Consider the following 55,461-nt stretch of genomic DNA (forward strand, 5'->3'; position numbering starts at 1 on the left):
GGTGCGTTTCCCGCCTGGCGGGCCTACCGCAACTCGCTGGCCGACGGTATGACCATTCGGGTCTGACCATCGGGGTCTGACCGGTCCTGAACGGACGGCGGATGATAACCGCTGCCGCCACGGGCCGATCGGGGAGAGGCGCGCATGACGCTGGACTGGGACAAGCTGAAGACCTTCCACGCTGCCGCCGAGGCCGGCTCGCTGACGCGCGCATCCGACGCCCTGCACCTCTCCCAGTCGGCCGTCAGCCGCCAGATCAGCGCGCTGGAAGCCGAGCTCGGGGTCAAGCTCTTCCACCGCCATGCGCGCGGGCTGCTGACCACGGAGCCCGGCCGCCTCCTGTTCGAGGCCACCAGGGACATCGCCGCCAAGGTCGCCTTCGCCGAGGCCCAGGTGCAGGACAGCCGCGACGAGCCCACCGGGCTCCTCCGCGTCACCGCCCCCACCGCGCTCGGCGCGCTCTGGCTCGCCCCGCGCCTCTATCGCTTCCGCGCCCTCTACCCGCTGATCAAGCTGCGCCTGCTGCTGGCCGACCATGAGCTCGACATCGCCAATCTGGAGGCCGACGTCGCCATCCGGCCCTGGGGCTCGACCCAGAACGACCTCATCCAGCGCAAGCTCATGGATGTCGACCAGCACCTCTATGCCAGCCCCGCCTATCTCGACCGCGCCGGCCTGCCGGATTCCATCGAGGCGCTGGACCGCCACGACATGGTCGCCTACGGGCCGCGCCATCTCGCGCCCATCCCGAACCTGAACTGGCATCTCGTGCTGGGCCGGGAGAAGGGGGCCAAGCCGCGCGAGGCCGTGATCGAGGCCAACACGATCAACGCCATCATGAAGACTGCCGAGGCGGGCCTGGGGATTGCCGGCCTGCCCGACTATGTCGCGCGCGAGAACGAGAATCTGGTCCGCGTCCTGCCCGACATTGACGGCCCCGCCTTCGAGACCTTCTTCGTCTACCCCGAGGAGCTCAAAGGCTCGCGCCGCGTCATCGCCTTCCGCGAATTCCTCATCGAAGAGGTCAAACGCTGGGAACAGTAGGGGGTGTGCGCGAGCGGGTCAGCCCGGCGCATGCCCCTGTCCGGTAACGTCGAACCAGAGATCGCGCCAGCCCGGATTCATCGCTTCGACAAGCTCCAGCTTCCACGCCCGGCGCCATCGTTTGATGCGTTTCTCGCGCAGGATCGCCGCCTCGACATCGGCGTGCATCTCATACCAGACGAGGATTTTTGCGTTGTAGCGCCGCGTAAATCCGCCCACCACGCCGTCGCGGTGCTCGGCCGCCCGCCGGATCAGGTCGGAGGTGACACCGGTATAGAGCACGCCGCGCGGCCGGTCGGTGAGGATGTAGACGCTATAGCGATCCATTCTCAGATATTCACGGGCCTGACGCCCCTGTCACCCGAATTCAAAAATAAAAACTGTCACCCCGGGCGAAGCGCAGCGGAGACCCGGGGCCTCGCGCGGGTGACGAGTGCGAGCGAGCATCCCTCACGAGATCCCGGCTCTCGCTGTGCTCGGCCGGGATGACACGGAGTGGGAACCTCAATGAGCACAGATCCCCTGTCACCCGAACTCAAAAACCAAAACTGTCACCCCGGACGCCGCAGGCGCTCCGGGGCCTCGTGCGGGTGACAGGTGCGAGCCCGCATCCCTCACGAGGTCCTTGGCTCTCGCTTCACTCGCCCGGAATGACACCATGGGAAGGGTCACTCTGGGCACGACTCGGGGCCGGTCTTTTTCTCCCCCCACCACCAGTCCGGAAAGGTGTAGCCCTCTTCCGCCGCCCTGGCCGCATGCGACGCGGCAATGCGCTCGATGCGCCGCCCCAGAATCTCGCGATAGTCCTCTTCCTCCGGCTCCAAATAGTCGGGCGCCCCGGCCAGCATCCGGCAGACGACCAGCATGCGCTCGGCCAGGCGCATCAGCTCGGCGGCGTGTTTCAGCTCCCCCTCTTCCATCAGGGCGAGCGCCGCGCGCATGGCCCGCTCCCCGGCGGCGCGCGCCTCCAGCGGGTTCATCGCGGTGGCCGGCGCCGTCCCGTCCGCTCCGGCGGGGCCGCCAGGCTCCCCGGACTCACCGGTCCCGCCGTCATCGTCCTCCTGCCCCTCGTCCGGCTCGCCGGCCGGGGCGCAGCCGGCCCCGTCAGGCGACGCAGAGCCCCCCGCCGGCGCGGCGGCGTTCAGGCGCGCCTGGCGCGCGAACACCTCGCGCACCCGGGCCTGAGCCAGGTCCTGGCCCCGCCAGCCACCCTCGGCCGCCCAGCGATAGAGGGTGGAGACCGGCACCCCGACCTCGGCGGCAATCACATGCATTTCATGACCCGCCTCGCGCATCGCGCGCGCCGCAGCGATCAGGTCGAGGCGTTCATCCTCGGAGCGTAAATATCCCATGGCGGGAAGGATGGGGGTGTGAGGGCGGGGCGGGGATAAGGGGACGCTGTCATTTGCCTTCCCTGCGATGCGTGGCGACCGCGCCCAGTAGGCTGGCGCAAATAACGGGAGAAAGACGGTCCCAGGTCGACACGGGAGATTACGCCTGACGATATTCACACATTTTCCACCCTCGAGGTTGAGGATTCGGCATTCCAAGCGCTAAAAGTGTTTTCCTCTCGGGGTGGATCAATGGACTCTTATCTAGCTATCGCTCGCGCGGTACTCGCCGAAACGAGGAAGCCACTCTCTAGCGCGGAGATGCTTCGCGAAGCATATTTGCGCGATTTCGTGCCAGATCACCTTTATGGACAAACGCAGCATAAAACGCTGCAGGCCAGACTTTCAGAAGATATACTATTGCACAGACAGAACAGCGCATTTGTACGCACATCGCCTGGGCGATTCTTTTTAAGAATTCTCCAGAAAGATCCAAATATCCCACAGGAATATAAGTATGAATTTCCGGCACCTGTGCGAGCGGAACAGTTAAGCAATTTTCGCGTTCTTTGTGTAAAAAGGGAACAGCTAACTCACGGCGCATCGGAAATAAGAAAAGCGAGCGACATTTCTTCACTTCTATCAGAATCTAAGCATGTACATGCAAAGCACTTAGATATTGATCGCGACCTCGTTCAGGTATGCTCTTTAACCGTAATCTATAATTGCGGTCGGATTTTGTTGAATTCTTATCCGAGTAGCGCCTTTCTAGGGTTAGGTTCTGGAAAATCAGTAGGCTTGGTAACACGCGTTAAAGAGGACGACCTATCGCTATTCGATGGGACAGCCTACGGTGTTCGTGAGGCCGCACTTCGGTCCATCGCGGAGACCCTCAGCCCGCCTGAAAGCGTAATGCTCCGCCTTCAGGATCCCACCCAAACAAACCTGTGTGGTGCAATTTGGCTAAGCAACCGGCCAAGTTATCGATCCATGATTGCATTGATTGTCATGGTGAACTTTGGTAGCGAATATGATCCCTCGTTAAGGTTTGGCCCAGTAAGTGGGCTGAGATGGGTAGATAGCGAGCAATTAAATGCTGAATCGACCAACTATGAGCCTTGGTCAAATGAGCTAATTTATAAATCCAGCATACTAAAAAATCGGATTTTTTCTGGCCATGCGCAGAAAACTGAGCGAGGATGGGACGCTTGAAATACGGCTAATGTTGCAAGCGGGGAACGCATTCCAGCAACGCGCAGCATTGAAAAAGATCTGTGAGCTTTCCCAGGACGGCTACATTCTCCCGCGCCCTCAAGACCTCAGAGTATACGTTGTTTACCTTACGCGAAGCGACGAGTTTGAGGTGCGCCGTTGGGCGTTAAAAGCGCTTGTTGAGATCGGAAATCGCGAAGACCTTCCGCATATAAAAAGCCTTCTTTCTGATCTTGAGCCAGGGAGCGAGTTATTTAGCTGGGCAATGGCAGCCTTCCAGAAGATTGCGCGCCCCGACGAACGTGAAGAGGCGTTTACCTCAAAAATATTGCCCAAGGACCACTTGGCACTAATGGGATTCGCATTTGCGAACCCTCATGCGTCATTGCCTAGTGACTTACCGCGTGTCGACATCGATAGAGCAGATGAAGTGGCTTTGCGTTGGGCGTGTCTGTGCATGGCTACCCGGCGCGGCGGTGATGAGATTTTCAATCCAAAATTCAATCAAAAAAATCAACTTATTGCGCTCAATGGTCATCATGTTGGCGAAGTGGCGCAGTACTCGATTTACACGATGGGGCGCAGAGCGGATTTTAAGTTTCAAGATCTTGGGTTTGCGTTCGACGAAGTTGGGGCACGTGCTCCGGAAATCAGAAAGTGGACCTACTTTCTATTCGGATCCGATCTTGAAGCAGTAGAACGAAATTCTGACATTTTAAATCAGATTATATCAGACCCTAGCCCAAACGCCCGGTTAGGCCTTGCGAACGCACTTAAACCGGTCTGGTTCGATGGGTTGGACGCGTTCGTTGTTAATTGGTTGGATCGGGAAGACGATGAGTTTGTGCGGACCGCCATAATCGAACACATGGCCAGCTTCGCGGACGAGGCTAGGGCTTATGAAGAAAGGTGCTTAGCGCTTTATCGCGAAACAGAGGACAAAATCGTACGGGCGAAGATTAAGGTCGCAGCCCAAGGCGGGTCTTTTTATGGCAAGCTTATCCAGATTGATCATCGAGAAATGAACGGTGTTTCTGGGCTTCTTCCAGGAGTAATTCAGATGACTAAGCAAGAATTTCATGGCCAAACTAATATCGGCGTCAATGCTGGGAGAGATGCGAACACAGGTGATATTCACCAAGAGGTAGAAATATCGAGAGACATACTAAATGAGGTAAAATCTTTAAAGGGATTGGCTGAAAAAGAAGGCTCTCCAGAGGCCCTGACATTCAAGGCAGCATCAGAAGAACTAGAAAATAAAAAATCGTACTCAAACGCCAAGAAATTGGGAGAGGCGGCAAAAAAATGGCTTTCGGTAGCAGCGGATGGAACGACAGTAGCAATTGGGCTTAAATCCCTAATCGCCGGACTTTCGCTCGCTGGGCTGTTGTAATAAAAGCATCAAAAAATGGAAAATGTATCTTGCTCTATCCTTTGATGCATCATTCATCCAGCCTAAAATTGAGTTGCCGCCTCACTCCCCCAGCTTCTTCAACTCATCCCTCAGCCGCGCCGCTTCCTCGAACTCCAGGTTCGCCGCGGCTTCGCGCATACGCTTTTCCAGGTCGGCAATCGTGGCCTTCAGGTTGTTCGGCTCGAACTGGGCCTGATCCTCGGCCAGGGCGCGCTTGCGGTCCGCCGCGCGTTTGCCTCTTCCCTTGGCGGTCTTCTCCATTACGCCTTCCAGCACGTCGGAAATGCCGCGCACAATGGTCGTCGGCGTGATGCCGTGTTCCTCGTTATGGGCGATCTGCTTGGCGCGCCGGCGCTCGGTCTCCTTCATGGCGCGGTCCATGGAGCCGGTGATACGGTCGGCATAGAGGATGACGCGGCTGTCGGCATTGCGCGCGGCGCGCCCGATCGTCTGGATCAGGCTGGTCTCGCTCCTCAAAAAGCCTTCCTTGTCCGCGTCCAGAATGCCGACCAGGCCGCATTCGGGAATGTCCAGGCCCTCGCGTAACAGGTTGATGCCGACCAGCACGTCATAGACGCCCAGGCGCAGATCGCGGATCAGCTCGATGCGCTCCACCGTGTCGACGTCCGAATGCATGTAGCGGACCTTCAGGCCCTGCTCGTGCATGTATTCGGTCAGGTCTTCGGCCATGCGCTTGGTCAGCGTGGTGATCAGCGTGCGATAGCCGGCCTCGGCCGTTTTGCGCGCCTCCTCGATGATGTCGTCGACCTGGGAGTGGTTCTCGCCCTGCACGGGGCGAACCTCGACGGGGGGATCGACCAGGCCGGTCGGGCGGATCACCTGCTCGGTGAAGACGCCGCCGGTGCGCTCCATCTCCCACTTGCCGGGCGTCGCCGAGACGTGGAGCGTCTGCGGGCGCATCGCCTCCCATTCCTCGAATTTGAGGGGGCGGTTATCCATGCAGCTGGGCAGGCGGAAGCCGTGCTCGGCGAGCGTGCGTTTGCGGTTGAAGTCGCCTTTGAACATGGCGCCGAGCTGCGGGATGGTGACGTGGCTTTCGTCCACGAAGACCAGCGCGTTGTCGGGCAGGTATTCGAACATGGTGGGGGGCGGCTCGCCCGGCTTGCGCCCGGTCAGGTAGCGCGAGTAGTTCTCGATGCCGTTGCAGCTGCCCGTGGCTTCCAGCATCTCGATGTCGAACTCGGTGCGCTGCTGCAGGCGCTGGGCTTCGAGCAGCTTGCCGTTGGCTTCCATCCACTCCAGGCGCTGTTCCAGCTCCGCCTTGATCGACTTGATCGCGGTGTTCAGCGTCGGGCGCGGCGTGACATAGTGGGAGTTGGCGTAGACGCGCACCTTCTCCAGCGAGCCTGTGGGCTTACCGGTCAGGGCCTCGAACTCGGTAATCTCCTCGATCTCGTCGCCGAAGAAGGAGATGCGCCAGGCGAAATCGTCATAGTGGGCGGGGAAGATTTCCAGCGTGTCGCCGCGCACGCGGAAGGTGCCGCGGGTGAAGGCCTGGTCGTTGCGGGTGTATTGCAGCGCGACGAGCTTCTTCATCACGTCGCGCGGGTCCTCGCTGTCGCCGACCTTCAGGTCGAACACCATGGCGGTGTAGGTCTCCACCGAGCCGATGCCGTAAATGCAGCTGACGCTGGCCACGATGATGGTGTCGTCGCGCTCCAGGATGGCGCGCGTGGCGGCGTGGCGCATCCGGTCGATGGCCTCGTTGATGGAGGACTCTTTTTCTATGTAGGTGTCGGTGCGCGGCACATAGGCTTCGGGCTGGTAGTAGTCGTAGTAGGAGACGAAATATTCCACGGCGTTATGGGGGAAAAAGCTCTTGAATTCGCCGTAGAGCTGGGCCGCGAGCGTCTTGTTCGGCGCCAGGATCAGGGCGGGACGCTGTGTCTTTTCAATGATCTGCGCCATCGTGAACGTTTTGCCCGAGCCGGTGACCCCGAGCAGAACCTGGTCGCTTTCCTGCTGGGCGATCCCTTCCACCAGCTCCTTGATCGCCGCCGGCTGGTCGCCCGTCGGTTCATATTCGGAGACGATCTGGAAGGTTTTCCCCCCTTCCGATTTCTCCGGCCGGTCGGGCCTGTGCGGGGTCCAGTTGGCCGGCAGGCTCAGCGGGTCGGAGATTCCGCGCAGCGCTTCGGGGGCATTACCTTCGCGGATGAATTCGGCCTGGCCCATGTCGGCCATGCCTCCGAGCCCCTCGGCTTCGGTCTCTTCGGTCGCGGGCACGAGGGCGGAATCGTCGGTTTTCAACTTGGCCATGCACGTCAATATGGAGGGCCGCGCGCAGAATTTCGAGGCCTGTACCGCACCGCCGAAAGGAAGCTTTAACGCTGACCGGGGCAGTGTGGGCCGAACCCATTTTGCCGGCAGGTCCAGCCGGCGTGACCGGGCTACCGGGGCAGCATGTCGAACGCCAGCTTTGAACGGATCCGCATCCTCATCCTCGAGGACAATGCGCACATGTCGACCATCCTGCGGAAAATCCTGCAGGGCTTCGGCGTGCGTCAGGTGTTCGAGGCGCGCGACGCCGCCGACGCCTTCGAGGCGATGCGCAACTCCAACCCGGATCTCGCGCTGGTCGACTACATGCTGGGCGATGTCGACGGGCTGGAATTCACCCGCCTGGTGCGCACCGCGTCGGACAGCCCGAACAAATATCTCCCCATCATCATGGTGTCGGGTCACACTGACCGCTCGCGCATCATGGAAGCGATCAATGCCGGCGTGAACGAATACCTGGCCAAGCCGGTGCGTCCGGTGGACGTCTATAACCGCCTCGTCAGCCTGATAGAGAGGCCGCGCCGCTTCGTGAAAGCCACCGGCTATTTCGGCCCGGACCGCCGCCGGCGCCAGGATCCGCGCTATACCGGCCCGTGGCGCCGCTCGACCGACGAGGCCAATCAGGACCCGGCCGACAGCGTCGATTTCGGCTAAACTCGCGCGGCGGCCAGCAGCGTCTCGACCTCGTCTTCGGTCGTGCACCAGCTCGCCACGAAGCGCGCCGAGCCGTCCGGCCAGGCATAAAAGCCCGCTCCCGCCTCGCGCAGTCTCGCGATCACCGGTTCGGGCAGGTGGACAAACACTTCATTGCCCTCCACAGGGTGGGCCAGCGACGCGCCCTCCAGCGCCGACAGGCCCTCCGACAGGCGGCGCGCGTTCGCATTGGCCTTGCGCGCCAGCTCCAGCCACAGATCGTTGGCCAGCCAGCCTTCGAACTGCGCCGCCACGAAGCGCATCTTGGGCAGCATGTGCCCGGCCCGCTTCTGACGCGCCTTCAGCTCGCCCAGCCGGTCCTTCACGCTCGGAAACAGGATGACCGCCTCGGCCATCATCGCCCCGTTCTTCGTGGCGCCCAGGCACAGCGCATCGACACCGGCCTTCCAGCTCATCTCTGCCGGGCTGACATCCAGGGTGACGAGCGCATTGGCGAACCTGGCCCCGTCCATATGAACGAAAAGCCCGCGCTCGTGCGCCGCCAGCGCCAGCGCGCGCACATCGTTGACCGCATACGTGCAGCCGGCCTCGTTAAGCTGGGACAGGCTCAACACCGAAGGCGGGGTGCTGTGCACGAAATCGGCGGGCCATTCGGCCAGCGCCTTGTGCAAGCCATCCAGTCGCAGGCGCGCATGCTTGCCATGCAGGGGCAGCAGCTTGGCGCCGCGTGTGAAGAATTCCGGCGCGCCGCGCTCGTCGCGCTGGATATGGGCTTCCTCGTGACACAGGATCATCGAATCCGCCTGCGCCAGCGCGGACAGCGCCAGCGCGTTCGACGCCGTACCCGAGGTCGTGAACAGGACTTCGAGATCCGTCTCGAAGATTTCGCGCAACCGCTCGGTGACGCGTTCGCACACCTCGTCATTGCCATAGCTGGCCGCAAAGCCCTCATTGGCCTGGCCGAGGGCTTTCAGGATCGCTGGATGGGCAGGCGCGGTGGTGTCGGACAGGAAATTCATGGGACCAAAGGATGCCGAGCCCGCCAGTCAGGTCAATAACTCTATCCATCCGGGTCGTCGGGCATCGGAATGCCCTCATTGCCGAACGGATTGGATACGCCCAGATTGTCCCGGCTCCCGGCCTGCGTGTCGCGCCCCATCTGACGCTCCAGCGGCGATCGTTCGATCTCGCGGCGCCGCGCATCGGCCACACCCAGCATCAACGCCTCTATCCGCGACGGATTCGCGCCCAGCTGATTGAGCTGGAACGCCAGGCGGTCGAGATCGATCAGGAATTGCGGCGGCAATTCGCCCGGCCTCGACAAGCCATAGGCCGCCAGAGCGCCCTGCGCGGGATTGGGTTCGTCCGGGCAGCCGGCCGCCTGCAGCGTCGCCTCCGAACTCGACAGGCAAAGGCTTTCACGCACGGCCCCGCTGGTGTCGCCCTCCAGCGCCCGCACCAGGAAATCCTCCGGGTCGAGCGTCGGATCAACGCGCGCGAGTATGTCGGCAAAGCTGGGAGGTGCCTCGACCGGTCCGGGCGCCTGCGTCTCCCCGGGTTGCGTCGTGCGCACCGGTTGATTGGGACTGGCGGGCGCGCGGTCGGGACGTGCTGCCGGTATGCCTCCTGATGCGGCGGCAGCGGTTTCGCCCTCGCGCAGGCCCCGATTGCCGCTTCCCGGCGCGGTCAGGAGTTCAGTTGCAGCGTCGGCCTCCGACCGATCGCCGGTCACGGCCGTCTCTTCGCCGGCCTCCGGCGTGGCGGCGTCGAACGCATCCGGATCCGGTGCCGGCTCGGCATCCTCGGCCTCGGCGGAGGTCCGGGCAGGCGCGTCTTCAAGCCCGGGCTCGCCACCCGCCTCTCCCTCACCGGAGCCGTCGCCCTCCTGGCTGCCGATCTGGGGTTCGTTCAAGGGCGCATCGGTCTGCGCGTTGATGCCGGAGATGGTGTAGACCTGCCCGCGTGTCCCGCCAGCGCTGCGCGCGGCGGACCGGTCAGGCAATTGGTAGAGGGGAACAGCCAGGATCGATGCGAGCAGGACGCCATGCACAAGCACGGTGGCCACACCCGCCAGAGTGCGGCGTGCCATCCGGTCCTCGCTCAGGGCCGGCAGACGAAGCTTCGGTCTCATTGCCACGCCTATGACATGAGCGAGACCGGAAGCGGCTTCAATTGAAATTGTCGCTGGGCGCTGCGGCTCCTAGCCGGAGAACAGGCTGGACGAGCCGGCAGCGGTCTGGGCAAAGAGCGTGAAGCAGATCACGAAAGCGAGAACTGCGAAGCCAAGCGAGACCATTCCGTGCGACGAGGTCTGTCTTGCCGCGGCTGCCCGGGCGCGAGTGGGTTCGAACTTTGCCATGTCAGCGTCTCCTCATGCCGGAAAAATCCGGCCGGTCCATGAACCGTACCTGAACACACTCGGTTCCACGCGCGGCAGCTTGACGTCCGCATCGTGGCGCAAACGGGAAAAAAGAAGGCCATTTGGAGGCAGAACGTCCCTCTGTCGCGCTTGTGGACTCCCCGACGAAACGAGTAGGGTCCGCTCGTGCCTCTCCGGCCTTGCCCTCCTCTCACAGCGAGACGACCTCCATGACGCAAATCCCTGTTTCCGATGCCCTGTCGCGCGTAAAGCCCTCTGCCACCATCGCGGTGACCCAGAAGGCGCGAGACCTCAAGGCTCAGGGGATTGATATTATCGGGCTCGGTGCGGGTGAGCCCGATTTCGATACGCCCGACCACATCAAGGACGCGGCGATGGAGGCGATCCGATCCGGCAAGACGAAATACACGCCGGTGGACGGGATTCCGGAGCTGAAGCAGGCCATCGTCGACAAGTTCAAGTGCGATAACGCCCTGAGCTACACGCCTGCGCAGGTCAATGTCTCGCCCGGCGGCAAGCCGGTCATCTACAATGCGTTCGCGGCGACGCTGAATGCAGGCGACGAGGTCGTGATTCCCACACCTTACTGGGTCAGCTACCCCGAAATGGTCGCGCTGTGCGGCGCGACCCCGGTCTTTGCCGAGGCCAGCGTGGAGCAAGGTTTCAAGCTGAAGCCGGATGCGCTCGAGGCGGCACTGAGCGAGCGCACGCGCTGGGTCGTGCTCAACTCACCGTCCAATCCGACCGGCGCGGCTTACTCCCGCTCCGACCTGGAAGCGCTTGCCGACGTGCTGCGCCGCTATCCGGACGTGCTAATCCTGACCGACGATATGTATGAGCACCTCGTCTATGACGACTTCGAGTTCGTCACGATCGCCCAGGTCGCGCCCGATCTCTATGATCGCACATTGACGATGAACGGTGTCTCCAAAGCCTATGCGATGACCGGCTGGCGTATCGGCTACGCGGCCGGCCCCGAGGCGCTGATCAAGGCGATGGGCAAGGTCATGAGCCAGACCACCTCCAACCCGTGCTCGATCAGTCAGTGGGCGGCGGTGGCGGCTCTGAACGGCTCGCACGACTTCCTGGCGCCGCGCAATGCGAAGTTCAAGGCGCGCCGCGATGTCGTGATGAACGCGATCGGGACGTCACCGGGCCTCAAGGCGCCGATTCCCGAAGGCGCGTTTTACGTATTCGCCGACTGTGCCGGCCTCATCGGCAAGACGAGCGGAGACGGCAAGGTCCTCGAAACCGATCTCGATGTTTGCGATGCGCTCATTGCCGAAGCACGGATCGCCGTCGTGCCGGGCACGGCCTTCGGCGCAGCGCCCGGATTCCGCATCTCCTACGCCACCTCGGACGACCTGGTGAAGGACGCAAGCGAGCGACTTGTGGCGTTCTGCCGCGCTTGCACCTAGGGCATCGAAAACCTTTATAGGTTTTAGGGTTATTATCAGTTGGATCGATTGATCGCGCTGATGCATTGTAGATGGCAGATGAGTTAGCCTGCGCCTCGCGCAGGATCGAAAGGAGACGATCATGGATATCAATATGGGACTGTCGAAAGACCAGCGCGAAGAGATGGCCAAGGCCGTTGCCCGCCTGCTGGCAGACACCTACGCGCTCTATTTCAAGACGCATGCCTACCACTGGAATGTGACGGGTCCGCGCTTCCACGACCTGCACGCCATGTTCGAAGAGCAGTACACCGAGCTTTGGCAGGCGACCGACGACATCGCCGAACGCGTGCGCGCACTCGGCTACATGGCGCCGATTTCCTACGACGAAATGGCCAAGTCGGCCTCTATCACCTTCGACTCGTCCACGCCGGACGCGTCAACGATGGTGAAAAATCTTGTCGAAGGTCATGAGCAGGTCGTGCGGACTGCGCGCGAAGTCCTGACCCTGGCCGCCGAGCATGACGATGAGGCCACAGCCGACCTTGTCGCGCCCCGGGTCAGCTTCCACGAGAAGACCGCCTGGATGCTGCGCGCTACGGCAGGCTGAGCGTGAACTCATGCTGAGGCAAAGACCCCGCCGCGCGACCCGCGGCGGGGTCTTTTTTTATGGCCTGAAAAGAAAAGAGCCGGCCCCGCATCAGCGGTGGCCGGCCCAGTTTAGCATACCCTATCGGGGAGGAGACGGTATGCGCATTCAAACAACGGGGCGCTGAAGGGGAGGAGTGCGCCACGCCGTTGTTGGACGGGTATATGCAGGCGCGCTCCCAATTCTACAACAGACGAATAAGAAAGCCCGCTATGCATTTTTGCGGTGCTGCAACACTTCAGCCGCGCGTTTGACGCAAAGCTGTCACGATCGCGCGGTCACGCCGGCTTTTCGCCAAGTTGCGCCGCGAGCATCAGCAGATCGCGATTGTTGAGCACCGCCATCTGCTCGGTAGCGGTGAGCCAATCGCTCAGTTCGTCCAGATTCCGAGAGCGCCGGATCTTCTCGGCAGCCAGGATCTCGGCCTCGACGTATCGCCCAGGTGCGGGGTCGGTCAGTTGCGCGCAATGGAAGGCGAGCAGACCGCGATCGGCCACCAGCATCGGCAGGGAGTCAGCGCCGCCTGCATCGCGCCAGATGCCGAGCCGCTCCTGCATAGCGTCCATGACCGGTGCCCGCCGGGGCCGCTCCTCGGGGGTCCTCAGGATTGCCGCCGCGGACAGCCCCGAACCGATTGCGCGCATTCCGCTGATCCATGACAGGATTGGCGACAGAAGCAGGCCCGCAGTCACCGGAGAGGTCCACCAGAAAAGTCCCGGGCTGATGCCCAGCGTGACCGAAGCCAGAACGAGGCCGGTAATGAAATGCCAGGCATGGGCGCGCACTGCAGCCGTGAAGGCGATCGCCCCGCCATCGCGCCGCTGCGGACGCCAGCCAGAATCACGACCGAGGACGATGTCGAGGATGATATTGGCCTGCGCCAGCATCATTACCGGAGCATAGAGCGCGCTCATGAGCGTCTCGACCAGAACCGACGCGGTCAGCGCCACCGGGCCGCCGTAGCGCATCATGTGACGCGGCCTGACCAGGATCGAGAGCCAGCCCAGCACCTTGGGAACGAGCACGACTGCCATCGCGATGATGAAGAGCTGTACCGCGCGTTCGGAATCAAAGACCGGCCAGGTCGGGAACAGGCCCGGCTCCGCGAAATAATCCGGCTCGCTCAGTTCTGCCTGGACCGCCAGCACCAGGCCGGTGGCGATCAGCGCAAGCCAGACTAGCGCGCTGATATAGCTCATCATGCCCATGACGATATGGATGCGGCTGACCAGGCTGAGGCCTCTGGCGAACAGGAAGCGGGCGTGCTGCATATTGCCCTGGCACCACCGCCGGTCGCGGATGATCACGTCCGACAATGCCGGCGGGGCCTCCTCGTAGCTTTCGGTGAGATCCAATGCCAGCTCGACCCGCCAGCCGGCCCGGCGGATCAGGGCCGCCTCGATGAAATCATGGCTCATCACCGGTCCGCCAAACGGTGGCTTTCCGGTGAGGATGGGCAAGCGGGCTGCGGCTGCGAAGGCCTGCGTCCGGATGATCGCGTTGTGACCCCAGTAATTGGCCTCCCGCCCGTGCCAGACATTCAGCCCGGCGGCAAAGACCGGGCCGTAGCACCGGTTGGCGAATTGCTGCAGCCGGCCGAACAGGGTGCGGGCGCGCACGATCCGGGGGATTGTCTGGAGCAGGCCAAGCTGGGGGTCGGCCGCAATGCGCCGCGCCAGCGACATAACGGTACCCGAGCCCATCACCGAGTCGGCGTCAAGCACCAGCATGGCCTCGTACCCAGCGCCCCAGCGCTGAACCCAGTCGGCGATATTACCCGCCTTCTTCTCGGCATTGTCCGAGCGGCGCCGATAATAAACCGGACACCCCTCCGGCGCCTGGCTGATGAGACGCGAGAAGATCGCCTCTTCCTCCACCCAGGCCCCGGGGCGGTTGGTATCGGCGAGCAGGAAGACGGCGAAGCGGTCCGGGGCGTCGCGGGCAAGGTCACCGATCATGACCTCCAGCGCCACCGCGATGCGGGCGGGCTCCTCGTTATAGACCGGCAGCAGGATTGCCGTCTTGGCGACCGGGCCCTCCGCCTGCGTCCGGCGCGCGGCAAGCAACGCCGGAAAACCCAGCACGGCCTGAACGGCGGAGAAAGCGACCCAGCCAAAGCTGATCGTGAACAGGACCAGAAATGCCCACTGGGTCAGCGTCAGACCGCCCGCAACATTCATCACTGCATGGAGTTCATAAACGCCGTAAGCGGTCAGCGTGAAACTGGCCAGGAAAAGGACCGTGCGCGCCAGATAGAGTTCGATTCGACGCGGCAGCGCCCACCCCGGTGCGCGAGTGAACGCGTCATGCACGCGCCCGCGCGGCATCTCGAGCGGGTCTTCGGGTGGCAACGCACGCTTGCCCTCAGCCACGGGGCGTCCACCGGTAGAGCCAGGTTTCACCGATCGGGTCTTCACCCGCGAAGGGGCGCACGCGCAGTTCGACCGTCTGCGCATCGCGCGGTTCGAAGGTCAGATACACACGCAAGCCTCCGGTACGCGCATTCTCGGCCACCGTGTACTGCACAGGCAGATCGCGGCCCGCCGAGGCCTCGATGCGGACCTGGTCCGCCGCGATCCGGCGCGGATTGGCATAGTCGATGACCATTTGCGGCAACCCGCGGTCGAGCGTGCGTCCCACCGCGCTGCGCGTGACCTCGCCGAGACGCCCCGGCAGGCTGACCTGGTTTGGCCAGGACAGATCGTAGGCAAACTCGAAGGCCGCGTTGGCCGGCAGGCCCTCCCGCGGTCGCCAGTAGGCCACGATGTTATCATTGCCTTCGTGCGACGACGGAATCTCGACCAGCTGGACATGGCCATCGCCCCAGTCGCCGCGCGGCCTCACCCAGGCCGAGGGCCGGGTTTCGTACCGCGCTTCGAGATCCTGATAGGCGCCAAAATCACGCGTACGCTGGACCAGCCCGAAGCCGGACGGGCTGCGGTCGGAAAACGCGCTCATCTGGAGCGCACGCGGATTGGAGAGCGGGCGCCACAGCCGCTCGCCCCGCCCGGTCTCAATCGCCAGTCCGAGCGAATCGTGAACTGCCGGGCGGTAGTCGGGCTGAGCGGGGGGATCTATCGGCCCGTGCATATACATCGAGGTCAGGCAACCCAGCCCGACATGGGACAGACGCTCACGCGGGAACAGCGTGGCGGATATTTCCATCTGGGTCGTCGCCCCGGGATAGATCCCGAACCGGTACGCGCCGGTAACCCGGCGGCTGTCCAGCAGGCCGTGGACCACGATGGAGTCCACCCCGGCCGACGGGCGTTCGATCCAGAAGGTCCGGAAAATCGGGAATTCCTCGCCGGTTGGCTCGGCGGTATCGATGGCAAGCCCGCGCGCCGACAGCCCGTAATGCTGCCCGCGGCTGACCGCCCGGAAATAGCTCGCGCCCTGGAACACGACGAACTCGTCGGCGATCTCGGGACGGTTGAGCGGGAAGTGAAGCCGGAAGCCGGCGAGTTGTCCGACTCGCGAGAGCAGCTGAGCGACTTCCTCGGAGGGGGTCTCGAACGCGTCTGCATTGGCCGGAACCGGACGCGCCACCCCGTTTTCCACGATCTGGATATCCACGCCGTTCGCATAGACCGAGCCGGGGGCGAACATCTCGATAGAGAAGCGCGTCGGCGACCGGCCCCATACCGCTGCCTCACGCTTGTAGCGAATGGCGCGATAGGCATCATAACCCAGCGTGGAAAGCGCTTCAGGCATCGGGGCGGGCGGCACGTAGGCACGCGCAGCCAGCGCCCGCGCCAGCGCGACAACACCCTCTCTCGAGAAGCGCTCCCCCGTGCCCTGCAGGGCGAAGGCGGGCCCGGCAAGAAGGGCGCTCAGCCCCCCGGCCCCGGCAGCCAGAAGCGAACGGCGCGACACAGCGCCGGCGTCAGGTTTGGACGTCTCAGTCACGACTTTAGCTCAGCCTCCACTCCGGCGAATCGTTCCCCCGTGAACGTCGCTCAGCCCGGGGCGCACAATACGGGTAAATCGGGCATGTCTGCGGCGAGGCCGCGATTATCCACAGCCTCTTTCGCTGCCTGCCTAACCAACCGTAAGGAAGCGGTCTTCATCCCGCAGCAGGAAGAGGGCGATCAAGGCTGCCAGCGTCGGAACGGCAGCCCAGAACAGATGGTTCCCGCCCTCATAGGGCGCGGCAAGCTGCTGCCATGTAGACAGCGTCGAAACCGCATGCATGGCCAGCAGGAGGCCGGTAGTGATCGCGCGCCATCTTGCCCAGACCAGAAACGCCAGAACCAGCAGGAGCTGAATCGCGCCAATGGCGTAGGCCACAGTGACCGGCAGGCCGGAAATGCCGTAGAAACGGTCGAAGATCGCAACCGCGCTTTCCGGTTTGACGAGCTTCTCCACCGCCCAGACGGCGAAGAATGCGGCGACCGAAGCGCGCATAATGAAGAGTGAAAGTGTGAGCCTGGTCATGAAACCACCCCTGCCTGATAGCCCGGGGGCAGCCTGTCTCATCGGCGCGTGAGAGGGAAGCGCTATCGCGAGAAGTTGACCGCGTCATCCGACGCGCGCGCCTGATCCTACTCTGCGGCGATCGCCGAGCGGGCCTTGACCAGCTTCTGGACCTTCTTGACGGCGCGGTCGCGTTTGAGGCGCGACAGGTAGTCGATGAAGACAATCCCTTCCAGATGGTCCATCTCGTGCTGGATACACACCGCGTAGAGATCTTCGGCGATTTCTTCGTGAGCCTCGCCCTCATAGTCGAGATACTCGACCTTGCAACGTATCGGCCGATCCACCTCGTCAAACACTTCGGGAACCGAGAGGCAGCCTTCCTGATACGGTTTGAGGTCTTCGCTCAAGGGCGTGATGACCGGATTGATGAAGACGCGCGGCGCGTTGCGCTCTTCAGACAGGTCCATCACGATTACGCGCTTGTCGACCCCGACCTGAATGGCGGCCAGACCGATACCGTCGGCGGCGTACATGGTCTCGACCATGTCGTCGATCAGCTCGCGCAATGCATCATCCACCGTGTCCACAGGCTTGGACACGGTCTTCAGGCGCGGATCGGGAACGGTGATGATGTCTCTAACAGCCATAGCCACGAAATAAGGGCTGAACGCGTTTCGATCAAGTTAGCGCCGCGTCCCGGCACCAGTCTTGCGTCGCTGAAATCCGGGACAGAACGCGATGAGGCGATCATGCGGTTTTTCGATCTGGACATCCAGCAGCTTGGCGAACGCGACCTGGCGGCCTGGCGGCGATTCGCCGCGCCGGGCGGACGCTTGATAAGCCCTTATCTGACGCCCGATTTCGCCAAGGTGATCGCCAGCGCCCGCGACGATGTGCGCGTTGCCGTCGCCGAGGACGCGGACGGTCCGGCCGCCTTCTTCGCCTATCACGCCGGTCCTATCGCGCGTCCGGTCGGCGCCCCGATGTCGGACTATCAAGGGATTGTGTGCCGGGAAGGTACACATGTCAGTGCGTCCGACCTTCTCAACACCACGCAGGCTGGCGCCATGGTCTACGAAAACTGGGCCACGACGCCCGCTCCGGGGCGCATTCGGTCGGCCGCCGGGTCCTGCGTGCTCGACCTGTCAGCCGGTTCGCAGGACTATTTCAAGCGCCGCCGTGGCCTTTATCGCAATCATTTCAAGAAAATGGACCAGCGCGCGCGCAAGGGCGAACGTGAATTCGGGGCGATGCGCGTGGAATTCGGTGATCCGCTCGGCGCCCATTTCGAGACGCTCAAGGCTTGGAAAAGTGCCCAGTATCGCGCAACCGGCTTGCTCGACCTGTTCTCGATCGGCTGGGTCAACCAGGTGCTGAATACCTTTGCTGCAAAGCGCTTCGGGCCATTCAGGGGACTGACCTGCGCACTCTATTTCGGCGACCGGCTCGCCGCCGTGGAATTCGGCCTCGTGGCGGGCGGCGCCTACCATTCCTGGTTCCCGGCCTATGACCGGCAATTTGCCAGCGCTTCTCCGGGCCTCCAGCTCATCCACGCCATCGCGGAGGCCGCGCCGCGCCTGGGTATCGACCGCATCGATCTCGGCAAGAGCGAGGCGGACTACAAGAAATATTATGCCGACTACGAAGTTCCGCTGTCACAGGGCCGCGTCGTGACGGGAAGCCTCGCCGGTGCGCGTATCGCAGGCTGGGAACTGGCCGAAGCGGTGACGCGGCACCTGCCCGGCCCGGCGTCGCAAATACCGGCCCGGCTGCGCCGCCGCTGGGCGCAGACCAGCGCCTTCGAGCCGCGCCGCGCGCGCAGGCTGGCCCTGATGGGCGCGGCGGTCGGCGCCCGGTTCGGGTCCTCGCGCGACTAGTCCTGCGTTCCGGGCTCCGCGCCCCAGGGCGCCGGTGGTGTGCTGACCGTTTCGGTCAGATCGATCCGGGCCTCGAAATGGCGGCCGGGCCGGTCCAGGGCATAGACCAGCGTGTCGCCGCCGTCTTCGATGGCCAGCGTCCACACATTGTCCATCGAGGCCGGGATGCCCTCGCGTTCGAACAGATCGCGCGAGAAGTCATCGGCCGGGAACCGGGCGGACAAATCGTCCACCTCACCTTCGGTGTCCCCGCCATACTGGGTCAGCGCATCCTCGCTGCCGTCCTCGTGACGATGGTCGTGCTTCAGGCGAAGGCGGCCATCCTCCAGGCGCGTCACCACCCAGGTGCGCGAGCGGTCGTCGCCGACATGCAGCGGCATGCGCACCATGTCGTCGGTACACGTACGTACATGCACGGTCAGCACCTCGCCGGCCCAGTCCGCGTCGGCGGGATCGTCGGACACGACTTCACCCTCGAAGGCGTCTCCGCACAGCGATTGCAGCGCTGCGAACAAGGTGGACTCTGTCTCGGTTCCCTCCTGCGCGCTGTCGGGGTCCGTCCCGCAGGCAACAAGCACGAGCGCGCCGGCGGCGGAAAAAAGAAGATGTTTCATGAGCCACGGGCCTTTTGTTTGAGGGCTTCGAAATCGGCGCCCAGCATTTCTGCCAGCATTTTCTGCGTCCCGCCTTCGGGATCGGGCGGCGTGCCCGCCGTCAACCCGCCGTCGACGACCAGGGCCTGGCCCGTGACGAAGCGTGCAGCGTCACTGCCAAGGTATACCACCGCCTCGGCGATATCGACTCCTTCCCCGCCGACCGGCAAGGGCTGGGCAAACGAGGAAACCTGACGCAGCACGTCGTATTTCTCTTCCGCCTCGTCCTGGCTCAGCCCCATGGCCCGGCCGAAGACCGCGGTCGTGATCATGCCGGGATTGACGCAGTTGACCCGAATCTTGTCCGCGGCGAGGCGCACGGCGGCCAGCTTGGTCAGATGCATGATCGCCGCCTTGGCGATGGAATAGCAGACCGGGCCGTAATTGGTGCCGATCCCGGCGACCGACGCGGTGGAGACGATGGACCCGCCCCCCTGCTCGCGCATCACCGGCACGGCATGCTTGATGCCCAGAAGGGCCGCGCGCACATGCAGGCTCATCGTGCGGTCGAACACATCGGCGCCGATATACTCCATCTCGGCATCGGGTTCGGCCGTGCCTGCATTGTTGAAGAGGATATCGAGCCGGCCCCAAGCCTCGACCGCCGCGTCGATCATCGCCTTGATGTCACGCTCCTGGGTCACATCGGTGTGCACATAGCGGATGTTGGGCGAGGTTTGCGCAATCGCCTCGCCGCGATCGTCCTGGATATCGGCCAGGATCACTTTCGCCCCTTCGGCCTCGAACAATTCCACCGTCGCGCGGCCGATCCCGCTGGCGCCTCCGGTGACGATGGCAACCTTGCCCTCCAGGCGTCCACTCATGACCTCTCCTCCCGTGTCTGGGGCTGTGTTTTTATGAACTTGGTTCAGAGGAGCACGGCCTGCCGCGCCTGTCGAGCCTCACGCCAGCCTTTCCACCAGCCAGGGCAGCGACACCTCCAGCCGGAAATCGATGCCGGAATGCGTGCCCTCGAATTCCTCGTAGCGATGCTCGACGCCGAGATCGTCCAACCTCGCCTTCATGCGCCGCGCCGGATACAGGAAATCGTACTGGTCCTGACGTCCGCAATCGATGAAGAGGGCCTTCATCGCGTTCAGGCTTGCGGCATGCTGGCCAACCATTTCCAGCGGGTCCCAGGCGAGCCAGTTGGCCCAGCGATCCGCGATCAGCTCGCATGTGTCGTGCGTGACCGGAAGGCGAATCCCGTACGGCTCCTCCGGGGCGGGATCGTAAGTCGCCCCCATCGCCAGAATCATCAGGGCCTCGATATCCTCGCCGCGCACCCGGTCGCTGGCTTCGAAGCGCTCGAAGAAATCGGAGATCGTGCCCGCCTTCGCCACCTGGCGCAGCGTGGCCGGCATCATGCGCAGATAGGCGATGTCAAAGCCCATATCGCCCGCATGACACGCCGCGCCCGACCAGAAATCGCTGTGCAGCATGGCGTGAACGATGGCGCCATACCCGCCCGAGCTCTTGCCGAACACACCGCGCTTTCCCGGCCCGCCGCACCTGAACGCGGCCTCCACTGCCGGGACCATCTCCTCGATCAGGATGTCTTCCCAAGGCCCCATCACCGACGAGTTGATGAACTGGTTGCCCCCCAGCCGGGTAAACGTGTCGGGAAAGGCCACCACGCACGGCCCGATCCGGCCTTCGCCATACAGGCGGTCCAGGCGCTCGGGCAGATTCTCTCCGAAATTCTTCCAGGCGGTGTGGGCCAGCCCGCTACTGGTATAGCCCGCCAGGCTGACCAGAAGCGGCAAATCCGCCCCGTCCAATCCGTGCGGGACCCAGACATCGATGGCCCGGCGCGCCGGATCGCCCAGAAAATTGTCCTTTAGAAGCCCGGACTCGATCACCAGACGCTCGACGCGTCCGGCCGGATGGGAATGGCGCGCAGTCATGACAGGCTCCGTGTGGTTCAAGGTCGCGCGGAGCCTAGGCACACGCTGGCCAAGGTCAAACCCCGCCAGCCGCCTGCCTCCGTTCCGCCAACTCAGCCTCGTCACACCTGGCTCACCCGGAGACGTCCCACTTTGTCATCTCGGCCGAGTGAAACGAGAGCGGGGATCTTGTCAGGCATGTAAGCTCGTACCCGTGACCAACCCGAGGCCCCGGATCGCCCGCGGCGTCCGGGGTGACAAACTACAGAAATCATTGGTGCTTCTCGTCTTGCCCGCGTGATAGCAGGAGGCGATCGGGCCTCTTTTGCGCCTTTTAAAAAGGGGATAAGCCGGGCGCGGGGCTCAGGCCGGGCGGCGGCTCTTGAAGGCGGCGGCAAGCGTGCCGTCGTCGAGATAATCGAGTTCTCCGCCAACCGGCACGCCGCGCGCCAACGAGGTGATATCCACGCTCGCGCCTTCCAGCTTGTCGGCGATGAAATGGGCGGTGGTCTGTCCGTCCACGGTGGCGTTGAGCGCGAGGATGATCTCGCTGGTTTCCTCGCGTCCGGCCCGTTCGATCAGCTTGGCGACATTGAGCTGGTCGGGTCCGATCCCGTCGAGCGCGGAGAGCACGCCGCCCAGAACGTGGTACCGGCCCTTGAAGGCAGAGGCGCGTTCGAGCGCCCACAGATCGCCCACCGTCTCGACCACGCAGATCACCTTGGGATCGCGCCGTTGGGAGGCGCAGATGGCGCACGGATCGGTCACGTCCAGATTGCCGCATTCGGCGCAGGCACGGATTTTCGCCGCCGCCTCGCCCATCGCTTCGGCCAGCGGCTCCATCAGCTGCTCGCGCTTTTTGAGCAGGTGCAGCGCCGCCCTGCGGGCCGAGCGCGGCCCGAGACCGGGAAGCTTGGCGAGCAGCTGGATCAGCCGCTCGATTTCGGGACCGGATGCCTGGTTCATCGAGGGGCTAGAACGGGCCGCCGCCCTTGCCAAAAGGCAGGTCCATGCCGGGGGGCAGACCCATGCCCTGCGTGACTTCGCCCATCACCTTCTGCTGGGCCTCGTCCGCCTTGCGGCGCGCATCGTTGAGCGCGGCCGCGAGCAGGTCTTCGAGCACCTCGACCTCTTCAGGATCGACGATCGCCTTGTCCAGATGCAGCTTCTTGACTTCACCCTTGGCGGTCATCTCGATCCTGACCATGCCGCCGCCGGACTGGCCGGTGACCTCCACATCGGCCAGGCGCTCCTGGGCGTCCTGCATCTTCTTTTGCATTTCCTGGGCCTGCTTCATCAGGCCGGCGAGGTCTTTCATGAGCGGCGCTCCTTGCGGATCGTATCTTCAGAAGGTTGGTCGGCGTCGGCCGGCGCGTCCATGGCGTCGGCGCCCGCAGCCGGCGGCTGCGGCGTCTCGACCGACAGGAGTTCGGCGCCGGGAAAAAGCGTCAGCAACCTCACCATGGCCGGGTCGCGCTCTGCACGCTCCAGCGTTTCACGATGTTCGCGCACCCGGCGCTCATGCAGGGTTTCTCCGCCGCGCGCATCGGCATTGCCGTCCACCAGCCAGCGCGCGCCGGTCTGCTCCTGCAGAAAGGCGGACAGACGCCCGCCCAGATCGCTTGGCGCGCCCTTGGCTGCCTCGAAGATCAGCTTGGGCGCGCGGACCGTGACCGGGCGGACATAGCGCTCCACGTCGCGTTTCAGGGCGATGTCGCGCTCACGGTCGACCAGGGCGACCAGTTCGTCCAGCGAGGCGGGACCGGTCGCGTCGTCAGCTTCAGCTTCAGCTTCGGGTTCTGGCTCAGGCGCTCCGGCCTGACCTTGCGGTCCCGGGGCGGGCGCTTGCGGAGCTGCGGCTCCGGCGCCAGACGCCGCGCCCGTCACACCGCCCGCCAGCAGGCGCGCGGCATCTTCCGGAGAAGGCAGGCTGGCCGCCGCCATCAGGCGGATGATCGCCATCTCGGCGGCCGAAACCGGATCGGGCGCGTTGCGGACATCGTCGAGACCGGACAGGGCGGTCTTCCAGAGACGGGTCAGCCCGGCGAGCGAGGTTTTCGACGCGAGCGCGGAAAGGGTCTCGATCGTCTCGCGCGCCTCGGCGATCTCGGCGTCCTCGCCAACCGCCTTGATCCGGCTCATGGCATGCAGATAATCGAGTACGTCGCGCATCAGAACCTGCGGGTCGGCGCCCGCATCGTACTGCGCCCGCAGCTCTTCCAGAGCGTCCTTGGCGCGGCCTTCGAGCGCGGCGCTCAACAGGTCGAGCACGCGCGAGCGGTCAGCCAGGCCCAGCATGTCACGCACGTTTGCGGCGCTGACCGGTCCGTCGCGTTCTGCCTGCACGATGGCCTGGTCGAGCAGCGACAACGCATCGCGCACCGAACCTTCGGCCGCCCTGGCAATCGCCATCAGGCCCTCGCGCTCGACATTCGCGCCTTCCTGCCTGGCGATTCTTTCCAGATGATCGGCGAGCACGCTGCGGTCGACGCGTTTCAGATCGAAGCGCTGGCAGCGGCTCAGCACCGTCACGGGCACCTTGCGGATCTCCGTCGTCGCGAAGATGAACTTCACGTGCGCCGGCGGCTCTTCCAGCGTCTTGAGCAGCGCATTGAAGGCCGAGGTCGACAGCATGTGGACCTCGTCGATGATGTAGACCTTGTAGCGCGCCGACACCGGCGAATAACGAACGCCTTCCAGAATCTCGCGGATATCCCCGACGCCGGTGCGGCTGGCCGCATCCATTTCCATCACGTCGACATGGGAGGATTTGGCAATCGCCGCGCAATGGCGCCCCGGCGGTTCGAGCCGGATGGACGGCCCCTTGACCGTGTCTGTCTCATAGTTGAGGGCACGGGCGATCAGGCGCGCCGTCGTCGTCTTGCCCACCCCGCGCACGCCGGTCAGCATGTAGGCGTGAGCGACCCTGCCCGCCTGGAACGCATTGGTGAGCGTGCGCACCATCGCGTCCTGGCCGATCAGGTCTTCAAATGTCTGGGGACGGTATTTGCGGGCCAGCACCTGGTAGCCGGGCTGGGAGGCGCCCGGCGCCTCGAACCCGGGCAGGGCCACATCGTCAGGGCCCGGCGCGGCGGGCGCGTCGGCTACCTCCGGAGTGTGAGGATCGCGGTCGAAATCGTCCATCACAAGGCCGGCGCCCTTCCCCGCGAATGATCAAGTGGCGTGGAGCGAATAGATTGGAAGACGGCGGAAGACCGGACAGCGACCCGAACCGAAACTCGTTACGGCTGCTTCCTTCCGGACCTGACCGGGTTGGCGAGGGGCTCGTCCGCCGCCGGCCTTCCTGTGCTCAATATTGCGTCGCGCGCGGGCAAACGCAAGGCAAGCCCGCAGACTCGTCCGCGCCGTCCGTTGGCCTGCCGCTTGCGCCGCAGGACGCTAGAGCTCGCCGGCCTCGCGCAGGAATGCCGCGTGCTGCTGCAGCACGGCGATGGTGCGCGGATCGCCGCCATCGCCCACAAGGCGCTCGATCCACAATTCGACCACGCGGGACTGGGTTTCCAGCCAGCGCGAAAGAGAGGGGTGATGCGGCGGCGCCGACACCGGCTCGCGCGCAAGGTCGAGATGGGGGATCTTCATGAGGCTCGCTCCGCTTGACTGGGCTCAACTGGGACTCAGCACCCTCAGCCTAACCGCATTTGCGAAGCATTCGCAATAAACACCTGCAATGCGCCTCATGCCGCACGACACAAAAAGCCCCGCTCCGATCTGGAGCGGGGCTTTGTGCCCGGCTGGCCCGAAGGCCAGCCGATGAATACGAGTGCCGACTAGAAGCGGCGCACGTAGGACGCACCGAAGGAATCGGCTTCGGCATCGTCTTCGAACTCGTAGCGCGTGTATTCGACGCGCACGGCGTTCGGGCCGTTGAAGGCCCATTCGGCGCCGGCGCCATAGGCGAAGCCATCGGTGGAATCAGACAGCGTCAGGCCCGCGGCGGAGGCTTCCGCTTCGGCATAGGCGTAACCGGCCCGCGCGAAGAGGTTGAAGCCCTGGCCCACCGGGTACTGGGCTTTGGCGTACGCGCCGACGATATAGTCGAGCGAGACATCGCCGGTGATGCCGGCAGCGGTGACCTCTTCGTCACCCAGGCCGATCAGGGCTTCGCCCTCGATACCGACATAGTCGTTGAAGTCATAGCCGCCGCGCAGATTGAGCGCGTCGAATTCGATGCCGTCAAAGTCCAGGAAGGTGTAACCGGCACCGAAATGCACGTTGCCGGCGTCCTGAGCGGAAGCACCGGCGGTCACCGCGAGCGCGGCAGCGGAAGCGAGGAGGAGAGTTTTCATAATCGATTGTCCTTGTAAGCAGGCTGTTTTGTTCCCCAGCCGTGGAACGCATCTGATGCGCCTGCGCCGAACCCGCAAGCGGTGATCTGCAGCGCGCGCTCACCTGCGAATTCGAAGTGTTGTTTTCAGGATACTCATTGTGGCATTCCTGCGGCAAAGTCGCGTCCAGAATGCGCTAAGTCCCTGTTATTGAATGCATTCAGCCATACTGGCCTTTCTCCGCCGGCGGCGAAGATCGGCTTGAAGACCCGGCTCGCGGTTCACCGCAAGATCGGTTAGGTCTTGAGCCATGACCGATTTGCGCCCGCTCACCTTCACCGCCTCGCCGCTCGACTTCTCCGGGCTCGAACGCGCCGACCAGGCCTGGATCGAGACCCAGCGCCTGGACGATTCCGCCAAGGTCCTTCTGCTTCACAAAGGCAGCCTGGCGACCGATTCTGCCGGGGACCCGTTCGTGGTCCGTGCGCGGGAAGCCGACGATCTGCCGATCGCACGCCCGGGCCTGGTCTTTCTGGGCCGATGGGACAGCACACCCTGGTTCTGCGCCGCACTCGAACCGGGGTCGGTTCCCGACGGATTGAACTTCCGCGTCGCGGCCATGCGCGCCGAGCCGGACTTTGCCTGCCTGATGGGCCGGGCCGCGTCCCTTCTCGCCTGGCATGGCCGGCGCCGTTTCTGCTCCAATTGCGGCCATGAGAACCGGGCCGGCGTCGGCGGGCTGAAACTGGACTGCGGCTCGTGCGGGATGGAGCATTTCCCGCGCGTCGATCCGAGTGTGATCATGCTGCCCTTCAGCGGCGACCGCTGCGTGCTCGGCCGCCAGGCGAGCTGGCCGCCGGGGATGTATGCGACGCTGGCCGGCTTCATGGAGCCGGGCGAGACCATCGAGGAGGCGTGCGCGCGCGAAACCCGCGAGGAGATCGGCCGCCGGGTGCTCCACGCGCGTTACGTCGCCAGCCAGCCCTGGCCCTTCCCCTCCTCGCTGATGATCGGGCTGATGGCCGAGATCGACGAGGGCGAACTCTTCCCCGATGACGACATCGAGGACGCCAAATGGTTTACCCGCCCGCAAGTCCGCGAGCTGTACGAAGAGAATAACTGGGCCCCGAAGCACTTCTCGATCTCCAGGCTTCTGATCGAAACCTGGCTGGCCGGCGAGGAAAGCTGAGGACAAAACCCGCGACGACCTGACGCGTGTGAAACTTCTGCACACGCGTTAGTTAGGAAAGCACACTGGAAACATTGCCTCATCGCGCTGGGCGTGCCAAACACAGCGCCGAATTCTGGACAGGTGGGAGAGAGGACGTCGATGGGCGATCTTTTCTGGAATAAAGTTGCCGGGGCCGTTCTGGCCATTCTTCTGATCATTCTGGGCCTGCGCACGTTTGGCGAAGGTCTGTTCGGCCATGAAGAACTTGACCCTGAAACGCTGGCCTACCCGATCGATCTGTCCGTCCTGGACGTCGCGGGCGCAAGCGAGGAAGAGGAAGAAGGCCCGGTCGACTACGGCGCACTTCTGGCCGCAGCGGACGTCTCAGCGGGCGCACGCGTGGCGAACCGCTGCGCGTCCTGCCACACCTTCGAAGAAGGCGGCGCGGACGGTACCGGCCCGCACCTGTGGGGTGTTATCGGTCGTCAGGTCGCCGCGGTCGACGGCTTCAACTACTCGTCTGCCATGGAAGAATACGGGTCTGGCGGCACGGCCTGGATGTTCGAGAATCTCGACAATTTCCTGGCCAATCCGCGCGGCTACATCAACGGCACGGCGATGAGCTTTGCCGGCCTGCGCGACCAGGAAGACCGCATGAACCTCATCGCTTACATGCGCACCCTGTCGAACGACCCCGCCCCGCTGCCCGAACCGCTTCCGGAAGAGGAACCGGCCGAGGAGGTTGCCGGCGACGAGATCGTGGATGCCGAGGTCGAAACCGACATCAACAGCCCGTCTGAGGCGGTCGCGGAGACCAACGAACTCGATCAGGAAGACGCTGTCCTGGAAAACGCCGACGAAGACGCGGCGCAGGACGAAACGTCCCCCGAAGACGACGCGAGCGAAGAACCGAACGAAGGCTGACGCCTCGCTTCAACGACAGACACAAAAAACCCCGCTCCGGACCGGAGCGGGGTTTTTCTTGGCCGGTTGGCCCAGCCTACATCATCCCGGTCCAGCCGGTTTCCACCGGCGGGCGGCAGATCGCCGAGATCGGCGAGGATTTATGCGCAATCCGCTTGGCTGCGGTGGCCAGCGGCTCAACGACCGTGGCCATGTGATGCGCGTTGGCATGAAGCAGGGAGCGGGAATCGGTCATGATGCCCACATGGCCGGGCCAGAAGATCAGGTCGCCGCGCTGCAGGCCGGCCAGGTCGTCACTGATATCCAGCGTGTTCCAGCGGGTCTTCGCCCAGGCTTCCTGCTCCTTTGTGTCGCGCGGGAAGCCGCGCACGCCCGCCGCTTCCAGCGCGGTCTGGACCAGGCCGGAGCAATCGAGCCCGATGCTCTCCCGGCCGCCCCACAGATAGGGCGTGTACAAGAACCGCTCGGCGACCGCGACATAGTCGCTTTCCGCCGCGCCCAGCACGGCCAGATGCGTTTCGAAGATCCAGCCCAGACGCTGGCAGTCGATGAACTTGCCCTTGCGTTGCGCCGACGCGACCTTGGCATTCAGAGACACGATGGCGCGCGGACGCGATTTCAGGTCCGGCTCCGAGAACGCGTAGGTTCGCAGGGCGGAGACCCGGTGCGTGGAGATCAGGACCGGCTCCTCCAGCGCGCTGAGAGACACCCAGCCCGAGTAATCGTCGCGGCGGGCCGTTCCATACACCCAGCCGTTCTCTTCCTTCTCTACCGAGAAGACTTCACCGTGGAGCAACTGGCTGTCCATCGGCGCATCCTCGGAGGGAGACGCCCTCAGTGCTGTCACTGAGGCTGTTACCTGGTAGTCGGTCATGTCGGGTTATCCGTAGCGTCGCTTCAGGAAATCGTAGAGGGCGCGGGCTCCCATCATCTCGCCGCCCGCCGGATGGCCGGGCCGCGATTTGGGATTCCACGCGAAAATATCGAAATGCATCCAGGCTTTCGCGTCACGGGCAAACCGGCGCAGGAAGAGCGCCGCCGTGATCGATCCTGCAAAGCCGCCCTCGGCGGCATTGTTGAGGTCGGAAATCTCACCATCCATCCAGCTATCGTAACCGTCCCACAAGGGCATGCGCCAGAGAGGGTCATCGACCAATCGAGCGGCGGCCATGACCCCATCGCTGAGCGCATCGTCGTCGGTATAGTACGGCATGACTTCGGGACCGAGTGCAACCCGGGCCGCGCCGGTCAGCGTAGCCATGTCGATCAGCAGATCGGGATCGCTCTCGCATGCCCGGGTGATCGCATCGGCCAGCACCAGGCGCCCCTCCGCGTCGGTATTGCCGATCTCGACCGAGAGCCCCTTGCGTGAGGCCAGCACGTCGCCGGGACGGAAGGCATTGCCGGAAATCGCGTTCTCGACCGCGGGGATGAGCACATGCAGGCGCACGGGCAGCGCGGTATCCATGATGATCGACGCCAGACCCAGAACGTTCGCCGCTCCGCCCATATCCTTCTTCATCAGGCGCATGCCCGTCGCGCCCTTCACGTCCAGCCCGCCGGAATCGAAGCACACGCCCTTGCCCACCAGCGCCACACGCGGGTGAGCGGGATCGCCCCATTCCATCTCGATCAGGCGCGGCGCGTCCGTGGAGGCGCGCCCGACCGCATGGATCATGGGATAGTTCTGGGTCAGCAGGTCGTCGCCCGTGACCACGCTGACGCTCGCACCATGGGCCTCGGCCAGCGTGCGGGCCGCAGCTTCCAACTGGGTTGGAAGCATGTCCGCGGCCGGCGTATTGACCAGATCCCTTGTCAGGAAAGCCCCGGCCACGATACGCGCGGCATCGGCGATGTCGGCGCCCTGGATGGGCGCGAAACGCGCCGGCTTGCGCGGTGGCGTGCGGTACCGGGTAAAGGCATAACCGCCCAGCGCCAGTGCGATCTGTGTCTGGGTCGGGTCCCAGTCTTCCGGCAGGGCCTCCAGGCGCCAGTCGCCTTCGGGCAGCGACATCGCGGCCGAGGCAATGTCGAACGGACCGTTCGCCGGACCGGCGCCGATCAGCGCATCGACAGGACCGTCGGGCAGAACCAGGCACTCGCCCGGCTCGGCCTGGAACGCCGTCCGGTTGACATGGCCGATCTTGGCGCGGAGCGATTCCAGCTCGGCGGCGGGGACGATGCGGGCAGTCCGCGCATCGCCGTTCTCGGGCGCGAAAGTGTCGGTCATGGGCCTCTTTTTTGCGTCTGCCTAATGCCAGCCAGACCGGTGCCCGCAGGGTTGGGCCAAAGCGTTAACGCCTTCTTGACCAGAGCAAGAGACATTGAGCTTTCACCGTCTGGCGCCCAAAGAGGTAGACCATGGCAACGCGTTTGTCCGCCCTTCTTCTCATGACTTCGATCTCGCTCGGCGCGTGTGCCACAAGCGCCGAACTTGCTCCGACCGAGCAGGAAGAAGCGCTCGCCGCCCAGCTGCAATCGGCCTCGATCGTCCCGGCCACGGCCGACGAGCGAGCGGCGATGGAGAATCAGGACCTGCTCACCCAGGCCGCCTTCTGGGCCGAGGCGATGGAGCTGAACCCGGCAGACCATGAGGCCGCCTACAAGCTGGCTTCCGTCGTGCGGCGTCTGGGCAATGCCCGGCGCGCGAGCGAGATTGCCCGCCAGGCGCTGGCGCTCCGCCCGCAATCGACCGAGCTGAACCGGGAGCTGGGTCTGGCCCTGACCGCCTCTGGCCAGGGCGGCGAGGCCATCGAACCTTTGTCGGCGGCCTTGCGCAATGCCCCCGATGACTGGCGCCTTATCAATGCGCTCGGGGTCGCCTTCGATCAGGCCGGACGCAGCGCCCAGGCGCGCGAACGCTTTACGCAGGCCCTTCTGCTGGCTCCCGGCGAACCGGCGGTCCTCTCCAATCTCGGCCTGTCCTACGCGCTGGCCGGCGACCCGGAACGCGCCGAGGACTTCCTGCGCCGCGCGGTCGCGAGCGGCAGCGTGGACTCCCAGGTGCGCCAGAATCTCGCCCTCGTCGTCGCGCTTCAGGGCCGGTTCGACGAAGCCGAGCAGATCGCGCTGGAGGACGTCACCCCCGAAATGGCCGAAGCCAACATGGCCTATGTGCGCGACATGATGAGCAGTCCGCGTCGCTGGGACGATCTGCGCGGCGCCGAAGGCTGACGCGGGCTGCCGGGCCATCGAGCGGGTAAGAGGCTTCAATCCTCACTGAAGACACTTGCCCCCAGGAGAGGCAGGACTGCCCTCCTTCGATGAGGGGTACTCACCGCCTTACGCCGTCATCCGACCCTTCGAGGCTCCGGGCTGCGCCCGAAGCACCTCAGGATAAGGGCGAGGACGACATCAACCCGTTGTATTAAAATATAAAAATTATCCCAACCACCTCCCTCATGCTGAGGTGCGAGCGTAGCGAGCCTCGAAGCATCGGAGGGCAGGCGCAACGCGACCCAAAGAGCGAAGGGCGCCTTGTCCTCTCTGGGTCCTGACTGACGTCAGGAAAGAGGAAGAGAAGGACCTGGAGGACGAGACGCTGTCCCCCTCCCCTCCCGCATCCCCTATCCTTGCGAGGCTCTTTCTCATCCTGTGACAACCCGCCAGAATCGCCACCGCCCCAATATAAGCGCCGTGATAGTCGTAGTAGTAGGAGGTCAACGCCCGCCTTTCGGCCCCGGAGTCTCACGACATCCCGCCGGAAACCCCACCGAAGCGCAGGCTCGAAGCTGACCGCGCTGGATCGCCCGGCGCCAGTTCGCTATTTCCACCCCATGACAGTTTTCATCGATGCCGATGCCTGCCCGGTCAAGGACGAGGCCATCCGCGTGGCCGAGCGCCACCGCACCAGGATCCTGCTGGTCTGCGATGGCGGCCTGCGCCGCCCGCTCAGCGAGTGGGCCGAGCTGGTCATCGTGCCGGAGGGCCCGGATGCGGCCGACGATTACATCGCGGAGCATGCCGGACCGGGCGATATCTGCATTACCGGCGACATCCCCCTGGCTGACCGATGCGTGAAGGCCGGAGCCCGCGTGCTCGATCACCGCGGCACCGAATTCACCGAGAGCTCCATCGGGTCGAAACTCGCGATGCGCGATCTGATGACCGATCTGAGAAGCGCCGGCCAGATGGAAGGCGGGGGCGGCAAGCCCTTCGGTCCGCGCGACCGGTCCGATTTCCTGAACGGGCTCGAACGCGTCTTCCAGGCACTGAAACGCGGGCGCTAGAACGGCCAGGCTTTTTCAGCCCGGCCATCGCTTTCGCGCGCGGATCGATTACCTTCCCCGCCAGCTTTGACAGACAATCCGGGAGTTCGACCCATGAAGACACGCGCCGCCATCGCCCACAAAGCCGGGGCACCGCTTTCCATCGAAACGGTCGATCTGGAGGGGCCGCGCGCCGGTGAGGTTCTGGTCGAGATCATGGCCACCGGCGTCTGTCATACCGACGCCTTCACCCTCTCCGGCGACGATCCCGAGGGTCTGTTCCCCGCCATTCTCGGCCATGAAGGCGCGGGCATCGTACGCGAGGTTGGCGCCGGCGTGACCAACGTGAAGCCAGGCGATCACGTCATTCCGCTCTACACACCGGAATGCCGCGAGTGCGAGTATTGCCTCCACCCCAAGACCAATCTCTGCCAGAAGATCCGCGGCACCCAGGGCCAGGGCCTGATGCCGGACGGCTCGAGCCGCTTCTCCCTCGATGGCGAGCCGATCTTCCACTACATGGGCTGCTCGACCTTCTCCAACTACACCGTCATGCCCGAAATCGCGCTGGCGAAAATCCGCGAGGACGCGCCGTTCGACAAGGTCTGCTACATCGGCTGCGGCGTGACCACGGGCGTCGGCGCGGTCGTGTTCGACGCCAAGGTCGAGCCGGGTTCGAATGTCGTCGTCTTCGGCCTCGGCGGCATCGGCCTGAACGTGATCCAGGCGGCCCGCATGGTCGGCGCCAACAAAATCGTCGGCATCGACATCAACGAGAACAAGAAGGCGCTGGCCGAACAGTTCGGCATGACCGACTTCATCAACCCGACCAAGGTCGACAATGTCGTCGAGGCCATCGTGGACCTGACCAAGGGCGGCGCGGACTATTCGTTCGAATGCATCGGCAATGTGAAGACGATGCGCCAGGCGCTGGAATGCGCGCACAAGGGCTGGGGCGAGAGCGTCATCATCGGCGTCGCCGGAGCCGGCCAGGAGATTTCCACCCGGCCCTTCCAGCTCGTGACCGGCCGGGTCTGGCGCGGCAGTGCCTTTGGCGGCGCGCGCGGACGCACCGACGTGCCGAAGATCGTCGACTGGTACATGGACGGGAAGCTGAATATCGACGATCTCATCACCCACACGATGGGTCTGGACGAGATCAATTCGGCCTTCGATCTGATGCATGAAGGCAAGTCGATCCGTTCGGTGATCGAATACTAGGCGCGACAGGAGAGACCGGAGCCCCATGATCGAGAAGAAATCTGAAGCGCTCTGCTTTGGCGGCCGCCAGCAGGTCTGGACGCACAAATCGGAGGCCACGGCCACCGACATGACCTTCGGGCTCTACCTGCCGCCCCAGGCGGAGGAGGGTCCGGTTCCGGTTCTCGTCTTCCTGTCGGGGCTGACCTGCACGCATGAAAACGTGATCACCAAGGCCGGGGCGCAGCACTATTGCGCCGAGCACGGCATCGCTCTGCTCGCCCCGGACACGTCCCCGCGCGGCCTCGACCTGCCCGGCGAGCATGACGATTACGATTTCGGCTCCGGCGCAGGCTTCTATCTCAACGCCACGCAGGAACCCTGGGACGCCCACTATCACATGGCCCGCTATGTCAGGGGCGAGTTGCTCGACGCGGCCGAGATGGCGGCGCCCGGGCTCGACATGGACCGGGTCTCGATCACCGGCCACTCGATGGGCGGGCACGGCGCGCTGACGCTGGCGCTGCGTCATCCCGACCGGTTCAAATCCGTCTCTGCCTTCGCACCGATCTGTGCGCCCAGCGAGGTCCCGTGGGGCGAGAAGGCCTTCTCGCGCTATCTCGGCGAGGACCGCAAGACCTGGCGGCGCTACGATGCCTGCGCCCTGATCGAGGACGGGGCCCGTGTGCCCGAAATCCTCGTCGATCAGGGCCTGGCCGACAATTTCCTGGATGAACAACTGCGTCCCGAGCGTCTGGAAGAGGCGTGCCGGGATACCGGCATCACGCTGACCGTGCGCCGTCAGGCCGGCTACGATCACAGCTATTACTTCATCTCGACCTTTATCGGCGACCACATCCGCTGGGCTGCCGAGCGGCTGAAGGCGTAGCTCGGACTCAGTCTTCCTCGCCGCGCGGGGCTTCCAGCGCGGCCGGGTCATTGTCCTCGTCCGCGCCGGACGCTGCAATATACTCGTCCGGCAGGGACTTCTTGGTGGCCGCGCCGAGCCGCTTGAGCATCTCGGTCTGGCGAACGACATTGCCCGGGCCCTCGACCAGCTTGCTCTTGGCCCCGTGCCAGGCGTCCTGGGCCTGGTTCAGGCGGGTCCCGACCGTGTCGAGGTCTTTCACGAAGCCCTCGAACTTGTCGTAAAGCTTGCCCGCGCGCTCCGCGATCTGGGCGGCGTTCTGGTTCTGGCGCTCGATGACCCAGAGATTCTGCACCGTGCGCATCGCCATCATCAGCGTCGTCGGGGTCGCGATCATCACATCGCGGTCCCAGGCAAAAGCGGCCAGGTCAGGATCATTCTGCAGGGCCAGCGACGCCGCGCCTTCCAGGGGCACGAACATCAAGGTGAAGCTCACGCCGGGGTAGTGCTTTGGATAATCCTTCTCGCCCAGTGCCTTGATATGATTTCGCACCGAGGTCAGGTGCTGTTTCAGGGCCAGGGCCCGCTCCTCGTCCGTGTCGGCGTTCACGCAGCGCTCGAACGCCGTCAGCGACACCTTGGCATCGATCACCAGCTTCTGCTGGTTGGGCATGTCCACGATGACGTCCGGGCGCTGGCGCGCTCCGCTCTCGTCGCTGACTGAATCCTGGGTATGAAATTCCTGGCCTTCGCGCAGTCCGGCGCGTTCAAGGATGCTGGACAGCACGAACTCGCCCCAGTCGCCCTGCACCTTGGACTGTGAGCGCAGCGCGTTGGCCAGATTCTTCGCGTCCTCGCCCATCTGGCGCGCATCGTTGTGTAGAGTGCTGACGAGCTGATGCAAAGCCCCGGTCTGGGTCGAGCGCTTCTCGGCATCCTCGGCGACGCGCTTCTGGAAGCCGTCCAGCTGCTCGCGCAATGGGCGCAGCATCTGGGACAGGGTCTCGGTGCCCTGCTTGTTGAGCTGCTCGCCACTCGTTTTCAGGATGTCGTTGGCCAGGTTCTTGAACGTCACGGACAGGCTCTCGCGGGCCTTTTCCAGCTCGGCCAATTTCTCGCCATGATGGCGCTCGGCGGCCTGATGCTTTTCCCTAAGGCCCGACAAGTCACGGCTCAGCGCGTCCCTGTCCTGCTGCAGGGTTTCGAGCCGGTCGCGAAGCCGGTCGCGCTCTTCGCCGGCACTTTCCAGCCGGGCCAGGCGTTCGCGTGTTTCGGACAACTCGCCCTTGGCCTGCTCGGCCTGCCGGCGCCAGTCGTCACGGTCAGCCTTGGTCTCCTCCAGAAATGCCGGGTCGAGCCCGCCCTGGTCCGGCTTGCGGATCCACAGCAAGCCGAAAAGGCCGACAAGCAGCAATGTTCCGACGATGTAGATGATCAGTTCCGGCGCCACCGCGTCCATTCTCCTGCCCTGTTAGAGGTTCGCGTTCTGTTCGCGCGCCATCATGGCCGAGTCGAGCCGCGGACGCCAGCGCACAGGTCCCGCCCAGGGCAGTCCGGTCAGAACGGCCCCTTGCCGTCGTCGTTAGACGCGGGCGGCGCCGCGATCGGCGGCGGGGCCGGTTCGGACGGTTCGGTCTTCTTCAACGGGAAGCGGCTCTTGAGAGCGCCCGAGACCAGCGTGTGGTCAAACCGGAAATCTTCGGTATGCATGCGAAGCTCGGCCGGCGCCTTGTTGGTCTTGCTCGCTTCGATCGCCCGGTAGAGCGCAAACAGCCGCAAATAGCCCTTGTCGTCCTTGGAGAGGGACGTCTCGTCCAGCCTGGCGGCAAATTCGGTCAGGCGCTTGATCGCTGCCTTGCGCTTGTTGGTGGCGAGCTCCAGCAGGGCACTGACGGCCTCCACCTTCCAGCCGATATCGGCAAAGTCGAGCTTCTTCGGCGCAGCGGAGAGTTCGTCTCGCGCACGGTCAAGATCGCCCGCGCCCATCGCGGCAAGCGCGTGGTCGGCGGCCTGGTCGGCCATGCGAATCTCTTCGCGGCGCCGTTCTTCCGCCTTGCGGCCCCCAAACATGGGATACCTCTCCTCACCTGTCGAAGCGTGCAAGGTCTAGGCTAGACCGAACGGCACGTCACGTCACAGATTCTGGTAGCTAATAATCGCAGGGCCGAGAATGACGACAAACAGTACCGGGAGGAAGAAGACAATCATCGGCACCGTCAGCTTGGCTGGCAGGGCAGCAGCCTTCTTCTCCGCGTTCGCCACGCGCATGTCACGGTTTTCCTTGGCCATGACGCGCAGCGCCTGTCCCAGCGGGGTGCCGTAGCGTTCGGCCTGGATCAGGGCGGTTGCAACCGCTTTGACCCCGGCATGATTGGTGCGAATGCCCAGATTCTCGTAGGCCTTGCGGCGATCCTGCAGATAAGCCAGCTCGGCCGTGGTCAGGGTCAGCTCTTCGGCCAGCTCGATCGAAGACGAACTGACTTCATTGGCCACCTTCTGGAAGGCCGCCTCGATCGACATCCCCGATTCCACGCAGATCAGTAGCAGATCGAGCGCATCGGGAAAGGCCTGCATGATCGATTCGCGCCGCTTGGACGCGAGGTTGGTCAGATAGATAGCCGGCGCGTAATAGCCGAGCACCGCGAACGCCATCGCAATGGCAAAACGCGCCATGCTTTCCAGTTCGAAATCGTTGACGAAAAACAGGTAGAGCGCGCTGATGGCAAACAGGAGGAAGGGTGCGATGAAGCGCGCGAAATAAAAGGCCGAAACCGGGCCGGGCCCGCGCAGACCGGCCTGAAGCAGCTTGATCTTCAGATTGGGGTCTTCGAGGAGCTTTTCCAGATTCAGCTTTTCGACCGTCCGGCGGTAAAGGCTGCGCGTATCCTTTCCCCGAAGCGAAGAATTCTGCGCATCCTGAAGCGCTTCGCGGTTCTTGCGTCGCAACTCCTCGCGCCGGTTCGCGACCTGTTTGAGACGCTTGTTCGTCGTGTCGGGATTGAGGGCAGGGCCGGACAGGGTCAGCACGGTGGCAAACACCAGAACGGCGGTGACCACGGCAAACAGGTTGGAAGGCGCGGTGATGAACTCGGCAATCGAATCTAGCATGAGTGCGCCTCCCTAGTGTTTGAAGTTGATCATGGAACGCATCACGAAGATGCCGATTCCCATCCACGTCAGGCCGCCGATGAGCATCATCTGACCCTTCGAGGTGGTGAACATCAGGGCCATGTAGTCGGGTGCGGTGAAGGAGACGATCCCGCAGACCAGGGGCGGCAGCGCACCGATGATCATGGCCGACGTCTTGGCCTCGGACGAGAGCGCGCCGATCTTCTCCTTGAGCATCTTGCGCCCGCGCAGGACGCCGGAGAGATTCTGCAGCGCCTCGGCCAGATTGCCGCCCGACTTCGACTGAATGCTCAGCACGATGGCAAAGAATTGCAGCTCCGGCGCCGGCATCCGAGTGACCATGCGGCGCATGCCTTCGTCGACATCGACGCCGACCGCAATGCCCTCGCATAGTTTCTGGAACTCGGACTTGATCGGTTCGGGGGATTCTCGCGCGATGATCTTCAGGCATTCGTTCAGCGGCAAACCGGACTTCACGCCGCGCACGATGATGTCCAGTGCATCCGCGAAGTTGGCGGTGAATGCCTTGACCCGCATCCCCTTCCTGAAGCCGATGATCCAGCGGGGCACACCGAGGCCGGCAACGAGCGTTGCGCCCAGGGTCAGCAGAAGATTCTGTCCGGTCAGGAGCAGCGGCAGGAATGCCAAGACTGCCAGCACGCCTGACAGGATCCAGAAGAACTGCGGCGTCCAGCTCAGGCCAGCCTGCTCCAGCCGCGCGTTCAAGGTCAGCGTCTTCTTGCGCGCCCGCTTCTGGCGTTCCTCGATCTCTTTCAGGCTGTCTTGGACCTGCTTGCGCTTCTGCGCGCCGGCATCCAGCGGCCCCTGGCGCTTCGTGCGCCGTGCCGGCTCACCGACGGCCTGCGCGGTCCGCCGGGCCTGCGTCTTCGACGGCCCGCTGGAGGTGACCGCCAGGCCGACGCCAGCCACCGCTACGAAGGCGCAGGCCGCGGCTAGCACAAATGCGAGATCGCCACCCACCATGGTCTACGCCTCCGAGGCGTCGAGCGCCTCGGCCAGGTCGCGATCCAGCCCGTAATAGCGGGCGCGATCCCAGAATTTGGGGCGGGCAATGCCGGTAGACACGTGGCGGCCGAGAATATTCCCGTCCGCGTCCTCACCGGTCATTTCGTAGAGGAACAAGTCCTGGGTGACGATCACATCGCCTTCCATGCCGAGCACTTCGGTGATGTGGGTGATCTTGCGCGAGCCGTCGCGCATGCGCGCAGCCTGGATCACGACATCGATCGAGCCGGCGACCATTTCGCGAATCGTCTTTGACGGCAGGTTGTATCCACCCATCGTGATCATGGATTCCAGACGCGACAACGCCTCGCGCGGCGAGTTGGAGTGAAGCGTCCCCATCGACCCGTCATGGCCCGTATTCATGGCCTGCAGCAGGTCGAATGCTTCGGGGCCGCGCACCTCGCCCACGATGATGCGTTCGGGGCGCATGCGCAGGCAGTTCTTGACCAGGTCGCGCATGGTGACCTGTCCCTGTCCCTCCAGGTTGGGCGGGCGGGTTTCCAGCCGCACCACGTGCGGCTGCTGGAGCTGAAGTTCGGCAGCATCTTCGCAGGTGATGATCCGCTCATCCTCGCCGATGAAGCCGGTCATGCAGTTGAGAAGTGTGGTCTTGCCCGAACCCGTCCCCCCGGAGATCAGCACGTTGCAGCGCGATTCCGAGATGATCTCGAGCACGCGAGCGCCTTCGGTGGTGATGGACCCGAATCCCACCAGATCCTTCATCCGGAGCTTGTCTTTCTTGAACTTCCGGATCGTGAGCGTCGGACCGTCCAGCGAAAGCGGCGGCGCGATCACGTTCACGCGGCTTCCGTCGGCGAGGCGCGCATCGCAGATCGGCGAACTTTCGTCCACGCGGCGTCCGACCTGGCTCACGATGCGCTGACAGATATTCATCAGCTGGCCATTGTCACGAAAGCGGATATTGGTCTTCTTCACGCGCCCGCCGACTTCGATGAAGACGTCCCCGGCTCCGTTGACCATGATGTCGGCGATATCATCGCGCGCCAGCAGAGGTTCGAGCGGACCGTAACCGAGCACATCGTTGCAGATGTCCTGCAGCAGCTGTTCCTGCTCGGCGATCGACATCGCCACATTCTTGATCGAAATGATCTCTGTGACGATGTCGCGGATTTCGTCGGACGCCGTTTCGGTGTCGAGGCGCGAGAGCTGGGACAGGTCGATGGTGTCGATCAGCGCGTTGAAGATCGTCGTCTTGATCTCGTAATACTCGCGCGAGCGCTCCGCGCCAACGGTCTCCACGACAGCCTTGGGACGCGGCTTGGCTTTGGACGGCTCGGCAGCTGCCACCGGTTTCGAGACCGGTTCTGGCTGCGGCTTTGGCGTTGCGGGCTTGGGACGCGGAGCCGCCGGCTGAGGCCTGGCTTTCGTGGCAACCCCCGTATCGGCGGGCTCGGGCGGACGTGCGGGCGCCGCCTTCGGTCCTGACTGACCAAATCCGCCGGACTGCCCCCCTGACCTCTTGCCGAACATCGTATGCCTTACCTTCGCTTCTTAGCTCTTGCGCTTGAACAGGCCGGAGAACAGCCCGCGCGATTTAGACACGGTGGCGCTGGAACGCCCCGTGACCTGCCCGGCCAGGTGAGCGAAGCCCTCCGCGGCGCGCGACTTGTCATCGACTTCAGAAATCATCTGACCGTTATTGGCCGCCTTGCCGAACAGTTCCGGGTCGAAGGGCAGCACAAGCGCCGGCGCTGCACCGAGCGCGTCGGCGAAATCTTTCAACGGAATATCGGGACGCTTCGGGCAGCCGGCCATATTCACGACCACCTTGGGCGGTTCGTCATTCGGGCGCTGCTGGCGGACCAGATCGAACAGGTTCTTCGCATTACGCAGGCACGCCAGATCCGGGGTGACGGTCACCACCACCTGATCGGCCGAGAGCACGGTCTGGCGCACCCAGGGCGACCAGGTGTGCGGCAGGTCGAGCACGATGAACGGCGCCTGTCGGCGAACCTTCTCGATCACAGCATCGTAGGACTCGACCGGGAATTCCCAATCGCGCTCCAGCGTGGCGGGTGCGGAAAAAAGGCTTAACCGGTCTGTACAGCGCACCAGAAGGCGATCAAGCAACGCATCGTCCAGGCGATCGGGCTCGGCCAGCGCCTCGGAGATGGTCTGTGCCGGGTCCTGGTTGAAGTCGAGTCCCGCCGTTCCATAGGACAGGTCCAGGTCCACGAGCACCGCGTCGGTACGCTGGTTCTCGCTCATGCACCAGGAGACGTTGTGGGCCACGGTCGAGGACCCGACCCCGCCCTTGGCTCCGATAAACGCAATCGTCTTGCCTGCGAACGGCGCCTCGGGGTCCGTGAATAGGCCGGAAATCGTCTTGATCAGGTGAAGCGGAGACATGGGCGGTACGAGATATTCGCTTACCCCGCGGCGCATCAGCTCGCGGTAAAGCCCGATATCGTTGGTCGCGCCCACAACGATGACGCGCGTTTCGGGATCGCACACCCCGGCCAGTTCCTCGAGCTGTTCGAAGAGGGCCTTGCCCTGCATGCCGGTTTCGACGATCAGCAAGTTGGGCGTGGACTCGTCGTAGAAACGTTCGATCGCTGACGGCAGGCCGCCCAGCTCCACAGTCACATGAGCCTTGGCCAGGCGCCGGTCGTCGCTGGCATTGTGGATCAGTGCACCGGTTTCGGGACGGTCGCAGAAGGCGTGGATCGTAATGCGCGGCACCGGCGCGACCAGCTCATCCTCGTCCTCGGCGGAAATCTCGCCATAGATGCCGCGCCCGGCTGTTCCAGCGCTCAGCGGCGGCAGGTCGGCCGCGGACTGGCGGCGCGGCTCCGGCCGCGTCTGCACGGCAGCCGCGTCACCAAAATCGTCATCCTCGTCCGCCTCGAACCGGTCGGAGGAATTGGCCTCGGCCAGGCGCGCGCCAAACGGGCTCGGCCCTTCCTCGGCCGGATCGGACCGGCCCCGATTCATCGCGGCCGGTTCATCGTCGCCCAGCAGGCGGCGCTCGATTTCATCGGTGCCGGAGAAAGCATCATCGAAGTCGCTTTCGACCGGGCCAGTGTCGAGAAACTCGTCTTCCGGGTCGAACGCGTTGTCGTCCTTGAAGGCATCAGCCATGGTTCGATTTCCTTACTCGACGACTTCAGTCACAGCGCCGCTCTCTTCGTCCGAGCGGCGTGTCGCGGTACCCTCGCCCCGGCGCCACGCGTCTATGACGGTCTGTCGGCGCGCAGCATCGGGTGCCGCCAGCCCCCGCGCGGTCACCAGATCGCGCGGATCGGCGACCATCGCCGCCAGATTGTTGGCAGTCGCGCACCCGAACTGGTCCCACGTCTCCCCGGCACGCGGATGAGCCAGGTCCTCCCAACCCTGCGAGCAGGCCGGAGCCACGGCGACGTAGCGCTGAAAGGAGAAGATGACCGGGGCATCGGGGCGGCCGGCTGCGTCATAGGCGCTGCCGCTGATGTCGCGCCAGTCGAGGCCAGCATCGTAAAGGCGCGTGCGCACTTGCGCGATCGCCGCGATCGCTGCGTCCGAGTTCGGGCCGTGCGCCGGATACGTGATCACAAAGGGACCGTGGCCGACCGCCTTGTATTCGGCGGCCAGTGCATTGACGAGATCCTGCTGGTCCCAGGTCAGGCCGTTATCGCTCGGACTGACCGGCATCGGAACGCGCACCTGCTCTACGACCGCGGTCGCTTCGGGCCGGGCCATCGGTGCACTCGCGCAGCCTGCTGCTGCGGTCAGGATGGTGAGCGAAAGAAGGGCAGAACGCATCATTTCACTTACTCCAGCATGAAGCCGACCGGCCCGAGCCACCCGCGGCCTTCCACGTCGGCGCCCGGTGCCGCGTACACGCGGTTCAGGCGGCCGAGGAAGACATGCGACAGGGTCGAGGCGGGTGTGTAGCCCTCACCGGGCGTACGCAGATTGTCCGGATCGGTAGGTTCGACCAGATAGGGAGTGACGACGATGACCAGTTCGGTCTCGTTGTTGGCGAAATCGCGCGAGCGGAAAAGCTGGCCCAGAACAGGCAGACGCTCGATCCCCGGGACTGAATCCATCGCCTGACGCGTGTCTTCCTGGATGAGACCGGCGATGACCAGGCTGCCACCCGAGGGCATTTCCACCGTGGTCTCTGCCCGGTTGACCGTCAGGGCGGGGATCGTCAGCCCCTGGACGGTGCCGACCACATTTCCGTTCTCGTCCACGACATCGGAAGCGCCGAGCGAAATCGCGCCGTCATTGGACAGCTCGGAGACTTCGGTCGAAAGACGCAGGCTGATCCGGCCCTCGGACAACACGACCGGGGTGAAGCCCAGGCCAACGCCGAACGGTTTGAACTCGATCGTGATATTGCCGTCGCGGTCGCGGCCTACCGGCACCGGGAATTCGCCGCCGGCCAGGAAGCTGCCGCTCTCGCCGCTGATGGCGGTGATGGTCGGCTCGGCGAGCGTACGGACGAGGCCCACGCGCTCCAGCGCGTTCAGCGTGGCTTCCAGCGAGCTTTGCAGCACGCCGTCGACCAGGTTCTGGGTCCCGACAGAGGCGGCCAGGCCGCCGAGCGCGCGTCCGGCAATGCCGAACGCATTGGCCGTGCCGTACCCGTAATTGGACTGGTAGCGTCCGTCCTGAATGACCTCGAAGATCGGGCTGCCATTCTGGTTGAGCAACGGCTGCCCGTTATCGCCCGTCATCTGGGTGCGGACCGGAGGCGTGAAGTCGCCGAAATTGTGCTGGCCGCTCAGATTTACGCCGAGCTGACGCACGATCGAGCGTTCCATTTCGACAATGCGCACTTTCAGCATGACCTGATCGCGCCCCTCGATGCCGATGAGGCTGATCACCTGCTCGGGATCCTCCGCCCAGCGTTGGGCCACCTGGAGCGCCGTGCTGGCCGCGGATGCCGACGGCACGGTACCGGACAGCACGATATTGGCGTTCATGGATTCCACTTCGATCCGGCCCTCGGGGACGAAACGCTGCAGGGCATCGGAAAGCGCCGTCAGGTCGCGTTCGACGCGTACGTCGAGGTCCAGGATGAGCTGCCCGTCCGGCGCAAAGAAGAAGATATTCGTACGTCCGACCGCCTGACCGAGGATCACGGCGCGCGTCGTCGTGCGTACAACCGCATCTGCCACACCCTGGTTCGCGACCATCACGTCACCGGCCTCGACCGGCAAATGCACCACGGCGGCCTGGCCGAGCGGCAGGTTCAGGCTTTCCGAAACCGGGCCGCCGCGGGGCTCGCGGATCGTGATCTGCATCGAATTGTTACGCTCGAGATCGCTCTGGGCAGAAGCGGGCGCGACCGTGCCGCAAAGCACCGTCAGCGCAGAAAGCAGAAGGGCGGGCCAGGATCTCATCGATTGCCTCCCAGCATGACCTGCTGTTCCTGCCCGTAGCGGAAGACGCGCACCATCGTGTCGCGCCGCGGGGCGGGCTCGGACGTGGTGTCGGTTGTGTCGAGCTCGCTTCCCTCGCCGGCATCGGCAATCGAGCGCAATGCCAGAGAAACGTCGCCCTCGGCCACGCCCAGGGCCAGCGCCTCGGCCTGGCGCGGTGCCAGTTCCAGCGTGGCCGTCGAGCCGAGCACGACCCCGTCTTCGGAATCCGAATAGCTCTGGTCGATCGCCAGGACGCGCACATTCTCGATCGCGGTCCGCGACGCCATGCGGCCATTGGCATCGGTCGTGATGATCACATCCACGCGGTCATTGGGCAGAATGAACCCGCCCGCTCCGCTACTGGCGGAGATGGGCACCGCAACGGCGCGCATGCCCGGGGAAAGCACGACCGCCATGAACCCCGCATCGCCGGGCTGAACCAGCTTGCGCTCGGTCACCGGCTCGCCCTGGGCCATGGGCGCGCGTGCGACCGCACCGGAGAATTCCTCGATAGCCGCAGGGCGGGCGCTCTGGGTGATGTAGCCCGGCGACATCGCTTCTTCCGGCCAAGGCTGCCAGTATAGCGTGCTGGCATCGACCCTTTGCCCGATTTCCAGGCCGGAGCGGGATGCCAGGACATGCGCGGTCGGCGCCTGGGCCGGGGCTTCCACGCGGGCCGGAGCCGGCGTGCTGGCGGGCTGCATGGCCCCTCGCACGAAAATTGCTGCAGCAACGGCAGCAAGGCCGGCCAGTGCCAGAATGAGAATGCGGGCGATGTTCATAGCCGTTCGCGATCCTTTGGCGCGCAGTAACTCTGCCTGCGATCAGACCGCGAAAACCTCAAAGCCGCGTTAATCTTGGAGCCTGGGGCTGTGTTGTCGTGTCCTGGAACGATTTTACAGGCCGAATGCGGCGATGAGCGTGGTTTGCGGCAAGGCGATCAGCGCTCCGGCGGCGAGCGCGACCGCGTAGGGAGCCGGCGCGCCCTCGGCCAGCGGACTTCTGGCGACCCATTCCGGCTGTAGCGGCAATGCCGGCGCAATCCGGCGCAAGGCCAGAAGCAGAACAGCCAGTGCGCCGCCCGCGATCACGCTCCAGAGGACAAAGATCAGCACGCCCGGCCAGGCAAACCATAGCGCCACCGCCGCGATCAGCTTCGCATCGCCGCCGCCGATAAAGCCCGGCATCCAGAGCCCGACGGCCAGGGCCAGTACGATCACAAAGGTCAGGAGCGCGTATCCCGCCTCACTCCACCCCATCCCCATTGCCCACGCCGCTACGGGCCAGATCACGATCAGGGCGCCGGGAATCCAGTTCGGAATCCGGAAGCCGGCAAGATCGGTCCAGGCTGCCGTGAGCATCAGCACCAGGAAGAGGGACACGCAAAGAGTGGCGATCATGGCAGAGAAGTATCCGGCGCTGTGAGACGAAATCCGTCGCGCCAGTAAGAGGCGATAGGCTCAATATCGGGTAAATGGCGCGAGGCACACTCCGCGCACGAGCAACCGGCAAACAGAAAAAGCCGCCCGGAACCGGGCGGCTTTCACCTGCGCGGGCACGAGAAGTGCCCTTACGCTGCTGTCAGACTAGAGAGCGCTGTCCAGCTCGTCGGCAGCACCTTGGAACACGCCTTCGAGCGAGCCGCTCAGCGTGCCGAGGATTGCAACGAGGCCAACACCGATGAGCGCGGCGATCAGGCCGTACTCGATGGCAGTGGCACCCGACTCATCATTCATGAAACGCGAAAACAGGGTCTTCATCACTATACTCCGTTGGTTTGCCACGCCCAGGAGACAAGTCCGTCCCGACCCGTCCTGAACATAGGCATAGTAAAACCGAAGACCATTTAGGCCGCGTAAAAAGACATGCTTTATTATCGGTAAACGCGGTCAGCTCATCACTATAGTTAATACTTGGTCAATATGGTGGCAGCATCCAGCGTTCAAAAATCGGGTCGTACACGCGCGTTTAGACTTCCTTTATCGCGGCGCGGTTAAATCCGCGCGTACCTTAGAGTCCATCAAGGAGCGTTCCCATGGTCCGCCGCGCACTGACCGCCGCCCTGCTTTCTGCCGTCGCCCTTGGCGCCGCAGCCGAGGCCCGCCCGGTTCAGGTCCCCGCCGATCATGCCACCTTGATCCGCTTGCCCGACACGGCCAGCGCGGTCGTGGTGGGCAACCCCTCCATTGCGGATGCGACCCTTTACGACGGCCAGACCCTGTTTGTGACGGGCAAGCTGTTCGGACGCACCAATCTGATCGCGCTCGATACTGACGGGCGCGTTGTCTACACCAACGATCTCGTGGTCTCGCGCTCCGATCGCGGCTCGGTTGAGGTTTTCCGCAACGTGAACCGGGAAAGCTATTCCTGCGCGCCGACTTGCGAAGCTGCGCCCCGAGTTGGCGACCAGACCGACTGGTTTACCGATCGCGCCTCCCAGCAGGCCGACCGGATCGGCGCGGCCCAGGCCGGCTTGCCGGCAAGCCAGGGCAGCCCGCGTCCTCAGAACAACTAGACCCGCCTCTTAACCGTGTCCTTTCACCCGGCGTTAAACGCAACCGGGCAATAATCCATGCCTGTGGAGCCGGCCTGCCCGCCGGCGAATGAAGGAAAGACCATGGCACGCCTGAAGACGCGAACAGGCTTCATCAAGCGTTTCGCGCGCGAGCGCAGCGGCGCGACAGCCGTGGAATTTGCCCTGGTCGCCCTGCCCTTCTTCACCCTCATCATGGCCATCATCGAGATAGCCCTTGTCTTCTTCGTCGGCACGATGATGGACAATGCGCTCAACGAGAGCGCGCGGGAAATCCGCACCGGACGCCTGCAGACACAGGGCGGCAGCGAAGAATCCTTCCGTGACGAGTTGTGCCGGCGCGTCGCGATGATCTCGGACTGCACGCTCATCTCGGTGGATGTGCGCACTTACGAAAACTTCTCCCAGACCGACTTTTCCAGCCCGATCGGAGCGGGCGGCAGTTTCGATTCCAGCGGCTTCAACTTCACGCCGGGCGGTCCGAGCGACATCGTCGTCGTGCGCGCCTACTACCCGATGAAGCTGTTCCTGCCCTCGATCGGGCTCGCCAACCTTCCCGGGAACAAGCGATTGATCGCCTCGGCGACCGCGTTCAGAAACGAGCCCTATCAATGAGTGCCCGGCCCGGCTTCCTCGCCCGCTTCCTGCGCGACACACGCGCGGTTTCGGCGATCGAGTTCGCGCTGATCGCGCCGATCCTCATCGCCTCCTACCTCGGCGCGGTCCAGCTGTCGCTCGGCCTGACGGTGGACCGCAAGGTGTCGGCGGCCACGAATGTGATCGGCGATCTGGTCACCCAGACCGAGATGATCGATAGCGCCCAGATCGACGACATCGTCGCGGCGGGGGCCGCCATCATGCAGCCCTTCGACGAGTCCGATATGGCCGTGCGGATCACGTCGGTGCGCATGAATAATGACGGCGACATCTTTGTCGACTGGTCCGAAGGACGCAACGGCCTGTCGGGGTATGGCCAGGATAGCGTTCTCGACCTGCCCGAGGGGCTGCTCGCCCCGAGCAATTCGATCATATTCGTCGAGATGATCTACACCTACTCCACCCCGTTCAATACGCTGGAGCTGGGTGAGTTCACGCTGACCGACAAGGCTTATCTGCGCCCGCGCCGCTCGCTCTGGATCCGGCGCAGGGACTAGTCGAGCTCTGCTTCGATCTCGCGCAGACGCGTCACGGCCCAATGGTCTACCGGATAGCTGTGTGACCCGATTGCCCTGACGGCAACCACGCCTTGAACCGCATTGCACACGAGCACTGCTTCGGCTCGCTCCAGAGCCAGCTGTGCGGACGGAACCAGCGTCAGACCGGCTTGGGACAGGCGTTCGAGAAGAGCCGCCCGCGTCGTGCCGGAAAGCGCTCCGGCTTCGGGGCCCGGCGCTACCAGGTCATTTCCCGCGATCCACATCACATTGGCACAGTCGGCGCAGGAGGGGTGTCCCTCCCCGTCGTGAAGCAGCGCCATGTCGGCTCCTGCTGAGCGGGCCAGGCGTCGCGCATGGAGCTCGTCGCCATAGCCGATCGGCTTGAACCGGGTCGCTTGCGAGGCCGGGTCGCGCCGCGGCGCCGACACCGGCTCGAGTCTGATGCTCACGGGCGGATCGGGGCGCGCCAACGCTGTCATCAGAACCGTGCCCGCCTCTCCATGGACCGCATCCATGCCGCGCCCGTGCGGCCCGCGCGTGATCGTCAGCCGCAGGATGGCCGCGGTCAGCGCGTTCGCGTCCGCCAGCGCGCGGCTTGCGTCCTCGATCGCGAGCCAGTCCGGCTGCGCGATCTGCAGGATATCCAGCGCAGCGGAGAGCCGGCTGCGGTGAGCCGGCCAGCGCCGGATGCGTCCCGCCTCGAAGCGCATGGTCTCGAAGGCGCCGTCACCCAGCAGAAAGCCGCGGTCGCCCGGATCAATCCGGGCCTGATGCGCCTCGACCAGATGGCCGTTCAGCCAGACCCGGCTCATGTCGCCTCCACAGCCCGTTTGAGCGCCGCGATCTTGGCGTGGGTTTCGGCCAGCTCGTCCTGCGGGTCGCTGTCGATCGTGATCGCCCCGCCCGAGCGGGCCTCCAGCGCCCAGCCGCCTTGATCGCGCACGAAGCTGAGTGTGCGGATCATCACGTTGAGGTCGGCGCGCCGGCCATCCGACATCCATCCGAGCGCGCCGCAATAAGGCCCGCGCGCCTCGCCTTCCAGCTCGGCGATGATTTCCATCGCACGCGCCTTTGGCGCGCCCGTGATGGAGCCCGGCGGAAAACTTGCCGCAACGAGGTCGAAGCCGTCACGGTCGGGCTCAAGCTCTCCTTCAACCGTGGAAACCAGATGGTGGACATTGGAATAGCGTTCCACCGAGAACAGCTCCGGCACGTTGACCGAACCCGGTTTGCAGACGCGCGAGAGATCGTTGCGCATCAGATCGACGATCATCAGATTCTCGGCCCGGTCCTTATCCGAAGCCAGCAGCTCCGAAGCCAGGCGCGCGTCCTCTTCTATTGTGCGGCCGCGCGGACGCGTCCCCTTGATCGGGCGCGTCTGGACACGCCCTCCTTCGTCCAGGCGCACGAAGCGTTCCGGCGAATTCGTCACGATGGCCCGGTCCGCGTCCAGGCGGAAATAGGCCGAGAACGCGGCCGGACTTTGCCTGACCAGGCGCTCGAACACGCGAAGCGGCGCGTCCGCTCCGGCGATCTGGCCCCGGAAGGGGTGGGAGAGATTGATCTGGAAGACGTCGCCGGCGCGCACATACTCCACCGCGCGTTGCGCCGCGTGAAGATAGTCCGTTTCGCTCCAGACCGGCACGAGCGACCCGCCCGGACCCGGTTCGACCTCCCGGCCGCGGGCAGTATTGATCGCATGGGCCAGACGCAGGCGCGCGGCCGGCTCGCCCAGAATGGAAATCTGTCTGTCTGCGTGATCGAATACGGCGACTGCCGGATACCAGCCGAGCGCAAGATCGGGCCAGCCGGGGTTCTGCGGCAGGTCCAGCCGCTCGAACGCGGCGGCGAGTTCGTAGAAGAAGAGTCCGGCAAAGCCGCCGGAAAATCGTGACGAGTCCGTTTGGAGACGGTGGCTGGCGGCCCGTGCCTGTTCGAAGACGCCGGCTCCCTTGCCTTCCACGGTGAAGCTGGGGAAGGCGCACAGATAGCTCAGCCGGCCCTGCTCGCCCTCGCCCCCGCCATGCATCAGCAGGGTGTAGGGCTCGTCAGCCAGCCCCGCGAGCACGCTCACGGGCTCCACCCAGGCCGTGTCGCCATCACTATCCAGGGCGAACTGGCCCACCGGTGACTTCTCCTGCGTCAGGTAAGAAGGGCGCGCTTCACGCGCTCCAGCTCGTCATCCTCGAGGCCGAGCTCGCCGCGCAGATACTCGCGCGGATCGCCGATCTCTTCCATCGCCGCATCCAGATACGCGGCCTCGACCCCCAGGAAGGCGCGCATTTCGCGCTCGCCAACCTCTCGGCCCGTCTGCTCTTTCAGGCGGCGGCGTATGGCCGGGGTGATGCGGTCGAAATCCACCGCCTCGTTGGTGAAGAGATAATCCTTGCGTACCGTCTCCTCGTCCACGCCCAGCTCGGTCAGGAGCAGCGCGCAGAACATGCCGGTCCGGTCCTTCCCGGCTGCGCAATGGACGATGAAGCCGTCCTCCGGTCCGCTCTCGGCCAGTCCACGAAAGCCTTGCTGGAACACGAATTTATTGCCCTCGTCAAAGGGCAGGCGCCGGTAGGTCTGCGTCATGAACTCGCGGATCGAGTCGAACGACATGTCGCTTTCGCGCAGGAAGACCAGGTGCGGCGGCTCGGCCGCTCCGGCATGGTCGCTTTCATAGACCGAGACCGCCTGCTCCCCGGTCCAGAAGGACGGCTCGGCCTCGCGCTCGCGCGGACGCCTCAAGTCCGCCACCTGACGGATATTCAGCCCCGCCAGCGTCTCGCGGTCGCGCTCGCTGGCACGCGAGAACTGACCCGACCGGTAGAGCCGGTTGGCCACCTTGCGCCCGGACCCGGTTTCAAAGTCACCGAAACGGCGGAAATTATGGACGCCCTCAAGCGGAAAAACGCGATCTTTCATACGATCATACCTAATGCCGGAGAGGGCGCGATCCAACGCGCTCTTGCGCGAACCGTGTCCAAGCGCCGCCCTGTGTCTGAGCTGCGCCTCACCGGAACGGAGGTTCGTCGAAGCTGCGAAGCTTGCGCGAATGCAGCGCGGCGCTGCCTTCGCGCTTGAGGATTTCCACCGTCTCGATGCCGGCGCGCAGGTGTTCGGAAACCGAACGCTGGTAGAACAGGTTCGCCGCGCCTGGCAGTTTCAGCTCCCCGTGCAGCGGCTTGTCCGACACGCACAGCAGCGTCCCGTACGGGACGCGAAGGCGGAAACCGTTGGCGGCAATCGTGGCGCTCTCCATGTCCACGGCGATGGAGCGCGACTGGTTGATGCGCTTGGCCACCTGGTGGTAGCGCAGCTCCCAGTTGCGGTCGTCATAGGTCACGACCGTCCCCGTCCGAAGGCGGCGCTTGAGCGCCTTGCCCTCGTCTCCGCTGACGCGCGCGACCGCATCGGCCAGGGCAATCTGGATCTCGGCGATCGGCGGAATGGGAATCTCGCGCGGCAGCACATCGTCCAGCACGTGATCGTAGCGCAGATAAGCGTGTGCCAGCACGTAATCGCCCAGCCGCTGGGAATGGCGCAGCCCGCCGCAATGGCCGATCATCAGCCAGCATTCAGAGCGCAGGACTGCCAGGTGATCGGTCGCCGTCTTCGCGTTCGACGGCCCGACCCCGATATTGACCAGCGTGATGCCCCGCCCGTTCGGCGCGATCAGGTGATAGGACGGCATCTGAAAGCGCCGCCACGGCGCCTCGTCGATCACCTTGTGAGGATCTTTCGTATCCGCGTCGATGCGCACGAAACCGGCAGCCGAGAGCGCCGTGTACTCGCTGTCCGGCGACTGGACCTGCTCGATCGCCCACTCCACGAAGGCATCCATGTAGCGGTGATAGTTCGTGAACAGCACGAATTGCTGCACATCCTCGTAGGGCGTGCCGGTATAGTGGCGCAGGCGCTGCAGCGAATAGTCCGTCCGGCGCGCATCGAACAGCGAAAGCGGACGCACACCGGGATCGGCGTGCACGCGCTCCCCGTTCGGCAGCGCATCGTCGATGCGCGACAAGTCGGCGTAGGGAAAGTGGCGCACCAGCTCGGCCGGGCGGGCTTCGGTCAGCGACAATTCCTCCGCCCCGTCCAGCACATAGGCGAAGGGAATTTCCTGAAGCGAGAGACCGGTCTCGACCTTCACCTCGTATTCCGACTGCAGCAGCTCGATCTGCTCGATCAGATAGGCGCGAAACAAGGCCGGATGAGTGATCGACTGGGCGTAGATGCCGCTTTCGGAGAATTTGCCGTAAGCCCGGCTGATCGGTGGCACCGGCCCTTCGGGCAGGTAGGTGATACGCAGCTCGGGATAGGCAAACGCGCCGGCGCGCCGGTCCGCCTCGGAAGGCGGCGGACCACCATCCAGGTAGATCTTCAGCTCCTCCCGAAGCGCCGCGACAGCCTCATCGTAAAGCTCGCAGAGCCGGTCCACCGCGGCGTCTGCGCTCGCGGCAATCTGGAAGCTGTGTTCGATCTCTTCTGCGGCGACGAGGCTGGGTTGCATGCGCGATCTAGTCTTCGCGCTTGACGAAGGTCACGGCGAAAAGCGGCGCGCCGTCGAACGCAGTGTCGATCTTCCCGTCCTCGTCGATCATGTTGAACACGGTCGACTCGATGCGTCCGTCGGTGCGGTAGCCCTTCTCGGCCATGCGTCCGCGGTGGAATTCCAGCGCGGCGGCCGAGAAGGTCTTCGCCAGGAAAGTGATGCGGTGGGGTTGGTCGGCCATGTCGGCACTCCTTGTCGCGAACTAACGGGTTACCCCTTCGATACAGGGTTCGCCCCCACCTTCCAAGCGCTTCTCTGGACTTGGCTCAGGGGGCGGGGCAACGCCCGCCGGTGAGACGTTCGACCGTTGCCGGATCGGCCTCGGTCTCGGCCGGCTCGATGCCCAGCCCGCACGCGATGACCGCATGAACGTTCACATTCTCGAACGCCGGCACGGTGACCCCGTTCTCGAACATGGGTCCGGCAGCCACGAAGGTCGCGGCCATGTCGGGGTGGTGGTTGTCGTAGCCGTGAACCCCGGGATAGGGCGGATAGCCGCGCGACCACAGGCTCGGCGCCGTGAGCGACCAGCCTGTGTCGGCGAGCACGAACAGGTCGGGACCGCGCGTCTCGTGATTGAAGTGATAATCCTCGGGCGTCTCGCCCCGGCGCCACACGCGCATGTGCTCGTGCGCGCCATCTAGAGCCGCATACGCCGCGTCGATCGCATCCGGCTCGCCGTACACCATGGCAAAGGGCCGGTGTCCGGCTCCGCCGCGCCCTTCCATCTCCGGCACGAAGACCGTGTCGAAATCGATGATCGTATCGAGCGCGATGGCGTTATCCGGGTCGATCTCGGTCATGCCATGGTCGGACACCACAATGATGTTCGTGCGCTCCAGCAGGCCGCGCGCCTCAAGGCCGGCGACCAGCGCGCCCACCCGGGCATCGACATCGGCGACCGCCTCTGCGACCAGCGGATGCTCCGGTCCTTCCCGGTGGGCGACTGTGTCGACCCGGTCGAAATACACCGCCGCAAAGCGCGGTTGCTCGCTGGCCGGCCGGTCGAACCAGGACAGGACGGTCTCGACCCGCTCGTCATAGGGCTTCTCGTGCTCGTAGACAGACCAGTCACTCGCGTGCTGGCCGTCGATTTGAGTTTCCGACCCGACCCAGAACATGACGCCCGAGCGGACACCCTGGCGCTCTGCGGTAATCCAGATCGGCTCGCCGCCCCACCAGCGCTCCTCCTGCGTCGAGACTCCGTTCTCGAACACCGTGTCGAACTCCCGGTCATAGGGCGCGTTCGTGACCAGGCCGTGGCTCTCCGGATAGAGGCCGGTCGCCAGCGAATAGAAATTGACAAAAGTCACGGACGGCATCACCGGGATCATCGCCTCGGCGCGTACACCGCGGGCGGCCAGCGCCTGAAGGTTGGGTGCGTCGTACAGGTCGATGAAATCGGCGCGCAGCCCGTCCAGCCCGATCATCAGGACGATTTCGCCCTCGTCGGCCTGAGCCATGCGAGGGGCCTCACCGCCCTGGCTTGCGCACGCCGACAGCGCCAGAGCCCCCAGGCCGAACGCGCCGAGGCCCAGCGTGTGAAACCGTGCAGTCATCATAATCTCCCTCATACCCTGGTGTGGTTTGGCCACCGCATAGGCGGCCCTTATGACGCCCGCGTGACACTGCTTGCGCTTTTCGCAGCGCAACAAACAGGCTATCGCTCTCGAGTTTGCTTTGCCCGTCAAGAGGATCGGCCATGTCCGGCGCACTGTCCCAGCCCTTTATCGTGATGAAATTCGGCGGCACCTCCGTTGCCCGCCCCGAAAACTGGGACGTGATTGCGCGCCTGGCGCGACGTCATCTCGAAAGCGGCAAACGGGTGCTGATCGTGCATTCGGCGCTTTCCGGCGTCTCCAATGCGCTCGAAGCCCTGCCCGCAGCTGCGATGGACGGCCGGGCCGAGGCCGCGGTGGCCGAGATCGAGGCGCGCCACCGCGAGTTCGCCGGGCAGGCCGGCCTCTCCATCCCGCCCGCGCTTGAGCTGTTGTTCGAGCGTATCGCCACACTCGCGGCCGGCATTGCCCTGGTCGGCGAGGCGAGTGCGCGCGTGCGCGCCGAGCTCATGGCGCACGGGGAACTCATGGCGTCGGCACTGGGGCTCGCGGCCCTCGCCCGGGCCGGGCTCGAACCCACTGCGCTGGACGCACGCGACGCGATTGCGGCCCGCAATAACGGCGAGGATGCCCGCGCCTACCTCGACAATACGTCGGACGCCGACCCCGATGCGGAGCTACAGGCGCGTCTGAACAGTGAGACACTGGTCCTGACCCAGGGTTTCATCGCGCGTAATGCGCGTGGCGACACCGTCGTGCTCGGCCGGGGCGGCTCGGACACCTCGGCGGCCTATTTCGCGGCCAAGCTGCAGGCCGAGAAGCTGGAAATCTGGACCGACGTGCCCGGCCTGTTCAGCGCCGATCCGCGTCTGACCTCCGGGGCCCGCCTTCTCAAGGCGCTGAGCTACGAGGAGGCCCAGGAAATCGCCACCATGGGCGGCAAGGTCATCCATCCGCGCTGCATCGGCCCGGCACGCCGTGCGAATATCCCGGTAGAGGTGCGCGACACGTTTCGTCCGGACCTGCCCGGCACGCGGATTTCCGGCGCACCCGGCGACGACCGGCCCAGCCTGAAGGCGGTCTCGGTCAAATCGGACATCAGGCTGGTGGTCATGGAAGGCGCGGGCATGTGGCGCCAGGCCGGCTTCCTGGCCGACGTCTTCACCGTGTTCAAGACGTGCGGCGTCTCTGTCGACCTGGTCTCGACTTCGGAAACCAACGTGACGGTGAGCCTCGACCCCGATCCGGGGCTCGACACCAACCGGCTCGACCATCTCAAGCGCGAGCTCGAACCGCTCTGCCGGGTGCGCATCATCGAGAACGCGGCCGCGGTCTCCATGGTCGGCTACGGCATAAGGCGGATCCTGCACCAGCTTGCCCCGGCGCTCGAAGCCTTCCAGGACAAGCCGATCCTGCTCGTCAGCCAGGCGGCCAACGATCTGAACTTCACCGTCGTTGTGGATGGACCCGAGGGCAAGGCGCTCGCCGCGCGCCTGCATGAAAGCCTGATCGGGAGTGTTTCGCAAAGCCGGGTCTTCGGGCCGAGCTGGGCGGAGATCACCGGCCCGGCCGAGGCGAAGGACCGGCGCGACCCGCCCTGGTGGCAGGCGCGGCGCGACGCGCTGCTCGACCTCGCGCCCGGCACGGGCGGGCTTTATGTCTACGACCGCGCCACCGTGGCGTCGAAGGCCGCTGCGGTTGCAGGTCTCGGATCGGTCTCGCGCGCCTTCTATGCGATGAAGGCGAACAATCATCCCGCGCTGCTGAATACGATCCACGGAGCCGGGCTGGGCCTGGAATGCGTCTCGATGGGCGAAGTGGCCCATGCGCGCAAGCACGTGAACGCTCTGAAACCGGACGAAATCCTGTTCACGCCCAACTTCGCCCCGCGCGAAGAGTATGAGGCCGCCCTCAGGCTCGGCGTCAATCTGACGATTGACGGGCTGCATCCGCTGACCCAGTGGCCGGAGATGTTCAAGGGGGCGGATCTGATCCTGCGCGTCAATCCCGACCGCCCCAAGGGCCATCACGAGCACGTCAAGACGGCCGGTCCCAAAGCCAAGTTCGGCATTGCGCTCGACATGTTGCCGGCGGCACGCGCGGCGGCTGAAGCAGCCGGCGCGCGTATCGTCGGGCTGCACGCCCATGCCGGGTCCGGCGTGGCTGAGGCCGAGCACTGGCGTGAGATCGGCACTATTCTGGCCCAGGCGGCCGAGCGCTTTAACCATGTTCGCCTGCTCAATGTCGGCGGCGGGCTGGGCGTGCCGG

55 protein-coding genes and 1 other RNA gene (2 of these 56 only partly in view) are annotated in these 55,461 nt (G+C 64.4%); 18 read left to right on the forward strand and 38 right to left on the reverse strand.

All coding sequences use genetic code 11. The features are described 5' to 3' along the window. A protein-coding gene (locus E5162_RS07020; protein ID WP_135944340.1) for an ABC transporter permease crosses the window boundary here: on the forward strand, nucleotides 1–66 show its final stretch. 1,197 nt of this gene lie to the left of the window's left edge; the window shows 66 of its 1,263 coding nt (coding positions 1,198–1,263); its start codon lies beyond the left edge, outside the window; it ends in the stop codon at nucleotides 64–66. A gap of 78 nt (nucleotides 67–144) precedes the next feature. Next, complete coding sequence (locus E5162_RS07025; protein WP_233342056.1) at nucleotides 145–1,044, forward strand: LysR family transcriptional regulator; 900 nt, start codon at nucleotides 145–147, stop codon at nucleotides 1,042–1,044. Between the two features lie 18 nt (nucleotides 1,045–1,062). Here the strand turns inward: E5162_RS07025 and E5162_RS07030 are convergent, their stop codons facing one another. Both E5162_RS07030 and E5162_RS07035 read right to left on the reverse strand, forming a co-directional pair. After that, the gene (locus E5162_RS07030; RefSeq protein WP_135944341.1) at nucleotides 1,063–1,371 is read right to left on the reverse strand and encodes a GIY-YIG nuclease family protein; all 309 of its coding nucleotides are present in this window, start codon (nucleotides 1,369–1,371) and stop codon (nucleotides 1,063–1,065) included. A 341-nt stretch (nucleotides 1,372–1,712) separates the two neighbouring features. Continuing rightward, nucleotides 1,713–2,396: a helix-turn-helix domain-containing protein gene (locus tag E5162_RS07035; protein ID WP_135944343.1), complete on the reverse strand. Its 684-nt coding sequence runs from the start codon at nucleotides 2,394–2,396 to the stop codon at nucleotides 1,713–1,715. A 300-nt stretch (nucleotides 2,397–2,696) separates the two neighbouring features. Between E5162_RS07035 and E5162_RS07040 the strand changes: the two genes are divergently transcribed. Then, nucleotides 2,697–3,587: a hypothetical protein gene (locus E5162_RS07040; RefSeq protein ID WP_233342057.1), complete on the forward strand. Its 891-nt coding sequence runs from the start codon at nucleotides 2,697–2,699 to the stop codon at nucleotides 3,585–3,587. Beyond that, on the forward strand, nucleotides 3,553–4,980 hold the full coding sequence (locus tag E5162_RS07045) for a hypothetical protein (RefSeq protein ID WP_135944346.1): 1,428 nt from the start codon (nucleotides 3,553–3,555) through the stop codon (nucleotides 4,978–4,980). Before E5162_RS07040 ends, E5162_RS07045 begins: the two co-directional genes overlap by 35 nt. A gap of 81 nt (nucleotides 4,981–5,061) precedes the next feature. Here the strand turns inward: E5162_RS07045 and uvrB are convergent, their stop codons facing one another. Then, a complete protein-coding gene (gene uvrB, locus E5162_RS07050) occupies nucleotides 5,062–7,281 on the reverse strand; it encodes an excinuclease ABC subunit UvrB (protein WP_233342058.1) in 2,220 nt (739 codons plus the stop codon). 144 nt (nucleotides 7,282–7,425) lie between these two features. On the opposite strand from uvrB, the gene E5162_RS07055 reads away from it, so the two are divergent. Beyond that, complete coding sequence (locus E5162_RS07055; RefSeq protein WP_135944348.1) at nucleotides 7,426–7,956, forward strand: response regulator; 531 nt, start codon at nucleotides 7,426–7,428, stop codon at nucleotides 7,954–7,956. Here E5162_RS07055 and E5162_RS07060 read toward each other — a convergent pair. The 3 genes from E5162_RS07060 to E5162_RS14750 all read right to left on the reverse strand — a co-directional run bounded on the left by E5162_RS07060 (nucleotide 7,953) and on the right by E5162_RS14750 (nucleotide 10,315). Further along, entirely contained in the window at nucleotides 7,953–8,975 is a 1,023-nt protein-coding gene (locus tag E5162_RS07060; protein ID WP_135944349.1) for a threonine aldolase family protein, read from the reverse strand. The genes E5162_RS07055 and E5162_RS07060 overlap by 4 nt on opposite strands. 41 nt (nucleotides 8,976–9,016) lie before the next feature. Then, nucleotides 9,017–10,087 (reverse strand): hypothetical protein, encoded by a 1,071-nt coding sequence (locus E5162_RS07065; protein ID WP_135944351.1) that lies wholly within the window; start codon nucleotides 10,085–10,087, stop codon nucleotides 9,017–9,019. Nucleotides 10,088–10,156: 69 nt separating this feature from the next. Continuing rightward, nucleotides 10,157–10,315 (reverse strand): hypothetical protein, encoded by a 159-nt coding sequence (locus E5162_RS14750; RefSeq protein WP_158291227.1) that lies wholly within the window; start codon nucleotides 10,313–10,315, stop codon nucleotides 10,157–10,159. Between the two features lie 230 nt (nucleotides 10,316–10,545). On the opposite strand from E5162_RS14750, the gene E5162_RS07070 reads away from it, so the two are divergent. Both E5162_RS07070 and E5162_RS07075 read left to right on the forward strand, forming a co-directional pair. Further along, on the forward strand, nucleotides 10,546–11,754 hold the full coding sequence (locus E5162_RS07070) for a pyridoxal phosphate-dependent aminotransferase (protein ID WP_135944353.1): 1,209 nt from the start codon (nucleotides 10,546–10,548) through the stop codon (nucleotides 11,752–11,754). 121 nt (nucleotides 11,755–11,875) lie between these two features. After that, complete coding sequence (locus E5162_RS07075; protein ID WP_135944355.1) at nucleotides 11,876–12,343, forward strand: Dps family protein; 468 nt, start codon at nucleotides 11,876–11,878, stop codon at nucleotides 12,341–12,343. 317 nt (nucleotides 12,344–12,660) lie between these two features. Here E5162_RS07075 and mdoH read toward each other — a convergent pair whose 3' ends face one another. The 4 genes from mdoH to def form a co-directional block, all read right to left on the reverse strand. Next, nucleotides 12,661–14,754, reverse strand: a complete 2,094-nt coding sequence (mdoH, locus tag E5162_RS07080) for a glucans biosynthesis glucosyltransferase MdoH (protein WP_206751071.1) — start codon at nucleotides 14,752–14,754, stop codon at nucleotides 12,661–12,663. Beyond that, the gene (locus E5162_RS07085; protein WP_206751072.1) at nucleotides 14,747–16,291 is read right to left on the reverse strand and encodes a glucan biosynthesis protein G; all 1,545 of its coding nucleotides are present in this window, start codon (nucleotides 16,289–16,291) and stop codon (nucleotides 14,747–14,749) included. The genes mdoH and E5162_RS07085 overlap by 8 nt, the downstream gene beginning before the upstream one ends. A 132-nt stretch (nucleotides 16,292–16,423) precedes the next feature. Then, nucleotides 16,424–16,819 carry a DoxX protein gene (locus E5162_RS07090; protein WP_135944359.1) on the reverse strand — a complete coding sequence of 132 codons (396 nt, stop codon included), beginning with the start codon at nucleotides 16,817–16,819 and terminating at the stop codon, nucleotides 16,424–16,426. Nucleotides 16,820–16,926: 107 nt separating this feature from the next. Beyond that, a complete protein-coding gene (def, locus tag E5162_RS07095) occupies nucleotides 16,927–17,448 on the reverse strand; it encodes a peptide deformylase (RefSeq protein WP_135944361.1) in 522 nt (173 codons plus the stop codon). Between the two features lie 102 nt (nucleotides 17,449–17,550). On the opposite strand from def, the gene E5162_RS07100 reads away from it, so the two are divergent. Beyond that, nucleotides 17,551–18,678, forward strand: a complete 1,128-nt coding sequence (locus tag E5162_RS07100; RefSeq protein WP_135944363.1) for a GNAT family N-acetyltransferase — start codon at nucleotides 17,551–17,553, stop codon at nucleotides 18,676–18,678. On the opposite strand, the gene E5162_RS07105 is transcribed toward E5162_RS07100, so the two are convergent. The 9 genes from E5162_RS07105 to E5162_RS07145 form a co-directional block, all read right to left on the reverse strand. Continuing rightward, a complete protein-coding gene (locus tag E5162_RS07105; RefSeq protein ID WP_135944365.1) occupies nucleotides 18,675–19,292 on the reverse strand; it encodes a hypothetical protein in 618 nt (205 codons plus the stop codon). The genes E5162_RS07100 and E5162_RS07105 overlap by 4 nt on opposite strands. Next, nucleotides 19,289–20,155, reverse strand: coding sequence for an SDR family oxidoreductase (locus tag E5162_RS07110; protein ID WP_135944367.1), 867 nt, complete (start codon nucleotides 20,153–20,155; stop codon nucleotides 19,289–19,291). Before E5162_RS07110 ends, E5162_RS07105 begins: the two co-directional genes overlap by 4 nt. A gap of 78 nt (nucleotides 20,156–20,233) precedes the next feature. Beyond that, nucleotides 20,234–21,238, reverse strand: a complete 1,005-nt coding sequence (locus E5162_RS07115) for an alpha/beta hydrolase (RefSeq protein WP_135944368.1) — start codon at nucleotides 21,236–21,238, stop codon at nucleotides 20,234–20,236. Nucleotides 21,239–21,580: 342 nt separating this feature from the next. Further along, the gene (gene recR, locus E5162_RS07120) at nucleotides 21,581–22,183 is read right to left on the reverse strand and encodes a recombination mediator RecR (RefSeq protein WP_135944370.1); all 603 of its coding nucleotides are present in this window, start codon (nucleotides 22,181–22,183) and stop codon (nucleotides 21,581–21,583) included. Between the two features lie 7 nt (nucleotides 22,184–22,190). Then, nucleotides 22,191–22,535, reverse strand: coding sequence for a YbaB/EbfC family nucleoid-associated protein (locus E5162_RS07125; protein ID WP_135944372.1), 345 nt, complete (start codon nucleotides 22,533–22,535; stop codon nucleotides 22,191–22,193). After that, nucleotides 22,532–24,361 carry a DNA polymerase III subunit gamma/tau gene (locus E5162_RS07130; protein WP_135944374.1) on the reverse strand — a complete coding sequence of 610 codons (1,830 nt, stop codon included), beginning with the start codon at nucleotides 24,359–24,361 and terminating at the stop codon, nucleotides 22,532–22,534. Before E5162_RS07130 ends, E5162_RS07125 begins: the two co-directional genes overlap by 4 nt. Nucleotides 24,362–24,424: 63 nt before the next feature. After that, nucleotides 24,425–24,521: signal recognition particle sRNA small type (gene ffs / locus E5162_RS07135), an RNA gene on the reverse strand. 95 nt (nucleotides 24,522–24,616) lie between these two features. Continuing rightward, a complete protein-coding gene (locus tag E5162_RS07140; RefSeq protein WP_135944376.1) occupies nucleotides 24,617–24,817 on the reverse strand; it encodes a hypothetical protein in 201 nt (66 codons plus the stop codon). 188 nt (nucleotides 24,818–25,005) lie between these two features. Continuing rightward, nucleotides 25,006–25,524: a porin family protein gene (locus tag E5162_RS07145; protein WP_135944377.1), complete on the reverse strand. Its 519-nt coding sequence runs from the start codon at nucleotides 25,522–25,524 to the stop codon at nucleotides 25,006–25,008. A gap of 289 nt (nucleotides 25,525–25,813) precedes the next feature. Between E5162_RS07145 and nudC the strand changes: the two genes are divergently transcribed. Beyond that, on the forward strand, nucleotides 25,814–26,692 hold the full coding sequence (nudC, locus tag E5162_RS07150) for an NAD(+) diphosphatase (protein WP_135944379.1): 879 nt from the start codon (nucleotides 25,814–25,816) through the stop codon (nucleotides 26,690–26,692). A gap of 141 nt (nucleotides 26,693–26,833) precedes the next feature. Next, complete coding sequence (locus tag E5162_RS07155) at nucleotides 26,834–27,598, forward strand: c-type cytochrome (protein ID WP_135944381.1); 765 nt, start codon at nucleotides 26,834–26,836, stop codon at nucleotides 27,596–27,598. Nucleotides 27,599–27,674: 76 nt separating this feature from the next. On the opposite strand, the gene E5162_RS07160 is transcribed toward E5162_RS07155, so the two are convergent. Both E5162_RS07160 and E5162_RS07165 read right to left on the reverse strand, forming a co-directional pair. Next, a complete protein-coding gene (locus tag E5162_RS07160) occupies nucleotides 27,675–28,472 on the reverse strand; it encodes a C40 family peptidase (RefSeq protein WP_135944383.1) in 798 nt (265 codons plus the stop codon). A gap of 6 nt (nucleotides 28,473–28,478) precedes the next feature. Next, on the reverse strand, nucleotides 28,479–29,828 hold the full coding sequence (locus E5162_RS07165) for a leucyl aminopeptidase family protein (protein WP_135944385.1): 1,350 nt from the start codon (nucleotides 29,826–29,828) through the stop codon (nucleotides 28,479–28,481). A gap of 131 nt (nucleotides 29,829–29,959) precedes the next feature. Here E5162_RS07165 and E5162_RS07170 point away from each other — a divergent pair, with 131 nt between their 5' ends. The 4 genes from E5162_RS07170 (at nucleotide 29,960) to fghA (ending at nucleotide 33,895) form a co-directional block, all read left to right on the forward strand. Beyond that, a complete protein-coding gene (locus E5162_RS07170) occupies nucleotides 29,960–30,772 on the forward strand; it encodes a tetratricopeptide repeat protein (protein WP_135944387.1) in 813 nt (270 codons plus the stop codon). Between the two features lie 602 nt (nucleotides 30,773–31,374). Beyond that, nucleotides 31,375–31,827, forward strand: coding sequence for a YaiI/YqxD family protein (locus E5162_RS07175; protein WP_135944388.1), 453 nt, complete (start codon nucleotides 31,375–31,377; stop codon nucleotides 31,825–31,827). 93 nt (nucleotides 31,828–31,920) lie between these two features. Then, entirely contained in the window at nucleotides 31,921–33,027 is a 1,107-nt protein-coding gene (locus E5162_RS07180) for an S-(hydroxymethyl)glutathione dehydrogenase/class III alcohol dehydrogenase (RefSeq protein ID WP_135944390.1), read from the forward strand. A gap of 25 nt (nucleotides 33,028–33,052) precedes the next feature. Next, a complete protein-coding gene (fghA, locus tag E5162_RS07185) occupies nucleotides 33,053–33,895 on the forward strand; it encodes an S-formylglutathione hydrolase (RefSeq protein ID WP_135944392.1) in 843 nt (280 codons plus the stop codon). 7 nt (nucleotides 33,896–33,902) lie between these two features. Here fghA and E5162_RS07190 read toward each other — a convergent pair whose 3' ends face one another. The 11 genes from E5162_RS07190 to E5162_RS07240 form a co-directional block, all read right to left on the reverse strand. Next, nucleotides 33,903–35,333 carry a DNA recombination protein RmuC gene (locus E5162_RS07190; protein ID WP_135944394.1) on the reverse strand — a complete coding sequence of 477 codons (1,431 nt, stop codon included), beginning with the start codon at nucleotides 35,331–35,333 and terminating at the stop codon, nucleotides 33,903–33,905. A gap of 98 nt (nucleotides 35,334–35,431) precedes the next feature. Further along, the gene (locus tag E5162_RS07195; RefSeq protein WP_135944395.1) at nucleotides 35,432–35,944 is read right to left on the reverse strand and encodes a hypothetical protein; all 513 of its coding nucleotides are present in this window, start codon (nucleotides 35,942–35,944) and stop codon (nucleotides 35,432–35,434) included. A gap of 63 nt (nucleotides 35,945–36,007) precedes the next feature. After that, a complete protein-coding gene (locus E5162_RS07200) occupies nucleotides 36,008–36,982 on the reverse strand; it encodes a type II secretion system F family protein (RefSeq protein WP_135944398.1) in 975 nt (324 codons plus the stop codon). 12 nt (nucleotides 36,983–36,994) lie between these two features. Next, nucleotides 36,995–37,987: a type II secretion system F family protein gene (locus E5162_RS07205; RefSeq protein ID WP_233342059.1), complete on the reverse strand. Its 993-nt coding sequence runs from the start codon at nucleotides 37,985–37,987 to the stop codon at nucleotides 36,995–36,997. Nucleotides 37,988–37,990: 3 nt separating this feature from the next. After that, on the reverse strand, nucleotides 37,991–39,520 hold the full coding sequence (locus tag E5162_RS07210) for a TadA family conjugal transfer-associated ATPase (protein ID WP_135944400.1): 1,530 nt from the start codon (nucleotides 39,518–39,520) through the stop codon (nucleotides 37,991–37,993). A 21-nt stretch (nucleotides 39,521–39,541) separates the two neighbouring features. Then, complete coding sequence (locus tag E5162_RS07215) at nucleotides 39,542–41,131, reverse strand: CpaE/TadZ family protein (RefSeq protein ID WP_135944401.1); 1,590 nt, start codon at nucleotides 41,129–41,131, stop codon at nucleotides 39,542–39,544. A 12-nt stretch (nucleotides 41,132–41,143) separates the two neighbouring features. Beyond that, the gene (locus E5162_RS07220; RefSeq protein ID WP_233342061.1) at nucleotides 41,144–41,794 is read right to left on the reverse strand and encodes a CpaD family pilus assembly protein; all 651 of its coding nucleotides are present in this window, start codon (nucleotides 41,792–41,794) and stop codon (nucleotides 41,144–41,146) included. Nucleotides 41,795–41,799: 5 nt separating this feature from the next. After that, nucleotides 41,800–43,380 (reverse strand): type II and III secretion system protein family protein, encoded by a 1,581-nt coding sequence (locus E5162_RS07225; RefSeq protein WP_135944402.1) that lies wholly within the window; start codon nucleotides 43,378–43,380, stop codon nucleotides 41,800–41,802. Beyond that, nucleotides 43,377–44,183, reverse strand: coding sequence for a Flp pilus assembly protein CpaB (gene cpaB / locus E5162_RS07230; RefSeq protein ID WP_135944405.1), 807 nt, complete (start codon nucleotides 44,181–44,183; stop codon nucleotides 43,377–43,379). The genes E5162_RS07225 and cpaB overlap by 4 nt, the downstream gene beginning before the upstream one ends. Before the next feature lie 114 nt (nucleotides 44,184–44,297). Beyond that, nucleotides 44,298–44,801, reverse strand: coding sequence for an A24 family peptidase (locus tag E5162_RS07235; RefSeq protein WP_135944407.1), 504 nt, complete (start codon nucleotides 44,799–44,801; stop codon nucleotides 44,298–44,300). 186 nt (nucleotides 44,802–44,987) lie between these two features. Next, nucleotides 44,988–45,161 carry a Flp family type IVb pilin gene (locus tag E5162_RS07240; RefSeq protein WP_135944409.1) on the reverse strand — a complete coding sequence of 58 codons (174 nt, stop codon included), beginning with the start codon at nucleotides 45,159–45,161 and terminating at the stop codon, nucleotides 44,988–44,990. A gap of 275 nt (nucleotides 45,162–45,436) precedes the next feature. Between E5162_RS07240 and E5162_RS07245 the strand changes: the two genes are divergently transcribed. The 3 genes from E5162_RS07245 to E5162_RS07255 all read left to right on the forward strand — a co-directional run bounded on the left by E5162_RS07245 (nucleotide 45,437) and on the right by E5162_RS07255 (nucleotide 47,088). After that, nucleotides 45,437–45,916 carry a pilus assembly protein N-terminal domain-containing protein gene (locus E5162_RS07245; protein WP_135944411.1) on the forward strand — a complete coding sequence of 160 codons (480 nt, stop codon included), beginning with the start codon at nucleotides 45,437–45,439 and terminating at the stop codon, nucleotides 45,914–45,916. 102 nt (nucleotides 45,917–46,018) lie between these two features. Beyond that, nucleotides 46,019–46,549 (forward strand): TadE/TadG family type IV pilus assembly protein, encoded by a 531-nt coding sequence (locus E5162_RS07250; RefSeq protein WP_135944413.1) that lies wholly within the window; start codon nucleotides 46,019–46,021, stop codon nucleotides 46,547–46,549. Beyond that, a complete protein-coding gene (locus tag E5162_RS07255) occupies nucleotides 46,546–47,088 on the forward strand; it encodes a TadE/TadG family type IV pilus assembly protein (protein ID WP_135944414.1) in 543 nt (180 codons plus the stop codon). The genes E5162_RS07250 and E5162_RS07255 overlap by 4 nt, the downstream gene beginning before the upstream one ends. On the opposite strand, the gene E5162_RS07260 is transcribed toward E5162_RS07255, so the two are convergent. The 6 genes from E5162_RS07260 to E5162_RS07285 all read right to left on the reverse strand — a co-directional run bounded on the left by E5162_RS07260 (nucleotide 47,085) and on the right by E5162_RS07285 (nucleotide 53,196). Then, nucleotides 47,085–47,903, reverse strand: coding sequence for an aminotransferase class IV (locus tag E5162_RS07260; RefSeq protein WP_135944416.1), 819 nt, complete (start codon nucleotides 47,901–47,903; stop codon nucleotides 47,085–47,087). The two genes, E5162_RS07255 and E5162_RS07260, sit on opposite strands and share 4 nt — an antisense overlap. Then, on the reverse strand, nucleotides 47,900–49,216 hold the full coding sequence (locus E5162_RS07265; protein ID WP_135944418.1) for an anthranilate synthase component I family protein: 1,317 nt from the start codon (nucleotides 49,214–49,216) through the stop codon (nucleotides 47,900–47,902). The genes E5162_RS07260 and E5162_RS07265 overlap by 4 nt, the downstream gene beginning before the upstream one ends. A gap of 17 nt (nucleotides 49,217–49,233) precedes the next feature. Continuing rightward, on the reverse strand, nucleotides 49,234–50,004 hold the full coding sequence (locus E5162_RS07270; RefSeq protein WP_135944420.1) for a tyrosine-protein phosphatase: 771 nt from the start codon (nucleotides 50,002–50,004) through the stop codon (nucleotides 49,234–49,236). An 88-nt stretch (nucleotides 50,005–50,092) separates the two neighbouring features. After that, nucleotides 50,093–51,592 carry an AMP nucleosidase gene (locus E5162_RS07275; RefSeq protein ID WP_135944422.1) on the reverse strand — a complete coding sequence of 500 codons (1,500 nt, stop codon included), beginning with the start codon at nucleotides 51,590–51,592 and terminating at the stop codon, nucleotides 50,093–50,095. 7 nt (nucleotides 51,593–51,599) lie between these two features. Then, a complete protein-coding gene (locus E5162_RS07280) occupies nucleotides 51,600–51,815 on the reverse strand; it encodes an AMP nucleosidase (protein ID WP_135944424.1) in 216 nt (71 codons plus the stop codon). A gap of 85 nt (nucleotides 51,816–51,900) precedes the next feature. Next, a complete protein-coding gene (locus E5162_RS07285; RefSeq protein WP_241973577.1) occupies nucleotides 51,901–53,196 on the reverse strand; it encodes an alkaline phosphatase family protein in 1,296 nt (431 codons plus the stop codon). 140 nt (nucleotides 53,197–53,336) lie between these two features. Between E5162_RS07285 and E5162_RS07290 the strand changes: the two genes are divergently transcribed. Further along, nucleotides 53,337–55,461, forward strand: partial view of a bifunctional aspartate kinase/diaminopimelate decarboxylase gene (locus tag E5162_RS07290; RefSeq protein WP_135944428.1) — the 5' portion only. It continues 455 nt past the right edge of the window; the window shows 2,125 of its 2,580 coding nt (coding positions 1–2,125); its start codon is at nucleotides 53,337–53,339; the stop codon falls past the right edge of the window.

The sequence above is a fragment of the Marinicauda pacifica genome (assembly GCF_004793635.1).
GTDB lineage: Bacteria > Pseudomonadota > Alphaproteobacteria > Caulobacterales > Maricaulaceae > Marinicauda > Marinicauda pacifica.

Bases quoted from the DNA above. Each gene is read 5' to 3' on its own strand.
- E5162_RS07025 (WP_233342056.1), top strand. From the start codon at position 145: ATGACGCTGGACTGGGACAAGCTGAAGACCTTCCACGCTGCCGCCGAG.
- E5162_RS07030 (WP_135944341.1), bottom strand. From the start codon at position 1,371: ATGGATCGCTATAGCGTCTACATCCTCACCGACCGGCCGCGCGGCGTG.
- E5162_RS07035 (WP_135944343.1), bottom strand. From the start codon at position 2,396: ATGGGATATTTACGCTCCGAGGATGAACGCCTCGACCTGATCGCTGCG.
- E5162_RS07040 (WP_233342057.1), top strand. From the start codon at position 2,697: ATGCTTCGCGAAGCATATTTGCGCGATTTCGTGCCAGATCACCTTTAT.
- E5162_RS07045 (WP_135944346.1), top strand. From the start codon at position 3,553: ATGCGCAGAAAACTGAGCGAGGATGGGACGCTTGAAATACGGCTAATG.
- uvrB (WP_233342058.1), bottom strand. From the start codon at position 7,281: ATGGCCAAGTTGAAAACCGACGATTCCGCCCTCGTGCCCGCGACCGAA.
- E5162_RS07055 (WP_135944348.1), top strand. From the start codon at position 7,426: ATGTCGAACGCCAGCTTTGAACGGATCCGCATCCTCATCCTCGAGGAC.
- E5162_RS07060 (WP_135944349.1), bottom strand. From the start codon at position 8,975: ATGAATTTCCTGTCCGACACCACCGCGCCTGCCCATCCAGCGATCCTG.
- E5162_RS07065 (WP_135944351.1), bottom strand. From the start codon at position 10,087: ATGAGACCGAAGCTTCGTCTGCCGGCCCTGAGCGAGGACCGGATGGCA.
- E5162_RS14750 (WP_158291227.1), bottom strand. From the start codon at position 10,315: ATGGCAAAGTTCGAACCCACTCGCGCCCGGGCAGCCGCGGCAAGACAG.
- E5162_RS07070 (WP_135944353.1), top strand. From the start codon at position 10,546: ATGACGCAAATCCCTGTTTCCGATGCCCTGTCGCGCGTAAAGCCCTCT.
- E5162_RS07075 (WP_135944355.1), top strand. From the start codon at position 11,876: ATGGATATCAATATGGGACTGTCGAAAGACCAGCGCGAAGAGATGGCC.
- E5162_RS07090 (WP_135944359.1), bottom strand. From the start codon at position 16,819: ATGACCAGGCTCACACTTTCACTCTTCATTATGCGCGCTTCGGTCGCC.
- def (WP_135944361.1), bottom strand. From the start codon at position 17,448: ATGGCTGTTAGAGACATCATCACCGTTCCCGATCCGCGCCTGAAGACC.
- E5162_RS07100 (WP_135944363.1), top strand. From the start codon at position 17,551: ATGCGGTTTTTCGATCTGGACATCCAGCAGCTTGGCGAACGCGACCTG.
- E5162_RS07105 (WP_135944365.1), bottom strand. From the start codon at position 19,292: ATGAAACATCTTCTTTTTTCCGCCGCCGGCGCGCTCGTGCTTGTTGCC.
- E5162_RS07110 (WP_135944367.1), bottom strand. From the start codon at position 20,155: ATGAGTGGACGCCTGGAGGGCAAGGTTGCCATCGTCACCGGAGGCGCC.
- E5162_RS07115 (WP_135944368.1), bottom strand. From the start codon at position 21,238: ATGACTGCGCGCCATTCCCATCCGGCCGGACGCGTCGAGCGTCTGGTG.
- recR (WP_135944370.1), bottom strand. From the start codon at position 22,183: ATGAACCAGGCATCCGGTCCCGAAATCGAGCGGCTGATCCAGCTGCTC.
- E5162_RS07125 (WP_135944372.1), bottom strand. From the start codon at position 22,535: ATGAAAGACCTCGCCGGCCTGATGAAGCAGGCCCAGGAAATGCAAAAG.
- E5162_RS07130 (WP_135944374.1), bottom strand. From the start codon at position 24,361: ATGGACGATTTCGACCGCGATCCTCACACTCCGGAGGTAGCCGACGCG.
- E5162_RS07140 (WP_135944376.1), bottom strand. From the start codon at position 24,817: ATGAAGATCCCCCATCTCGACCTTGCGCGCGAGCCGGTGTCGGCGCCG.
- E5162_RS07145 (WP_135944377.1), bottom strand. From the start codon at position 25,524: ATGAAAACTCTCCTCCTCGCTTCCGCTGCCGCGCTCGCGGTGACCGCC.
- nudC (WP_135944379.1), top strand. From the start codon at position 25,814: ATGACCGATTTGCGCCCGCTCACCTTCACCGCCTCGCCGCTCGACTTC.
- E5162_RS07155 (WP_135944381.1), top strand. From the start codon at position 26,834: ATGGGCGATCTTTTCTGGAATAAAGTTGCCGGGGCCGTTCTGGCCATT.
- E5162_RS07160 (WP_135944383.1), bottom strand. From the start codon at position 28,472: ATGACCGACTACCAGGTAACAGCCTCAGTGACAGCACTGAGGGCGTCT.
- E5162_RS07165 (WP_135944385.1), bottom strand. From the start codon at position 29,828: ATGACCGACACTTTCGCGCCCGAGAACGGCGATGCGCGGACTGCCCGC.
- E5162_RS07170 (WP_135944387.1), top strand. From the start codon at position 29,960: ATGGCAACGCGTTTGTCCGCCCTTCTTCTCATGACTTCGATCTCGCTC.
- E5162_RS07175 (WP_135944388.1), top strand. From the start codon at position 31,375: ATGACAGTTTTCATCGATGCCGATGCCTGCCCGGTCAAGGACGAGGCC.
- E5162_RS07180 (WP_135944390.1), top strand. From the start codon at position 31,921: ATGAAGACACGCGCCGCCATCGCCCACAAAGCCGGGGCACCGCTTTCC.
- fghA (WP_135944392.1), top strand. From the start codon at position 33,053: ATGATCGAGAAGAAATCTGAAGCGCTCTGCTTTGGCGGCCGCCAGCAG.
- E5162_RS07190 (WP_135944394.1), bottom strand. From the start codon at position 35,333: ATGGACGCGGTGGCGCCGGAACTGATCATCTACATCGTCGGAACATTG.
- E5162_RS07195 (WP_135944395.1), bottom strand. From the start codon at position 35,944: ATGTTTGGGGGCCGCAAGGCGGAAGAACGGCGCCGCGAAGAGATTCGC.
- E5162_RS07200 (WP_135944398.1), bottom strand. From the start codon at position 36,982: ATGCTAGATTCGATTGCCGAGTTCATCACCGCGCCTTCCAACCTGTTT.
- E5162_RS07205 (WP_233342059.1), bottom strand. From the start codon at position 37,987: ATGGTGGGTGGCGATCTCGCATTTGTGCTAGCCGCGGCCTGCGCCTTC.
- E5162_RS07210 (WP_135944400.1), bottom strand. From the start codon at position 39,520: ATGTTCGGCAAGAGGTCAGGGGGGCAGTCCGGCGGATTTGGTCAGTCA.
- E5162_RS07215 (WP_135944401.1), bottom strand. From the start codon at position 41,131: ATGGCTGATGCCTTCAAGGACGACAACGCGTTCGACCCGGAAGACGAG.
- E5162_RS07220 (WP_233342061.1), bottom strand. From the start codon at position 41,794: ATGATGCGTTCTGCCCTTCTTTCGCTCACCATCCTGACCGCAGCAGCA.
- E5162_RS07225 (WP_135944402.1), bottom strand. From the start codon at position 43,380: ATGAGATCCTGGCCCGCCCTTCTGCTTTCTGCGCTGACGGTGCTTTGC.
- cpaB (WP_135944405.1), bottom strand. From the start codon at position 44,183: ATGAACATCGCCCGCATTCTCATTCTGGCACTGGCCGGCCTTGCTGCC.
- E5162_RS07235 (WP_135944407.1), bottom strand. From the start codon at position 44,801: ATGATCGCCACTCTTTGCGTGTCCCTCTTCCTGGTGCTGATGCTCACG.
- E5162_RS07240 (WP_135944409.1), bottom strand. From the start codon at position 45,161: ATGAAGACCCTGTTTTCGCGTTTCATGAATGATGAGTCGGGTGCCACT.
- E5162_RS07245 (WP_135944411.1), top strand. From the start codon at position 45,437: ATGGTCCGCCGCGCACTGACCGCCGCCCTGCTTTCTGCCGTCGCCCTT.
- E5162_RS07250 (WP_135944413.1), top strand. From the start codon at position 46,019: ATGGCACGCCTGAAGACGCGAACAGGCTTCATCAAGCGTTTCGCGCGC.
- E5162_RS07255 (WP_135944414.1), top strand. From the start codon at position 46,546: ATGAGTGCCCGGCCCGGCTTCCTCGCCCGCTTCCTGCGCGACACACGC.
- E5162_RS07260 (WP_135944416.1), bottom strand. From the start codon at position 47,903: ATGAGCCGGGTCTGGCTGAACGGCCATCTGGTCGAGGCGCATCAGGCC.
- E5162_RS07270 (WP_135944420.1), bottom strand. From the start codon at position 50,004: ATGAAAGATCGCGTTTTTCCGCTTGAGGGCGTCCATAATTTCCGCCGT.
- E5162_RS07275 (WP_135944422.1), bottom strand. From the start codon at position 51,592: ATGCAACCCAGCCTCGTCGCCGCAGAAGAGATCGAACACAGCTTCCAG.
- E5162_RS07280 (WP_135944424.1), bottom strand. From the start codon at position 51,815: ATGGCCGACCAACCCCACCGCATCACTTTCCTGGCGAAGACCTTCTCG.
- E5162_RS07285 (WP_241973577.1), bottom strand. From the start codon at position 53,196: ATGATGACTGCACGGTTTCACACGCTGGGCCTCGGCGCGTTCGGCCTG.